Origin of the sequence: Streptomyces sp. NPDC005303 (assembly GCF_040607335.1) — a bacterium.
GTDB lineage: Bacteria > Actinomycetota > Actinomycetes > Streptomycetales > Streptomycetaceae > Streptomyces.
On the sequence record NZ_JBEXGM010000026.1, the window covers coordinates 57,672 to 112,580 of the forward strand.

Genomic DNA, 54,909 nt, shown 5'->3' on the forward strand with positions numbered 1-54,909 from the left:
CGAGCCACACCACCGGCAGCCCCACGCCGAAGCAGGCACTCACCATGGTGACGACCAGGCGTTTGCCGTACGGGCGCCAGACGGCGAACTCCTGGCCGCGCGGCCAGGCCAGCCGTATCAGGCCGAACGCGAACGCGAGGACGGCCAGCAGGCCCGCGAGTGTGCCGAGGGCGGCCACCATCTGGACTTCATCACGGGGTTCGTCGGCGGTCCTCTGCCGAACGTCTCCCTGGGCGAGCGCCATGACCTGGCCACGCCAGACGGTGCCGGTGACCCGGTCTCCGGGCCGCAGTTCGCTCAGCAGCGGGCCCGAGTCGCCGAAGCGCACGGTGCCGTCCCAGAACGGCGTGCCGGACAGGGTGGCACTGCGCTCGCCCTTTCCGCCGGCGTCCTTCACGCTCTCGACGGTGAACACGACCGGGCGCAGGCAGTCCTCCCACGCCCGCTCCGCCGTGCGCCCGAGGCAGGGCCTGGCGGATTCGTAATCCCGGTACCGCCCGATGTCCGAGGACAGCCAGGTGGTGAACGCGAGGAAGCAGGCCAGCGCCGGGAGGACCGACGCCCCGATCAGCAGGACGCCCACGAACGCTCTCCGGCGCGGCGAACGCCGCCGGTCCGTCTCCTGCCGCGACTTCCCGTCCGTCACCGTCATCGCGCGCCGCCCCCCGCCGGTCGAGTCCCCTTTCCCTCAGTATCCGACACCCCACTGACAACGGGATCGCCCCGGGCTCCCGGTGGTCACCTCAGCTGGGACAGGCCCTTCTGGACGTCCTCGTAGTTCATCACCGGGGTGTAGGAGATCCTTGCCCCCAGGTTCGAGAAGAACGGCTCGCTGATCACCGGCATCAGTGAGCTGTCCTGCATGTCGAAGACCAGATAGGCGGTGCGGTCGCCGTCCTCCGCGGTGAAGTAGGCGGCCTCGGGCCTGATCTGTTCCATCGTCGCCTCGATCAGCTTGGGCAGGGTGCCGTTGCCGATGGCGTCGTTCGCCTTTTCCGTGTTCATGCGCACCTTGAGCAGAACGCGCATCGCACTCACCTTCTTCTGTCGGCCGGACGCGCGTACAAATACAGCGTATGCCCCATACACACCCTTTGTTCTGTCCTACTCCACGGGGAGCAGGACCGCCGCCTCCTCGCGTGCGACGCCCCGAACCGCACGCCCGCGCACCCTGGAGGCAGCCACGAAGGGAGACGGTGATGATCCTGGTGACCGGAGCGACGGGCCATGTGGGAAGCGAGCTGGTACAGCGGCTCGCGCCGGCCGGGGAACCGGTGCGCGCGATGACCCGGCGGCCGGCAGAGGCCCGGCTCCCCGCGGGCGTGGAGGCGGTGTACGGCGACGCGGCGGACCCGGCGAGCCTGGCGTCGGCCTTCGCGGGCGTGGACGGGGTGTTCCTGATGTCGGCGCAGGCGGTGGGCGCGGCCCCGGAGCCCACTCACGACCTCGCGCTCGCCGCGGCGGCGGCCCGCGCCGGTGTGAGCCGGGTCGTGAAGCTGTCCACGCTGGACGGCGGGAGCGGCGACGACCCGATCGCCCACTGGCAGCGCACGGCGGAGGCGGCGGTGACCGACCCGGCCCGCGGTTTCGCCTGGACCCTGCTGCGCCCCGGCCGCTTCATGTCCAACGCCCTTCAGTGGGCGGGGCAGTTGCGGACCGACGACGAGGTGGCGACCCCCTTCGCGGACCGTCCGGCGGCGAGCATCGACCCGGCGGACCTGGCGGAGATCGCGGCACTCGCCCTCATCACCGGCGAACACGCGGGCGCCACCTACGAGTTGAGTGGCCCGCAGTCCCTCACCCCCGCTCAGGAGCTGGCGATCCTCGGCGAGGCCCTGGGCCGCGACCTGCGTGTCCGCCCGGTGCCGACGGCCGCGGCCCGCGCCGGCATGGCCCGGTACGGATTCCCTCCCGAGGTCGTCGACGCCATCATGCGCCGCACCCTGGACGGCGACCGGGGCTCGCAGGTGCTGCCGACGGCCGAGAAGGTGCTGGGGCGCCCGGCACGTTCGTTCGCCCAGTGGGCGAGGGCACATCGCGAGGAGTTCTGAGGTCCGGGCCGGGAGGACGGGCACCGCCGCCGACCAACCGGTGGCCAACTCCCCGCCGACCGCCGGGATTTGTCCCGCTACAGCCCTCCGTCACATGATCGACCGAACGGGTGAATGCCCGCATACGCCCACAAAGGGCTGGGCATGCAGCGCGCATGCGCTCTGCCTTGATCACGTCCGTGCTGCTCGCCGCCCTCGCCCCCCTCGCCGCCCCGCCCGCCCACGCCGCCGCCGTACCGCCAGGGCATGTGTACTTCTGGGCCGAGCCGGGACAGATGGGGCCCGGTGGTGCCTGGGACTACGCGCCACCGGGGTACAAGGAGGCGGAGCCGCGGGTGAAGCGGCACGCGTACTCCTTCGACTCGCACGCGCCGGTGACCGTGTACGCGATCAGCTTCCAGGGCGGCGGCGCCTGTGTGTACCGGGCGATCCGGCCGGACGACTACTCCGACAACTGGGACTGGGCCACGAAGTTCGACGGCGTCAGTGACACCGCCATGGGCTGCCAGGCCGGCTGACCCGCTGATGCGTGCCCGTACGGCGACGGCCCTGGTTGTCCTCACCCTCCTCACCGGATCCGCCTGCACCGCGGGGGCGGCCCACCCGCCGCCCCCGGCCGACGACGTCATCAAGGCGGCCACCCGCTCACTCACCGACGACTGTCTGACCCGGCGGGGCCTCACCCCCAAGTCGGGCCGACAGCGCGTCTCCGATGCCCTGTTCGGCACCGGCCGGGCGGAACTGTCGCTCCGGCTGCCCACCGGCTACGTCGTCCGCGCCCACACCGACGGCTGCCTCGCGGCGGCCCAGCGGCGGCTCTACGGCGACCAGGACCGCTGGTTCCGTACGTCGGTCGTCGTCAACAACCTCAGGCCCGAGGCCGCGAGGACCGGCCACCCGCTCTCCGAGGTCCGTGCCGCGCACCGCGCGGAGATCGCGGAGTGGCGGCGGCTGCGCGCCCGTGCCCTCACCACAGCGACCGCCCTACTGAAGGGCGGCGGCACCCACCCGAAGGGAAACCAGTGAAGCGCTTCATCGCCGTCCTGTCCGCCGGACTGCTCGCCACCGGAGTCGTCCTCGCCACCTCGGCCTCGGCCCAGGCGGCGGCCTGCGGCAGCGGGAACTTCTGCGCGTGGACGGACGCCAACTACCAGGGCCAGAAGATCGAGTGGACCGGTGACGACGGCTGGTGGGAGGGCAACATCGCCGACCAGGACTCCTCCTGGGCCAACCACGGCATCTCGGGCCCCGGCATCAAGGACTACGTCAAGGTGTACGAGGACGCCTGGCAGGGCGGTGACATGACGCTCTGCCTGGCACCCGGCCAGGAGGCCGGCTACAACGGCGCGGCCAACGACCGCGGCGACTCCCACATCTGGGCGACCGGCTGCTGAGACGCCGGCCGCCCGGGCGCGGCGGGACCACGGTCAGAAGACCGGCGTCCCGCCCTGCGTCAGCTTCCAGTTGGTGACCGCGAAGTCCTTCGGGTCCAGCGCGCCCTTCGACGTCACGTAGTCGATCATCAGCTGGCGGATCTCGTTGGTGGAGCTGTAGGCGATGTCGGCGGCCGCGATGTGCGGGTAGCCGGAGCCTCCGTTCGCCCGGTAGTTGTTGACGGCGACGACGAAAACCTGGTCGTCGGCGACCGGAGTGCCGTTGTAGGACAGGTTCTTGATCCGCGAGCCCTCCGGCTGCGCGATGTCGATGTCGTACGAGACACCCGCGGCGGTGTCGTACATGTAGTCCCAGAAGCTGTTGGCGTTGGTCAGCGTCGCGGTGTCCACGGCCGTGCCCGCCGGCACCTGGTGGTAGTACTTCGCCGCGTACTCCAGGTAGTCCTTGAGCTGGGCGCCGGTGAGCTTCTTGCCGTAGAGGGTGTTGTCGTAGATGTAGAGCCCGGCGATGTCCTTGATGGTGACGCTGCCCGCGGGGATGTCGGCGGTGCGCGAGAAGGGCGCGGCGACCGAGATGAGCGGCAGGGCCGCGTCGGAGGTGGAGAGCCCCGCCTTCACGGTGTCCATCTGGACCTGGTGGATGAAGTCCATGATGGGGACGTCCTTCCAGCAGGACTCGGCGGCGGAGAGATCCTCGGTGCAGGTGCCGACGGCCGTGTTGACGTACTTCACGACCAGCTCGTGGTCGGCCTCCAGGAGCTTCTTGATCTCCGGGTCCTCGTCGACCGTGTTGGGGTTCAGGGTCTGGGCGGTCTTCTTGGTCACCTTCCACTGCCCGCGTACGAGTTCCAGCTCGAAGTCGAAGACGCTGAGCCGGTAGCCCCAGCAGTACGGCTCGGACAGCAGGACGTCCTCGCCGGTCTCGTCGTTCTTCACGGTGTACGACGGCACCTCGACGTGGGTGTGCCCGACCAGGATCGCGTCGATGCCGGGGACCTGCTGGGCGACGAGGTTGGAGGCGTTCTCGACGTACGGGAGCTCGTCGCCGTACGAGGAACTGCCGTCCAGGCCCGAGTGGTCGGTCAGGAAGACGACGTCACAGCCGAGGGCGCGCAGCCGGGGCACGTACTTCTTCGCCTGCTCGACCAGGCCCGGGAAGACCATCTTGCCGCTGACGTTGTCCTTGTCCCACAGGGCGATGCCGGGGTTGGTGAGGCCGAGGATGCCGACCTTGATGTCAGGGGCGCCGGGGACGCAGATCCGCTTCACGGTGTACGGCTGGAAGGCGGGCTTCAGCGTCTTCGCGTCCAGGGCGTTGGCGCCCAGCAGCGGGAAGTGGCACTGGCTCTCGAATTTGCGGAGCACCTCGATGCCGTAGTTGAACTCGTGGTTGCCGAGGGCGGCGGCGTCGTAGCGCATGTGGTTCATGGCGACGGCCATCGGGTGCTTCGGCGCGCCCTTGTCGGTGATGGGTTGCACGCGCGCGAAGTAGTAGGCGAGGGAGGTGCCCTGGATGATGTCGCCGGCGTCGACGAGCAGCACGTGCTCCTCACCCTTGGCCGCGCGCTGCTGCTTGATCAGGGTGGCGACCCGGGCGACGCCGACGGAGTTGCCCTTGCTGTCGGAGTACGCCTTGTCGAGGTAGTAGTCCCAGTCGAAGACATGGCTGTGCAGGTCGGTGGTGCCGAGGACGGAGAACGACCAGGTGCGGTTCTTCTTCACCGGGTGCCGCTCGGCGGCCTCGGCGGCGGGCGCTCCCACCGACCCCGCGACGGCCACGGCCGCCCCGGTGACGGCCGACTTCTTCACGAACGCGCGACGGTTCAGGGGACTGACGGGCATGGAAGGGCTCCTGGAAGGGGAGAGGGAGGAGAGACGGAACTACCCGCGTAGATAGTCGCGTCCCGCCGGTCGCGCGCGGAACCAGGAGCAAGCCATGGGCCGGTCAAGGAAGTCCATGACCGGCCCAACAGCTGACGCGCAAAAGGGATTTACAGGAACGAGTTGATCTGGATCGTCTCGTCCCGGCCCGGGCCCACGCCGATCGCGGAGATCGGGGCGCCGGACATCTCCTCCAGCGCCTTCACGTAGTCCTGGGCGTTCTTCGGGAGGTCGGCGAAGGTCTTGGCCTTCGTGATGTCCTCGCTCCAGCCGGGGAGGTATTCGTACACCGGCTTCGCGTGGTGGAAGTCGGTCTGGGAGTACGGCAGTTCCTCGACACGCTCGCCGTCGATCTCGTACGCGACACAGACCGGGATCTGCTCCCAGCCGGTGAGGACGTCGAGCTTGGTGAGGAAGAAGTCGGTGAGGCCGTTGACACGGGTCGCGTACCGGGCGATCACCGCGTCGAACCAGCCGCAGCGACGGTCACGGCCGGTGGTGACACCCCGCTCACCGCCGATGCGGCGCAGCGCCTCGCCGTCCTCGTCGAGCAGCTCGGTCGGGAACGGGCCCGAACCGACCCGGGTCGTGTAGGCCTTGAGGATGCCGATGACCCGGCTGATCTTCGTCGGACCCACGCCCGCGCCCGTGCACGCACCGCCCGCGGTGGGGTTGCTGGACGTGACGAACGGATACGTGCCGTGGTCGATGTCCAGGAGCGTGCCCTGGCCGCCCTCGAACAGGACGACCTTGTCCTGCTCCAGCGCCTTGTTGAGGACCAGGACCGTGTCGGCCACGTACGGCTTCAGCCGGTCCGCGTAGCTCAGCAGCTCCTCGACGACCTGCTCCACGTCGATGGCGCGGCGGTTGAAGACCTTGGTGAGGAGCTGGTTCTTGCCGTCGAGGGCCGCCTCGACCTTCTGGGTCAGGATCGACTCGTCGTACAGGTCCTGGATCCGGATGCCCACACGGTTGATCTTGTCCGCGTAGGTCGGTCCGATGCCACGCCCCGTCGTGCCGATCTTGCGCTTTCCGAGGAAGCGTTCCGTCACCTTGTCCACGGTGACGTTGTACGGCGTGATGATGTGGGCGTTACCGCTGATCAGGAGCTTGGAGGTGTCGACGCCGCGGTCGTTCAGTCCGTTCAGCTCGGAGAACAGGACCGACGGATCGACGACGACACCGTTGCCGATGACCGGGGTGCACCCCGGAGACAGGATTCCGGAAGGGAGGAGGTGGAGGGCGTACTTCTGATCGCCCACGACTACCGTGTGGCCGGCGTTGTTGCCGCCCTGGTATCGCACCACATAGTCCACCGAGCCACCGAGCAGGTCGGTTGCCTTTCCCTTGCCTTCGTCACCCCACTGAGCACCGAGCAGCACAAGTGCGGGCACGCGCGTACACCCCTTCCGGGCGGGGCATGTCCAAGGTCGGGGGCGTACGCGTACGGTTCCTCCGTCGCGTGCACCACGGCCGTCTTCGGCCGCTGCCCGTCGGACCCGGGTGCCCCGGAATAGACGAAGCCCCTGGCGCAATAGCGCAAGGGGCTCTTGCACAAAGATGCTACCCGAGGAAGCGAGGCATGGCCGAGGTGGCGACTTCCACGACTTCCGATCACCTGCTGGTGGTGATCGACCCGGTCGCCCGGCAGACGGACGGCGAGTCCGTACGTATCGTGAAAGACGTGCTCAGCGCGGGTGCGTCGACGAAGGTGTGTCTGCCGGAGGGGCCCGAGGAGTTCGCCCGGGCACTGGCGCGGCGCGGCTCGCGACGCCCGGTGGTGGTCGGTGACGACCGTGCGCTGATGCGGGCGGTGGTGCAGCTGCACCGCCAGCGGGAGCTGGCCGAATGTGTGCTGTCGGTGGTGCCGGTCGGCCCGGTCCTGGGCGTCGCCCACTCCCTCGGGGTGCCCACGGGGGCGGTGGCCGCCGCACGGGCGGTCCTGGACGGGGCCGAGCGGCGGCTGGACATGCTGGTGGACGACAGCGACGGGGTGGTCCTCGGGGCTCTGCGGATTCCGGCGCTGGCCGCGCGCGAGGAGCCGGCGCTGGCCGCGCGGCCCTGGCTGCGGACCTGCCAGTACCTGGTACGCACCCTGGTGCCCGCCCGCCCCGCCCGGGAGACCGCGCCTGCCGTGGCCGGTCCCTCGCGGCTGCGGGTGGAGGTCGACGGGGTGACGCTGGTGGACCTGGACCAGCCCCTGGAGGCGGTCTCGGTGACCCCGGGCTCCGGCGGCGGCCTGGCCTCGGTGGAGGTGCGGCGGCTGTCGGTGGGGGCGGAGGCGTCCCCACTGCTGGCCACGGGCAGGACGGTGACCGTCACCGGGGCGGATTTCCGGTACCGGGCGGACGCGGGGGTCGGGGGGCCGGTGCGGAGGCGGACGTGGACGGTGCGGGAGGGGGCGTTGGGGTTGGTGTTGCCGGGGCGGTGAGGGGAGGAAACGGGGCGGAGAGGGCGGGGCTGCGGGGGCGGCGGGTGAAGGCGAAGCCGCAGGGGCGGGAGCAGGCGAAACCGCGCATCGGGCGCGGGAGCAGGCGAAGCCGCGCATCGGACTCGCCGCACCGCTGTCCGGTCTAGCGCGGCAGTGCCTCCGTCTCGTCCTTCAGGTTCACCCCGGTCAGGCCCAGCTCCCGGGCCCTGGTCAGCAGTCCCGCCAGCTTCTCCGCCGCCCCCGGGTACGACAGGCCCAGCGGTGGGCGGATGTTGGACAGGCAGTTGCGGTCGGCGTCGGTCGTCACCCCCGGCTTCGGTGCGTACGTCAGATACGCGCCCAGCGAGTCCGCCGCCGACATCCCGGGACGTTCGCCGATCAGCACCACCACCAGCGCCACGCCCATGGCCGAAGCCACCTCGTCGCCGAGGGCCACGCGGGCCTGTTCGGCGAGGACGACGGGAGCGATCCGCCAGTCGCCGAGCCGTGCCGTCGTCGCTCGCACCACCGCCGCCGCGTGCTCGTGCACCGCCCGGCTGGACAGCCCGTCGGCGACGACGAACACGACGTCCCATTCCCCGATGGGCAGATGGGCCCGGTCCGTGGGGTCGAGGCGGCGGCCCAGATCGGGGCGCTGGAGGTAGGTGAGCCGGTCGGGGGCGGCGCTGCGTACCCGTACCGTCGGTGTCCCGGTCAGTCCCGCCGCGATCACCTCCGGTTCGAACGGCGAGTGCACCGCGTCCCGGGCGGCCGCGTGGGCGGCCTGGAGTTCGAGGCGGTGCCGGGTGGGGAGGGCGGCGCCGGCGCGGCCGAGGCCGATGCGGGCCTGGGTGCGTTGCCGCAGCGCCGACCACAGCTCATCTGTCTGTACGGCCACTTCACTCATGCCGCCAGCTCCTTCCCGATGGCCGTCAGCGGGTGGGCCGCTCCGGTGGTCTCGCGGATCCCGCCCTTCTCGTCCAGCAGTCCGATCGAGTCGAGCCAGGTCTCGAACTCCGGTGCCGGGCGCAGCCCGAGGACCTCCCTCAGGTACAACGCGTCGTGGTACGAGGCGGACTGGTAGTTGAGCATGATGTCGTCGCCGCCCGGGGTGCAGATCACGAAGGACGCGCCGGCCACGCCGAGCATGGTCAGCATGGTGGCGATGTCGTCGTCGTCGGCGTCCGCGTGGTTGGTGTAGCAGATGTCCAGCCCCATGGGCAGGCCGAGGAGTTTGCCGCAGAAGTGGTCCTCCAGTGCGGCCCGCAGGATCTGCCGGCCGTCGTACAGGTATTCCGGGCCGATGAAGCCGACGACCGTGTTCACGAGCAGCGGGTCGTAGCGCCGCGCCACCGCGTACGCCCGGGCCTCCACCGTCTGCTGGTCGACCCCGTGGTGCGCGCCCGCCGACAGGGCGCTGCCCTGCCCGGTCTCGAAGTACATGACGTTGCGGCCGACCGTGCCCCGCTCCAGGGCGAGTGCGGCCTCGTACGCCTCGTCGAGCAGCCCCAGCGTCACCCCGAAGGACGCGTTCGCCGCCTGGGTGCCCGCGATCGACTGGAAGACCAGGTCCACCGGGGCGCCCCGGGACATCAGGTCCAGGCTCGTCGTGACATGGCACAGCACACAGGACTGGGTGGGGATCGCGTACCGCCGGATCACCCCGTCGAGCAGCTCCAGCAGGTCCCGTACGGCCCTGGGGCTGTCGGTCGCCGGGTTGATGCCGATCACCGCGTCGCCGGAGCCCAGCAGCAGTCCGTCGAGCAGGGCCGCCGCCACGCCCGCCGGGTCGTCGGTCGGGTGGTTGGGCTGGAGCCGGGTCGCCAGCCGCCCCGGCAGCCCGATCGTCGAGCGGAACGCGGTGACCACCCGCACCTTGCGGGCCACGGCGACCAGATCCGCGTTGCCCATCAGCTTGGAGACCGCGGCGGCCATCTCGGGCGTGAGCCCGGGCGACACGGCGGCCAGCGTCTCCGGGGAAGCCGCCTGCGACAGCAGCCACTCCCGGAACCCGCCGACCGTCATGGAGGCCACCGGCGCGAACGCCGCCGCGTCGTGCGTGTCGAGGATCAGCCGGGTCACGTCGTCGGTCTCGTACGGGATCAGCGGCTCGGTGAGGAAGTCCGCGAGCGGCACCTCCGCAAGCGCCCAGCGTGCGGCGACCCGCTCCTGTTCGGAGGCGGCGGCGAGTCCCGCCAGCCGGTCTCCGGAGCGCTCGGGGCTCGCGGCGGCGAGCAGTCGGGCGAGGGTGTCGAAGCGGTAGCGGTGACCGCCGAGAACGGACGTGTAGCTCATGCCGGGGACGCTACGAGCCCCGTGTTGCAGCCAGATTTCTAAAGGTCTGGTTGACAAACATTTAACGCCCCGAGACCCTTGCTCGACTCATTCGGGCTACAGAGTTCCGGTTCGGCACACAGTGGACGGGCAAGGAGAGGAGCCACCCGATGGCAGTGGACGAGGGAGTCGCCCCGGCGGCGAAGACGGATGAGGACGGCACGGTCCATCGACTGAAACCCAACGCCATCGGCCTGCTCGGCGTGGTCTTCATGGCCGTGGCGACCGCTGCCCCGATCACCGCGATGACGGGCAACGTGCCGTTCATGGTCTCCGCGGGCAACGGCATCGGCGCCCCCGCGAGCTATCTCGTCGCAATGGTCGTCCTGGCAATCTTTTCTGTCGGCTTCACTTCGATGGCCAAGCACATCACCTCGACCGGCGCCTTCTACGGCTTCATCTCCTACGGCCTCGGCCGCACCGTCGGACTCGCCTCGGGACTGCTCGCCACCTTCGCCTACGTCGTCTTCGAGCCGGCGCTCATCGGCATCTTCTCGTCGTTCGCGACGGGGACCTTGAGGGACCAGACCGGGGTGCACATCCCCTGGTGGGCGTTCGCGGCCCTGATGCTCGCGGTCAACGCGATGGGCACCTGGTTCGGCGTCTCGGTCGCCGAGAAGCTCCTCGTCGTCCTGCTGGCCACCGAAGTGACGGTCCTCGCCGCGATGGCCGTCTCGGTCGCCTTCCACGGCGGCGGCCCGGACGGCTTCAGCCTCGACCCCGTCAACCCGGTCAACGCCTTCAAGGGCACCTCCGCCGGCCTCGGCCTCTTCTTCGCCTTCTGGTCGTGGGTCGGCTTCGAGTCGACGGCGATGTACGGCGAGGAGTCCCGCAACCCGAAGAAGATCATCCCCAAGGCGACGATGATCTCCGTCCTGGGCGTCGGCGTCTTCTACGTCTTCGTCTCCTGGATGGCCATCTCGGGCACCGGTGAGTCCAAGGCCGTCGAGGTCGCCACCGCCAACCCCCTGCAGCTCTTCTTCGGCCCCACCGAGCAGTACGTCGGCCACTGGGCGGTCGACGTCATGCAGTGGCTGATGATCACCGGCTCGCTGGCCTGCGGCATGGCCTTCCACAACTGCGCCGCCCGCTACATGTACGCGCTGGGCCGCGAGGGCGTCCTGCCCTCGCTGAAGAACACCGTCGGCCGCACCCACCCCCGGCACGGCTCTCCGCACATCGCGGGCCTGGTGCAGACCGTCGTGACGGCCGTACTCCTGCTGGCGTTCTGGGCGGCCGGCAAGGACCCGTACGACGGCACCTACGTGCTGCTCGCGATCCTCGGCACCATGGCCATCCTGGTCGTGCAGGCCGTGTGCTCCTTCGCGGTGCTGGCGTACTTCCGCACCCACCACCCGGAGAGCCGCCACTGGTTCCGGACCCTCGCGGCCCCGCTGGTCGGCGGTCTCGCGATGCTCGCCGTGGTCGTCCTGCTGGTCTCCAACATGAGCGCGGCGGCCGGCAAGGAGTCCGGTTCGCTGGTGCTGAAGGCCACGCCGTGGCTGGTGGCGGCCGTCGCGGCGCTGGGCGTCGGGTACGCGCAGTACCTGAAGCGGCGCTCGCCCGAGCGGTATCTGCTGCTGGGGCGGACGGTGCTGGAGGAGACGAAGGAACGTTGAGGCAGGCTCCAGGGTCCGAAGCCGTCCCCGCTCGGCCGGTTGTCGCGGCTGTGTCCCCTGGCCGGTGAACGCTGCCGAAGCCGCCGACCTGAACCGCGGGTACCGGCAGGTGCGTCCCTTCCGGCGTGAAGCGGAGAGCGGACCTGGTGACCTGCGCGGGCTGTGCGCTGTCGGCGGCGGGGGCGACAGCGACCCCCCTGCTGTGGCTGTCCGCGTCCCGCACCCGGCGTCACCTGGGCGGTGGCTTCGAGAACGAGGGCATGGACCCCACGGTGCTGCTCACCGAGCTGCCGTTCGTGGTGCTGGGCGGCGCCTTCCTGCCGCTCCTGGTCCTCACCGTGCTGGTGCGGCTGGTGGGCCGGCGCCGGTCCCGGACGGATTGAGGGGCGGTCGGATCAGGCCACGGTGAAGTCGGCGGCCTTGGTGTCCAGGGTGGTGTCGCCGTCCTTGGCGGTGACCAGGACGGCGACGTGCCACAGCCCCTTCGGAGAGCCCTCCGCGTCGGCGCGGGTGACGGGGACCTTGTAGGTGCACCGCTCGCTGTCCCCGCCCGAGGGCGTGCAGTCGGCCGACTCGACGGTGGCCGCCATCTCCTTGGCCGTCAGCCCCTTCTTCGCGAAGGACGAGTTCGCCGGCCAGGCCACCACCTTCACGCTCTTGACCCCGGAGGACACCGTGACGTCGGTGCTGAAGGCCAGCGAGCCGTCGCGGCCGGCGGCGGGAGCGGTGTAGCGGGCCGTGCTGTGCGCCAGAGCGGGCGCCTGGTCCCCGGCGTAGGCGAGGGCGAAGGCACCGGCACCAGCGAGCACGACGACACCGGCAACACCAGACAGAACGATACGACGCGACATGGAAACTCTCCCCGACGGACTCAGTTGGATCCCACCGGCGCTCTCAGCGGCGCCGTGCTTCCATACTGGTCGCGCGGCGAGCGCCGGGTATGAGCACGCGTACTCAACTACTGCCTGAGTAACGCCCGTTGCGCCCGTGCACCTACCTGCCGCCCCCTGCGGTCACCGCCCCTGGGCGACGTGGACCGGCAGCCCCTCCAGCCCCCTGATCACGAAGTTCGGCTTGCGCTCCGGCTCCGCCGCCAGGGCCAGTGTCGGGGCCTTCTCCAGCAGGGCCGTCATGGAGGCGGCCAACTCGATACGGGCCAGGGGGGCGCCGATGCAGTAGTGGATGCCGGCACTGAAGGAGATGTGCGGGTTGTCGGCGCGGGTGAGGTCGAGGCGCTCGGGGTCGCGGAACACCTCGGGGTCGTGGTTCGCGGAGCCGAAGAGCAGCGCGATCTCGGCGCCCCTCGGGATGGTCGTCCCGTCGATCTCGATGTCGTCCAGGACCCAGCGTTCGAAGAGCTGCAGGGGGGTGTCGTAGCGCATGAGCTCCTCTACGGCCCGGGGGACCAGGGAGTGGTCCGCGCGCAGGGCGGCCAGCTGGCCGGGGTTGCGGAACAACGCCCACCAGCCGTTGACCGTGGCGTTCACGGTGGCCTCGTGGCCCGCGTTGAGCAGCAGGACACAGGTGGAGATCATCTCCTGCTCGGTGAGCCGGTCGCCCTCGTCGTGGGCGGCGATGAGGCCGGAGACGAGGTCCTCCCCCGGCTCCTTGCGGCGCTCCGCGATCAGGTCGCGGAGATAGTCGGAGAACTCGATCGACGCCCTTACCGCCCGCGCCGCCACCTCCTGCGGCGGGTTCAGCTCGTACATCCCGCAGATGTCCGCCGACCAGGGCCGAAGCGGCGCCCGGTCCGACTCCGGGATCCCCAGCATCTCCGCGATCACCGCCACGGGGAGCGGCTCGGCGACATCGGTCAGCAGATCACCGCCGCCCTCCGCGACCAGCCGGTCCACCAGCTCACCGGCCAGGCCGGTCACATACGGCCTCAGCTGCTCTACCGTGCGCGGCGTGAACGCCTTCGACACCAGCCGCCGGATCCGGGTGTGGTCCGGCGGCTCCAGGTCGAGCATGCCGTGGTCGTTGAGCGTGTGGAACGGCTCGTGCTCCGCCGGCGGTGCCGTGCGCCCGAAGTCCTCGTGCGTGAACCGGTGCTGGTAGGTCCGGCCGAGCCTGCGGTCCCTGAGCAGCGCGGAGACGTCCGCGTGGTGCGGGACGAGCCACTGGTTCGTGGACTCGTAGTACTGCGCACGGCCTGCGGCGCGGAGCTCGGCGTAGGCGGGGTACGGGTCGGCGAGAAACGCCGGGTCCCAGGGATCGAAGGCTGCCATGCGGGGACGCTAGCCCGAAAAGCGGGCTTGTGACCAGGGGGGTTCTCTCGGAGCCCGGAACGCGGGTTGACCCTCGACCTTGTGCAGGGCCCAGAGTTCGGGGCGTGGAGAACGACATGCGAAGCATCGGCGAGATGGCCCGCGACGGCGGACTGGGTGTGAGCGCCCTGCGGTTCTACGACCGTGCCGGTGTGCTCGTGCCGGCCTGGGTGGATCCGGTCAGCGGCTACCGCTGGTACGAACCCGCGCAGCTGGAGGAGGCCCGGCTGCTGGCCCGCCTGCGCCGCGCCGGGATGCCGCTGGCGGACATCCGGCTGGTGCTGGCCAGTTGGTCCGGCACGGACAGCGATCTGGTCCGGAAACTGCTCGACGCGCACCTGCGCCGCCTCGAACAGGGGCTGTCCGACGCCCGCAGCGAGTTCTCCGCACTCCGAGCACTGATCGACCGACAGGAGAACGTCATGACTTCGCTCCGTACCGCCACCGCCCGGCTGACCGTCGCCGCCCCCGAGCTGGCGGCCGCCCTGGACACGGTCCGTTTCGCGGCGGGCACCGACCCGGAGCTGCCGATGCTCGGCGGGGTCCTGTTCGACATCGAGGACGAGAACCTCCACCTCGTGGCCACCGACCGGTACCGCATGGCTGTCGCGCGGGCCGGTGCCACCGGGCACGACGGGGGCCGGGTGCAGGTCGTCGTGCCGGCCCCGCTCACCGACGCGATGCGGGCGCTGTCGGACGGCGAGGGCCCCGTACGGTTCTCCCTCGACGGTGACCGCGTGAGCCTGGAGGCCGGGGACAGGCAGACGGCCGGTCGCTGCCTCGACCACGACTTCCCCGACTACCGTCGTCTCCTCCCCCAGGCCGCCGACCACCGCGTCCTCGTCGAGGTCGCGGAATTCCGCGAGGCCCTGGAGACGGGTCCGGTCCGTGCCGACGAGACCGGAGCGCACGACCTCAGCCTGCTCCGGGTGGAGGACGGCACGGTGACCCCCTGCCCGGACGGCGACGCCGGCGATCCGCACCTCGTCGCGGTCAACCGTGAGTTCCTGCTGGACGCGCTGACCGCCGGAGCCAGGGACCGGCTGGTCCTGGAGTTCACGGCCCCCACGGCGCCGATCGTGATCCGCCGGCCCGACGAAGAGAGCGGCTTCTCGATGCTGATGCCGGTCCGCCTGGAGGACTGACGCCAGGGCGCCGGGGAGCCGCCGTCCCTGGGGCCGCACCTCCCCTACCCGGGCGTCACCAGCCGCGCCTCGTACGCGAACACCGCCGCCTGGGTGCGGTCCCTGAGGCCCAGCTTCACCAGGATGCGGCTGACGTGGGTCTTGATCGTCGAGTCGGCCACCACCAGCCGCTCGGCGATCTCCGAGTTCGACAGACCCTGGGCGATGAGGACCAGTACTTCCGTCTCACGGTCGGTCAGGTCGCCGTAGGCCGTGTGGGCCGAGGCCATCAGGCGGGGGGACTCGGAGAGTTTGGAGAACTCCGTGATCAGACGCCGGGTGACCGAGGGTGCCAGGAGAGCCTCACCGGAAGCCACCACCCGCACTCCGTCGGCGAGTTGACGGGCCGAGGCGTCCTTGAGGAGGAAACCCGAGGCTCCCGCGCGCAGGGCCTGGTACACGTACTCGTCGAGGTCGAAGGTCGTCAGGACCAGGACCTTCGCCGTGCCGTCGGCCGCGACGATCTCCCTGGTCGCCTCGATGCCGTTCAGCTCCGGCATCCGGATGTCCATCAGGACCACGTCGGGGGCGAGTTCGCGGACCCGGTGCACGGCCTCGCGGCCGTTGACGGCCTCGCCGACCACCTCGATGTCCGGCATCGCGTTCAACAGCACCGAGAAACCCTCGCGGACCATCATCTGGTCGTCCGCGACCAGGACCCGGATCGTCATACGTCACCCTCGTCCCTGGACGGCACCGGCAGGAACACCGCCACCTCGTACCCGCCCTCGTCCGTGGCGCCCGCCGTCATCTCGCCGGCCAGCATGGAGACCCGCTCCCGCATACCGGTGATGCCGTGGCCCGCTCCGGGCGAGGGCTTCACCAGCGACAGCTCGGGCCGCGGGCCGTTGACCACACGCAGGCCCAGGCCGCCGAGGACGTACCCGATCTCGACCCGTGCGCTCGCCCCGGGGGCGTGGCGCAGCGTGTTGCTCAGTGCCTCCTGGACGATCCGGTACGCCGACAGCTCGACGCCCTGCGGGAGTTGGCGCACCGCCCCGGTGACCGCCTTGTCGACGCTCAGGCCCGCTCCGCGCACATTGTCGATGAGGGCGTCGAGGTCGGCGAGGGTGGGCTGCGGGGCGTCCGGCGCCTCGTAGTCCTCGGCGCGGACCACGCCCAGGACGCGGCGCAGCTCGGTCAGGGCGGCCACCGCGTTCTCCCGGATGGTGGCGAACGCCTTCTCCAGCTCCGGGGGCGGGTTCTCCACCCGGTATGGGGCGGCCTCCGCCTGGATGGCGACGACCGACATGTGGTGGGCGACCACGTCGTGCAGCTCGCGGGCGATCGTCGTGCGCTCCTCCAGGAGCGTGCGGCGGGAGCGCTCGTGGGCGGTCACCGTCTGCTGGGCGGTCACCGTCTGCTGGGCGTCCCGGCGTATGTGCCAGACGGTCACGGCGAGCAGGGACAGCGCGGAGACGAACAGCATCTGCACGGTGTTGGACGGGTAGTAGTGAGGGCCGCCGAGGCCGCCTTCCCATATCAGGCCGTACGCCCCGGTCAGCAGCCACATCCACGCCGCTGTGCGCGGCCGGGTGCGTATGGCCACCACCGTGAGCACGACGAGGTGGCTGCCGAAGCTGCCGGCCATCCACGGCCACTCGTCGCTCGCGCCGTTCAGCAGCTGGAAGCTGAGCGCGGTCCCGCCGAACGACAGCCAGAAGGCGAGTACCGGCCGCACCATGGTCAGCAGGACCGGGACGAGGGCGAGCACACCGACGAACAAGTTGGTGGCCGCGCCGTGGCCCCAGTTGTCCGAGGCGATGAGCATCACGATCAGTCCGGCCGCGGTGATCAGCGCGTGCGGCGTCCAGACCGCGTACTCCCGCAGTCGGCCCGGCAGTTGGCGCCCGAGCCCCTTGTCGAGACGTCTGGGGAGCAGCGGGTGGTAGGCGAGGGCCTCGCTGATCAGGTCGTGCCGCAGGCCGCGCAGGGCGGTCACGGCGGCCCTGAACTCCGGGCTGCGGGGCTTGTACGCCTCGTACTCTCCGCCGCCGTCGTGCGGGCGGGTCAGGTGCATCGTCTCGGTCGTATCGGTCACATCCAAAACGGTAGGTGTGGGCGGGTGCCCCCGTCGTCACCAGTGAGACGGGTCCTTCGGCATCCCTCTCAGGTACTACGGGTCCGGGAGGGGAGTGGAATCCCGAGGGCCGTGCCGGTGGCGGTCAGTATCCGGCGGGCCGCACCAGCCCCGACTCGTAGGCGAACACCGCCGCCTGCGTACGGTCCCTGAGGCCCAGCTTCACCAGGATGCGGCCCACATGGGTCTTCACGGTCTGCTCGGCCACCACGAGCCGCTCGGCGATCTCCGCGTTCGAAAGACCCTGTGCGATCAGCGCGAGGACCTCCGTCTCCCGCTCGGTCAGCTCGCCGACCCGGCGCTTGAGCGGGCCGCGGGGCCGGTCCCCGAGGCGGGAGAACTCGGCGATCAGCCGCCGGGTGATACCGGGCGCGAGCAGCGCGTCCCCGGCCGCCACCACCCGCACGGCCTCGGCGAGCTGCTCGGCGGAGGCGTCCTTGAGCAGGAACCCGGACGCGCCGGCCCGCAGCGCCTCGTAGACGTACTCGTCGAGGTCGAAGGTGGTCAGCACCAGGACCCTGATCTCCGGGTGCTCGCCCGTGATGCGGCGGGTGGCCTCGATGCCGCCCAGCTCGGGCATGCGGATGTCCATCAGGACGACGTCCGGGACGAGTTCGGCGACCTTGGCGACGGCGTCCAGGCCGTCGACCGCCTGCCCGATCACGTCGATGCCGGGCTGGGCGGCCAGCAGCACGCTGAAGCCCTGCCGGACCATCTGCTGGTCGTCGGCGATGAGTACGCGGATGGGGCTGCTCGTCATGCGGTGCCGTCCTTGGATTCGCTGACCTGGTCCAGGTCGCCCGGGGGCGCCGTCGGAAGATACGCGGCCACCTCGTAACCGCCGTCGGGCCGGGGGCCGGCACGCAGTGTCCCGCCGAGCATCGCGGCCCGCTCCCGCATGCCGAGCAGTCCGTGTCCCGCACCGGGAGAGGGGGCCACTGTGCGGGTGGGACGCGAGTTGACGATCCGCACGTCCAGCCCGTGCAGATAGTGGACCAGCCTGACGGAGGCGGTCGCGCCGGGCGCGTGGCGCAGGACGTTGCTCAGCGCCTCCTGCACGATCCGGTACGCCGACAGCTCCACGCCGGACGGCAGGGGCCGCCGGGTGCCCTGTACGTCGACCTGGACGCTCAGTCCGGCCGCCCGGGTGTTCTCCACCAGTGCGTCGAGCCGGTCGAGGGTGGGCTGCGGGGTGTGCGGGGCGGTTCCGGTGCCGGGCCGGTCGACGAGGTCCGGGGCGTCCGGATCCTCCGCCCGCAGCACGCCCAGGACCCGGCGCAACTCGGTCAGCGCCTCCAGCGCGTTCTGCCGGATGCCGGCGAGGTTCTCCCGGAGCTCTTCGGAGGGGCTCTCGACGAGGTGCGGGGCGACCTGTGCCTGGATCGAGATGACGGACATGTGGTGGGCGACGACGTCGTGCAGTTCGCGGGCGATACGGCTGCGCTCCTCCAGCAGGGCGCGGCGGTTGCGCTCCTCCTCGGTGATTGTGGTCTGCCGGCCGAGCTCGGCGCGGGCCTCGCGGCGGCCGCGCAGGGCGGTGCCGAGGACCACGACGACCGCGGAGAGAGCGACCGCGACCACTCCGGTGGACTGGTAGTGCGACGCGCCCCACACGCCCTGGAGGACGTAGGTGACCAGCGCGGTGATCGCCAGTACCTCGGCGGACACCCGGGTGGGCACCCGCAGGCCGACCAGCAGCAGCACGAAGAGGTGCGCGATGATCCCGGACGCGGTCCAGGGCCAGGTGAAGCCGGACCCGTCGACCCGGGTCACCTGGCCGTGCAGCGCCACGGCCCCGGCCACCGTGGCCCCGATCGACAGCCACCAGGCCGGGAGGGGCCGCCGCAGCGCGAGCGCGGCGGCCCCGCCCTGGGCGGCGGCGATCGGGAAGGCCAGGCCGAAGCCCAGGGCTCCGCCGTCCATGAGTTCCGCCGTGCCGGTCAGCGCGATGACCAGGGCCGCGAGGCACACCACACCGTGCGCCAGCCAGCGCAGCCAGACGGACGGGGGCAGCGGATCGGCCCGGAGGGTGCACAGGTCGGTGCGCAGCACCCGCAGCCAGCGCAGCACACGGTCCACGACCAGCTGCTGGGCCTGGCCCCCCGTCTCCCTCACGTCGACCACCCTAGGCACGACGCGCCTCCTTCGCCGCCGTCCGCTCGGTTCGGGGGTGGACACGGATCACCCGTGACGGACGGCCCCCTACGCGGCGCGGCCCCTGCTCGAAGGTCCTGAAGGCCGACCGGCACACCGCCAGGACGAGCACGAACACCGGGAGCCAGGCCAGCCGGGCCGCCACCCAGCCGAGTCCGTCGGGCACGGTGTGCAGGCCAGGCAGCCGGCCCACGGCGAGACCGGTGGCCGTGGTGGCCATCAGTGCCGTCTGGTGCCACAGGAAGATCGTCATCGCGGAGAGGTTGACCAGAGCCACCGCCGCCCAGGCCGCGGGGCGTCGCATCCCGTCGCGCAACCGGTCGCGCAGCAGCAGGGCCAGACCGCACTGGGCCATGCCGAAGGTGACGGCGGCCAGCGTGGGCGGATTCAGGTTGGAGACCGACGAGCCCGGCACCCCGACCATCGACGCCGGATACCCGGCCCACCCGACGAGCACCGCGGTCGCCACCGCACCGCCCCCGAGCAGCACCCACCCGGCACGCCGCCCCTCCAGCTCGCCCCGCGTCCACGCGGCACCCAGGGTGTACGGGACCAGCCAGCCGGCCGCCAGGTTCACCCAGCCGAGCCAGTCCGGGCCACCCAGCCCGAAGCGCACGAGGTCCACATGCAGGACGACGGCCAGTGGCCACAGCGGGTGGAGCCGCAGCAGCAGCGGGGTCGCGGCCGTCAGGGCACCGAAGACCAGGAGGAACCACATCGGCGACAGGGCGAGCCGGACCAGGGTGCGGACGGTCTCGAACGGGGCGCCCGTCAGCAGCAGTGCCGTCGCGGCCACCGTCCACAGGGCGAGGACCACGGCCACCGGCTTGAACAGCCGGGACAGACGGCTCGTCAGCCACTGTCGGTACGTCGTCCCGCGGGCGCGTGCCGAGGTGTAACCGCGGGTCGCCACATGGCCCCCGACCAGGAAGAACACGGCCAGTGTCTGGAAGGCCCAGGAGATCGGGGCCAGCCATGGCATGTGCTGCAGCGGGCTCGCGGTGTGCAGGGTGGCCCCGTCCGCGACCAGGGCCGTCACCAGCCAGTGGCCGAGGACGACGCCGAGGATCGCGAAGGCGCGCAGGGCGTCGACGGCACGGTCCCGCTCGGGAGGTGTCGCCGCGTCGATCCGCTCGGCGGCCCGGCGTATGCCGTCAGCGCCCCTGCGTATGCCGGTGCGTATGCCGCCCCGGGTGTGGTGGGTCTCAGACACGGGTCACCTCCGCGGTGTCTCCGAGGACGATCCGGGCGAGGTTGGTCAGGGAGTCCGAGCCCGGGCTGAAGTAGTCGCTGTGACCGCCCTTTCCGGCGGCGAAGACGTGGGCGCCGAACGCCGGCGAGACCGGGTCGGTGCCGAAGCCGACGGTGACTCCGAAGAGGCCGGTCCTGACGTGGGGGACCTCGGCGACCCAGTCGTCCTTGCCCCTGGCAGCCCAGATCCGGGCGGGGGTGTGCAGGGCGGGGGCGGTGTCCGCTCCGGTGCCGGGGCTGCCGACGAGGGCCAGGTCGTCGATGTCCAGGTGAGCCGCGGCCCGGGCGCAGACCACCGTGCCGTAGGAGTGGCAGACGAGGGAGACGGTGGTGGCCGGGCCGACGACGCCGTGCAGTTGCCGTATGAACGCGCGCAGGTGGGGGGCCGCCTCATCGGCCCGGCCCGCGGTCAGGACCGTGGTGCTGAGGGTGGCCGGGGTGCGGTAGCCGAGCCAGGCGACCACCTCGGTCCGGGTGCCGGACGGGGCGGTGACGGTGAGCTGCCGCCGCAGGGCCGCCGCCGTCGCCCGGAAGCGGTCGTAGGTGTCCAGGGAGGTGTCGGAGCCGGGGACCAGGACGGCCACATGGTCGGCGCGGGCGAGGTCGCCGAAGACCTCGGTCGCCTTTCCGGGGCCCCGGCCGTCGAAGGTGAGCAGGTGGCGGGTGGGGACGGCCAACTCCCGGTCCGCCGCGGCGCGGTGGGTGTCGCCGTGGGCGGCGGCCACGCGGGCGGCCTCGGCGGCGTTGGCACTGTTGGCGGCGTAGATCTCGCCGAGGGTGGTGGCGGTGGGCTTCGGGAGCGCGGCGGGTGGCGGGGACGGGATCTCGGGGCGGGCGGCCGCGGAGAGCGGGACCACCACCGCCGAGGTGACGAGCAGGGCGAGGAGGGCCCGGCGCCATCGCTGGAAGCGCCGGTGCGTGGGCTCGCCACGGTCGTCCACCCTGTGCTGCCGCGCGTCACCGCGGCCCTCGCGCCGACCCCTCCAGCTGCTCCCCACAGTCCTCGTCCCTCCCCGTTCGGACGAGCCCGGCCATCGGGCTTGTCCGGATGGGAAGTTACGGAGCTGCGGCTGTCGTCCGCGTCACGCCAGGGAGCTCACTGGCGTCGTAGCTCTCAGGTATTACGGGTATCACCGGGAGGGCCCGAGACAGCCGCCAAACCGCGCGACCGCCTCCGACCTCACCACGCCGGCCGCGCGACCGCCTCCGACATCACCACGCCAGCTGCGCGATCTCCTCCGCCACCACCGCGCAGGCGTCCGCGGCCGGGTCGATCAGGGGGAAGTGGCCGACGTCCTCGAGCAGCGTCAGGCCCACGACCTCGCCCGCCTTGGCCGCCGCGTCCGCGTACCCCTCGGCGACCGCCTGCGGGACGACCGTGTCGGTGCGGCCCTGGACCAGGGTGGTCGCGATGCCGGTGGGCAGCAGCAGGGCCGGGTCGGCGTACGGCACGCGCGCGGCGAACTGCTCTTCTCCGCCCAGGAGTTGACGGCAGGCTCCGCCGCACACGTCCAGCTTGTCGGCGACCGTGAAGTCGGCGATCGGGGCGAGGGCGACGACCCCGCGCAGGGGCACCGGCCGGTCGATGCGCCACGCGGCGTCGGTCGGCAGGAGGTGCCGGGCCGCGGCCCACAGCGCCAGGTGGCCGCCCGCGGAGTGACCGGTGACCACCATGCGGCGCGGGTCTCCCTGCGGGAGGAACTTCCGGACGAGCCCGGGCAGCGCGTCCATCGCGCCGGCCACGTCGTCGAAGGTCTCGGGCCAGCGACCGGCCACGGGCCCGACGCCGACCGAACCGACAACACCCGTACCGGCATCACCCGCGCCGACGCCACCCACACCACCCCCGGCCGCGGCACCCTGCGCAGGAACGGGAACGGACGCCCCACCGCGCCGATACTCCACGTTGGCCACCGCGAACCCGCGCCGGGCCAGGAAGTCCGCGAACGGCGTCACATGCCGCCGGTCGTACGGCGCCCGCCACGCCCCGCCGTGCAGGACGACGACCAGCGGCGCGAGACCGCCCCCGGGAGACACCGCCACGCGTGGGGCGTAGAAGTCGATCACCTGGTCGGGGTCGTCGCCGTAGGCCGCGGTGGCGTCGGGGGCGACCGCCGGGTGCGAGAAGGCCGACTCCTCCTCGGCCGCGGAACGGGCTTCTGCCGCAGCACGGGCTTCTGCCGCGACACGGGCTTCTGCGGCGGCACGGGCTACGGCGTCGTCCGGCATGCTCCAACCTCTCAGCGACGAAACGGATCTGACGGACCGTGAAAGCATCCTGGAAGAGAATTCGGCCGTTGGCCGGGACGGTATCAGGCCCATGACGTGCGCGGACAAGAGGATGTCACGCTCGGTGAGGGTTAAACGGTTCTGCTGTTCCGTTACGCTGACGACGGGCCCGTCCCGCGGATCCCGAGCAGACCGAGGAGTCCGACATGTCCGCCGAACCCGGCACCGTGCGTCCCGGAGGGCGTACCGCGCGTGTCCGTACGGCCGTGCTGCGGGCGGCCGGAGACGTGCTCGCCGAGCAGGGCTTCGACCGCCTCGACCTCGCGGAGGTGGCCCGGCGCGCGGACGTCGGCAAGACGACCGTGTACCGGCGGTGGGGCACGGTCACCGCGCTGGTCGCCGACCTGCTCGCCGACATGGCCGAGCAGTCGTTGCCCCGCACCCGCACCGGCTCGGTCCGCGACGACCTGCGGGCCAACGCCTCGCTGGTCCAGCGCACGCTCGCCGACCCCCGGCAGGGCGCGCTGTTCCGCGCCGTCATCGCCGCCGCGACCTGCGACGCGCGGACGGCCGAGGCGCTGCGGCACTTCTACGACGTACGGGTCGCCGAGTGGGCCCCCTGTGTGACCGAGGGCGTCGCCCGCGGGGAGCTGCCGCCCGGGACGGACCCGGCGACGGTCGTACGGGCGGTCTCGGCCCCCCTCTACTACGGCCTGCTCACCACCGGGACCGCCCCCGCCCCCGCCGCCGCCGAACGCGCGGCGGACGCAGCGCTCGCGGCGGCGAAGGCGGGGGTCTACGTCACGCAGGACTGACGGCGATAGACGGGTCGGACGGACGGGGCAGACGGACGGGTCAGCCGAGCGTCTGCGCCAGCACCCGCGCCGCCCGCTCCACGTCCGCGAACCCGACGTACAACGGCGTGAATCCGAACCGCAGCACGTCCGGGTGCCGGAAGTCGCCCACCACACCCCGCTCGACGAGCCGCTTCATCACCTCGCCCGCGTCCTCGCAGCGCAGCGCGACCTGGCTGCCCCGCTCCCCGTGGGCCAAGGGAGTCACGCACTCGACGCGCCCCTCACCGACGTACGACGCGACGCACTCCAGGAAGAAGTCCGTCAGGGCGAGGGACTTGGCGCGCACCGCCTCGACCGACACCCCGTCCCAGACCTCCAGCGCCGCCTCCAGGGCGAGCATGGAGAGGATGTCCGGGGTGCCGACGCGACCGCGCAGCGCGCCCGGCGCCGGTTCGTAGGACGGCCGCATCCCGAAGGGCTCCACATGGGAGTTCCAGCCGGGCAGCGGGGAGTCGAAGCGGTCCTGGTGCTCGCGGCGCACATAGAGGTACGCCGGTGAACCGGGGCCGCCGTTGAGGTACTTGTAGGTGCAGCCGACCGCGAGGTCGACACCGTGCGTGTCGAGACCGACCGGCAGGGCGCCCGCGCTGTGGCACAGGTCCCAGACGGCGATCGCACCCGCAGCGTGCGCGGCGGCCGTGAGTCCGGGCAGGTCGTGGAGTCGGCCCGTGCGGTAGTCGACGTGGTTGAGCAGAACGGCCGCCGTACGGTCGCTCAGCACGCCCGGCACCTCCGCCGGGGTCACCGCGCGCAGGGTGCAGCCCGTCATCCGGGCCGCGGACTCGGCGATGTACCCGTCCGTGGGGAAGGTGGTCGCGTCGACGACCACCTCGTCACGACCGGAAGCCGGACCGCCCGAGAGCCGTACCGCGCCCACAAGTGCCTTGAAGACGTTGACACTTGTCGAGTCGCCGACCACGATCTGCCCGGCCGCCGCCCCCACCAGCGGAGCGAGGAGGTCGCCGATCCGCTCGGGCGCGGTCCACCAGCCGCTCTCGTCCCAGGACCGGATCCGCAAGGACCCCCACTGACGGCGTACGACATCCTCGACGCGCCCCGGGACGGCGGCCGGGAGGGCGCCCAGCGAGTTCCCGTCCAGATACACGACGTCGTCGAGGACGAACCGGGAGCGCACGCCCGCCAGTTCGTCGGAGCCGTCCAGCTTCTCTGCTCGCAGGGCAAGTTCAGACATGGGACCGCGCCGTCCACAGCTCCGGGAACACGTTCTTCTGCGCGCGCTTCTCCAGCCAGGCCACCCCGGCGGAGCCGCCCGTGCCGGCCTTGGAGCCCATCGCGCGGCGGGTGGCGACGAGATGGTCGTTGCGCCAGCGCCACACCAGCTCGGCGACGTCGGTCAACGCCTCGCCGAGACGGGCGAGTTCGGCGTCCTCCGGACCGGAGTACAGGGCCGTCCAGGCGGCCTCGACCTCGTCCGACGGCTCGTAGCGGCGCGAGACGTCCCGCTCCAGCACGGCGGCGGGGATCGCGTGCCCGCGCCGCGCGAGCAGCCGCAGCACCTCGTCGTACAGGCTCGGCTCGTGCAGCGCCTTCTCCAGCTCGGCGTGGACGCGGGGCGCGCCCCGGTGCGGGACGAGCATGGACGCGGACTTGTCGCCGAGCAGGAACTCCATCCGGCGGTACATCGCCGACTGGAAGCCGGAGCCCTCGCCGAGCGCCGAGCGGTAGGAGTTGAACTGCGCGGGCGTGAGCTGGCCGAGCGGCTTCCAGGAGGCGTTCAGCGCCTCCAGTTCGCGTACGGAACGCTTCAGCGCGGCGACGGCCGTGGGCACGTCGTCGGAGCTCAGCGCGGCGGCCGCGGTCTCCCACTCGTGCACGATGACGGTGAACCACAGCTCCATGACCTGGGTCGTGACCAGGAAGACCATCTCTCCGGGATCGTCGGAGAGGGTGTGCTGGAGGTGGGTGAGCACGTCCGCCTTGACGTAGTCCTCGTACGGCGTCGTGCCTTGGAAGTCGAGATGCGGGGTCTCCGGCTCCTGCGTTTCCTGAGCCTCTTGGGACGACATCGCTGTCTCCTGTTGTGTACTCCGGGTAGCGGTCCGCCCTGCCGTTACCGACACGGGGCCCCGGTCCCCGCCGGGCATCCTCTTCCATGCTCACCGGAAATGGCAAGGCCCGCCTGGTCACACAGGCGGGCCCGGAAAGCGGGGACGGATCGGCCCGGGCTCAGCCCAGCGTCTCGGCCGCCGTGAGCGAGGAGTCCTTCAGGAACTGCGAGCAGCGCTCGTACTCCGCCTGCTCGCCGATGGCACCGGCGGCACGGGCGAGGGCGTGCAGGGCGCGCAGGAAGCCGCGGTTCGGCTCGTGCTCCCACGGGACCGGCCCGTGGCCCTTCCAGCCGTTGCGGCGCAGCGAGTCCAGGCCGCGGTGGTAGCCCGTACGGGCATAGGCGTACGACTCCACGACACTGCCCCGCTCGAACGCCTCGTCGGCGAGCTGGGCCCAGGCCAGCGAGGAGGTCGGGTACTTCGCGGCGACATCCGCCGGCGCGGTGCCGTTCGCCAGGAGCTCACGGGGCTCCGGGTCGTCGGGGAGGTGGGTCGGGGGCGGACCCCCGAGGAGGTTCTCGTGAATGGACATGGGTCCAGTCTCCCTCGCCGACGCCAGGATTTCGGCTGCGGGTCCGTGGAAACAGGCGGGCACTGCTCAACCGGCTTCACCGCACCCACTCAGGGGCGCGGGGAACTGCGCGACCAGCCACAACGCAGCCGCAGCCGATCTACGACAACCGCCCCCGCGCCCTCTCCCCCTCCAGCGGCGGCGACAGCACGGCCCCGTGCGTACGGCACTCCGGCCGACGGCATCCCGGCGGCAGCGACCGCACCGCGGCGAAAGCCACCACGGAACCCATCACCAACACCCCCGCACACACCACCATCGCCCGCCCGAACGCACTGTCGAACGCCGTGGGCGACAGATAAGCCTCCTCGCCCATCCCCGCGACCAGCGGCAACGCGGCCACCGCGATCAGGCCCGCCGCCCGCGCCGCCGCGTTGTTGATCCCGCTCGCCAGACCCGCCCGCACGACGTCCACCGACCCCAGCACGGTCGCCGTCAGCGGGGCGACGAGCGCGACCATGCCGGTGCCGAGGACGAGCAGCGCGGGCAGGACGTCGGCCAGGTACGAGGCGTCCGGCCCGACCCGCAGCATCAGCAGCATCCCCGCCGCGCACAGCAGCGGGCCGACCGTGAGCGGGATACGCGGCCCGATGCGGTCGGCCATGGCGCCCGAGCGGGCCGAGAACAGCAGCATGAGGGCGGTCGTCGGCAGCAGCGCCGTACCCGCCTGGAGGGCGGACCAGCCGACCACCACCTGGAGCTGGAGCGCGGCCAGGAAGAAGAACCCGCCGAAGGCCGCGTACACGCACAGGGTCACCAGATTGACGGCCGTGAACTGCCGGGACGCGAAGATCCCGAGCGGCATCATCGGATCGGGCCGTCGCTTCTCCACGGCGACGAAGGCCACCCCGGCCCCCACACCCGCGACCGCCGTGACGGCGACCAGCAGGGAGCCGGAGCGGGCCTCGATCAGCGCGTACGTCACCAGCGCGAGCGCCAGCGCGCCGAGGACCGCGCCGAGCACGTCGAAGCGCCCGTGATCCTTGCGTCCGTCCGCGGACTCGGGCACATGCCGTACGGCGATCGGCGCGCACACCAGCGCCAGCGGGACGTTGAGCAGGAACACCCACCGCCAGCCCGGCCCGTCCACCAGCCAGCCGCCCACGAAGGGCCCGACCGCCGCCCCGATGCCCCCGAACCCGGACCACAGGCCGACGGCCCGGCCCCGGTCGTCGGGATGGAAGGAGGCCTGGATCAGGGCCAGGGACCCGGGCGTGAGCAGGGCGCCGCCCACTCCCTGGAGGGCCCGGGCGGCGACGAGGACACCGGCGTTCGGGGCGAGCCCGCACAGCAGCGAGGCCGCCGCGAACCACACGACGCCCACCACGAAGACCTTGCGGCGGCCGTACCGGTCCCCGAGGGAGCCGCCGAGCAGGATCAGCCCGGCCAGCGTCACCATGTACGCGTTGGCCGTCCACTGAAGGGCGGCGAGGTCGGCGTCCAGGTCGCGGCCGATGCGCGGCAGGGCGACGTTGACGACGGTCGAGTCCAGCAGCGCCATGCTGGAGCCGAGGACGGTGGTGAGCAGGATCCACTTGCCTTGCGGCGAGGCCAGCCGGACGTCGGGCATGACCCCAGGTATACAGCGAGCCCGGTGCCGTAGCACCGGGCTCACCACAATCAGCCGTGAGGAGGCTTACTTGATCTTCGTGCCCGCCGAGCGCAGGTTCTGCGTGGCCTCGACGACGCGGGCGGCCATCGAGGCCTCCGCGAGCTTGCCCCAGGTGCGCGGGTCGTAGGTCTTCTTGGAGCCGACCTCGCCGTCGACCTTCAGGACGCCGTCGTAGTTGCGGAACATGTGGTCGGCGACCGGACGCGTGAAGGCGTACTGCGTGTCGGTGTCGATGTTCATCTTGACCACGCCGTTCTCCAGCGCGGTGCGGATCTCCTCCTCCGTGGAGCCGGAGCCGCCGTGGAAGACGAAGTCGAAGGGCTGGGACCCGGCCGGCTTGCCGAACTTGGCGGCGACGCCGTCGTTCAGCTCCTTCAGCAGGTCGGGGCGGAGAACGACGTTGCCCGGCTTGTACACACCGTGGACGTTGCCGAAGGAGGCGGCCAGCAGGTAGCGGCCCTTCTCGCCCAGGCCCAGCGCCTCGGCCGTGCGGATGGCGTCGTCGACCGTCGTGTAGAGGGAGTCGTTGATCTCGTGCGATACACCGTCCTCCTCGCCGCCGGTCGGGGTGATCTCGACCTCGAGGATGATCTTGGCGGCGCGGGCGCGCTCCAGGAGCTCCTGGGCGATGGAGAGGTTGTCGGCGAGGGTCTCCGCCGAGCCGTCCCACATGTGCGACTGGAACAGCGGGTTGCCGCCGGCCTTGACCCGCTCCTCGGACACGGCGAGCAGCGGGCGTACGTACCCGTCGAGCTTGTCCTTGGGGCAGTGGTCGGTGTGCAGGGCGACGGTGACCGGGTACTTCTCGGCGACGATGTGCGCGAACTCGGCGAGGGCCACGGAACCCGTGACCATCTCCTTGCTGTACTGACCGCCCAGGAACTCGGCACCACCGGTCGAGATCTGGATGATGCCGTCGCTCTCGGCCTCCGCGAAGCCGCGCAGCGCAGCGTGCAGGGTCTGGGTCGAGGTCACGTTGATGGCCGGGTAGGCGAACCTGCCTGCCTTCGCCCGGTCGAGCATCTCGTTGTAGACCTCGGGGGTTGCGATCGGCATGTGTCCGCTCCTTGTATCTGCGGGTTGGCGTACTGCGTGCTTACGGCCCTGACCTAGACCTTGTGTGGGGGTTCGACGTCATCGTCGGCCCCATCTTTCCAGACTCGGCCGGATGGTCCATCCCGTGGTCAGTCCAGGCCCAGCTCGTCCTTCGAGTAGGCGAAGCGGTACGGCACACCCGCGCCCTGTTCGATCTTCTCGGCGGCGCCCGTCGCCCGGTCGACGATCGTGGCGACGGCGACGACCTCGGCGCCCGCCTCGCGCACCGCCGCTACCGCTTCGAGCGGGGAGCCTCCGGTGGTGGAGGTGTCCTCGACGACCACGACCCGGCGGCCCGCGATGTCGGGGCCCTCCACGCGCCGCTGCATGCCGTGCGCCTTGGCCGCCTTGCGGACGACGAAGGCGTCCAGGCGCTTCCCGCGCGCGGCGGCCGCGTGCAGCATGGCGCCGGCGACCGGGTCGGCGCCCATGGTCAGGCCGCCGACCGCGTCGAACTCCAGGTCCGCGGTCAGGTCCAGGAGCACCTGCCCGACCAGCGGGGCGGCCTCGCCGTCGAGGGTGACGCGGCGCAGGTCGACGTAGTAGTCGGCCTCCAGGCCCGATGAAAGGGTCACCTTGCCGTGCACCACGGCCTTGTCCTTGATCTGCTGCAGCAGCTCGCCGCGTACGTCCGTCATGCCTGTCAGCTTAGAGGCGGCGCCAGCTCCAGGTCGTCGAGGCCTCCAACGGCTCCAGGGGCGTGACCAGGCGCGGCAGCGTGTTCAGTCCGTTGGGCGGCCCGGTCTGCGGCTCCACGCAGACGGCGGCCTCCTGCTCGTCGTAGACCACCACCCATTCCTCGCGGCTGGCGACCTTCAGCTCCAGCCGACCGGGCCAGGTGAGGGTGACGTCGACGCCGTCGGGCATGCCGAAGCAGTCGTCCCAGGGGCCGGGCTTCGGGTCGACGCGGTTGCCGGTGGGCAGGTGGTCCTCGCCGCGCTCCTCCTGCCAGGCCGCGGTGAAGTCGAGCCGGACCGGCTCCCCGCCGTCGAGGGTGCGGTTGAACCAGGGGTGCCAGCCGATCTGGGCCGGGAAGGAGGAGTCGTACGTCTCGACGGACATGGTGAGCGTCAAGGCGTCCGGGGTGAGCGCCGCGATCTGGGTGATGCGGCCCGGGTAGGGCCAGGGCTCGACGAGGTCGTACGTGAGGACCGCCTCGTCGGTGCTCGTGCGGGCGATGCTCCAGGCGCCGTCGCGGGCCGTGCCGTGGATGGCGTGGGGCGGGGAGTTGAGCGGCAGCTGGTGGACGTCGGCCCCGTCGCGGAAGCGTCCGTCCCGGATGCGGCCGCACCAGGGGACCATCGGGAAGCAGCCGAAGCGCTCGCCCTGGCGCAGCAGTTGCGCGCCCCCGACCCGAAGTCCCCCGACCCGTCCGCCGTTTCCCGGCTGCAAGGTCACTTCCGCGTCACCCGCGGTCAGCGTGATGTCTTCTTGGCTCACGGCACGACCCTACTCAACAGCTCCTCAACGGCGTTTCCTCAGTGCCCTTCCCACCACGATCGCCGATGCCAGGACCACTGCCGCCGCCGGTGCCGCCCAGCGCAGGGCCGCGCCCGAGGCCACCGTCTGGGGAGCGGGGACGGGGGCGTAGCGGCCCCTCGGGGGCGCGTGGTCGACCTCCTCCGCGCTGCGGCCGATCATCGTGCGGCGGGCGTGGGCCGCCTCGGCCGGGGGGCCGGCGGGTTCGGTGAAGTCGTCAACCAGGGGCGCCGGGGGCTCGTCGGAGGTCTCCACGGCCTCGGGAGCCTCCACGGTCTCGGAGGTCTCCCGCTTCTCCGGCTCCTCCGTCGGCTGGTCCGGTTCCGCGTCCGCTTCCGTCTCGCCCAGCGCCTCCGCGAAACGGTTCAGCAGGCGTACGACCGCGGAGCTCACCGCGTCCTGGGGAAGTTCCGTGACGCGGCCGTCCGCCGTGGCCGTGGCGTCGAAGGTGAGGGTCGTGCCGCCGTCCGTGTCGCGCAGGCGGAGGGTGAGGGCGAGCTTGACCGAGCCGGCGCCGCGGGTCTCGCCCGCCTCGCCCTCGACGGAGTAGGAACCGTCGTCCCGGGCGGAGACGTGTACCGCGCCCCGGTAGGTGATGGAGTGGCTGCCGACCCGCACCTTCAGGCGCCCTGCGACGGGGTCCGCGCCGGCGTCCTGCTGGAGCCCGGGAACCGCCCGGGCCACCCTGAGGGGGTCCCCCAGGGCCTGCCTCAGCCGCTCGACCGGAACCGGAACGAACACCTCATGCTCCATGGTTGCCGAGCCTACCCACGGGCGCCGGTCGTGCACCCCCGTTGGTCGAAAGTGACAGCGCTCTTCCGTCCCGGGGCGGGTGTCAGTAGCGCGGATGCACCAATGTCGAGGCCGCCGGGACCGCGACCCGGGTCGCCTCCGCCGCCCGTTGCGCCGCCCGCAGGGACTTCCGCGTCAGGGTCGTCGGCTTCGGGCCCCGGGGGTCCAGGCCGAGCATCGGGCGCGCTTCCCGCGACGCCAGCACGAAACCCCAGTCGCGGGGGGTGCGGGACGTTTGGGCCGTGCGGTCGGAATCCGCGGCGGAGCGGCACCCGCCGACGCGGTAGGGCGTGGTGCGCAGGCCTGCCGCGCGCAGGGTCGCCTCCACGGTCCAGAAGTCCTGGGGGCGGGAGGCGACCGGGCCCGCGTGCACGACCAGGCGGCCCTCGGGAGCCAGCACGCGGCGGACGAGGCCGTAGAACTCCTCCGAGTACAGCTTGGTGCTGGCGGTGACACCGGGGTCGGGCAGATCGGCGATCACCACGTCGTACGACGGCACGGGCGCCGATGTCCGCAGCCGGCGGAACGCGTCCTGTGTGCTCACGTGGACGCGCGCGTCGCCGTAGACATGGCCGTTGAGCCGGGAGAGTGCCGGGTCGCTGCGGGCCAGGTCCACCACCGCGCCGTCGAGTGCGACGATGTCGACCCGCCGCACGTCCGGGTGGCGCAGCACCTCGCGGGCGGCGAGGCCGTCACCGCCGCCGAGGACGAGCACGCGCGCGTGGGGGCCGTTCATCGCGGGGTGGACGAGGGCCTCGTGGTACCGGTCCTGGTCGGCGCCGCTGACCCGCAGGCGGCCGTCGAGGTAGAGGTCGAGGGGGCGGCCGCCGGTGCCGCCGGTGAGGGCGATCTCCCTGACGCCGGTCTGGAGGGCGACGCGCACGTCCTTGCCGTAGACCGCCTCCCGCGCGGCCTGCTCGAAGTCGTCGACGAGGACGGTGGCGGTGGCGAGGACGCCGAGCACGGCGAGGTTGGCGACCAGCAGCAGCCAGCGGGCCCGGCGGGTCAGGTCGCGGCGGAACAGGCCGAGGACCAGGGCGCCGCCCGCGACCGCGTTGACCGCGCCGGTGAGCATCGCGCCGGTCAACTGGCCCAGCAGGGGCAGCAGGAGGAAGGGGAAGGCCAGGCCGCCGACCAGCGCGCCGACGTAATCCGCCGCGAACAGGTCGGCCACCGCGCCGCCCGCGTCCTGGCGGCGGATGCGCTGGATCAGTTCCATCAGCAGGGGTACTTCGGCGCCGATGAGCAGACCGATGGCGAGGGAGAAGGCGACCAGGAGCCAGCGCGGACCGCTCGCCCACAGCCCGCCCCAGTCCCCGGTCCACGCGAACACGGCGTAGAGCACCATCGCACTGCACCCGCCGACCAGCGCGAGGAGGGCCTCGATCGCGCCGAAGGCCGCCGCCGCGTGCCGGCGCAGTCGCTTGGCGGCCAGCGAGCCGATGCCCATGGCGAAGACCATGACGGACAGCACCACGGAGGCCTGGGTGACCGAGTCGCCGATCAAGTAGGAGGCCAGGGCGACCAGTTCGAGCTCGTACACCAGTCCGCAGGCCGCGCAGACGAAGACGCAGGCGAGCACGAGGAAGCGCCCGGTGCCCTGCCGGACCGGCAGCCGCGCGGGCCCGGCCCAGGGCGGCGGAGCGCCGGGCGGAGCGGGGGCGTGCGGCTCGATCACGGTGCGACGTTACGTCACGTCTACGGCACGCTTCGTCACCCACACGTGTGGAACCGGGAGCGAACCGGGAAACGCGGGGTTTGCCTGGCTCAGCCGGACGTCCCCACCGGGACCCGGATCCCGACGCGCGTCCAGGTGGCCACCAACTGCCCGTCCTGCGGATACGCGTGCCAGGTCCGCCAGTGCACCTGCCCGTCGTACCGCTGGGCCAGCAGTGCCGTGAACGCGTGCGGGCTGCCCGGAAAGACACCGGCAAGACCGTTCGGATGGTCGGACACCAGCGCGAGCAACTCCTGCGCCCGCCCCGCGAACTGACATGGCGTCAACGCCTCCACGCGCGCGGCGAACTCGTACTCCCAGTCCCCCACTCGCTTGGCCACGCCCAGCGGCAGCGGCGTACTGCTGCCGGCGATGCACGCCACCGTCTCCGAACATGTGCGCCGCCCCTCCTCCAGGAGCACTTGGTGGGACGCGCCGAGGAGCCTCAACTGAATCTTCGCCCCGGCGATTTCGAGGTCGAGCGTGGCGAGGGCGGGCAGCGGCTCGCGTCCCAGGGCCCAGGCGAGATCGGCCGCGCGCGTGTCGGTGTACGAGGTGTTCAGGGTCGTGAGCATGGATCGGCTCCGCTAGCACGCAAAGAAAGGGTGGTGTGGGGTTCCGGCGCACCCGGGCGACTGTGGGGGGGATCGGCCCGGTCAGCCCAGTTGGGAGGTCAGGACGTGTCCGTGGGACGTCCGAGGGGCTGCGTTGGTGGTTTAGAGGGAATCATGAACAGTGGTGCCGCCACAGCGTTTTTACCCAACTTCGTGCGGTTTCCATCCCTGGGTGGGCTCCCCAGCTCAACTGTTCAACCACGGCGCGCGCCACGGCGGCCGGAGTGTGCGCCGGAGCACTGGAGTGAAACAGCGACAAGCGGGGGCGTGCGGCCCGACCCAGGTCCGGCCCCACGCCCCCGCATTCCCCCGCTCCCCCGGTTTCGGATGCGGTTCCCCCTGGCGGAGCTCAGCTGCCCCGTGTCAGCTGCCTCCCCCGCATCCGCCCCCGCCGCCGCAGGACGACCCGCCACCACAGGACGACCCACCGCCGCAGGAGTGCCCACCACCGCACGAGTGACCACCGGAGTGACCACCGGAGTTGCCGCCGGACGTACCGCACGACGAACCGGCGCCCCCCGCCCCGCCGGCCCACCAGCTGTCCCGGTGCGCCCGGGACCGGCCGCCGTGGACCGACTTGACCGACTTGATGTGCTTCTTCTTGTTCGCGCCCGACACGACGGCCCCCACGAACAGGGCCGCGAACACCGCCAGGATGATGCCGATGACCATGGCTCACCCTCCTTCCGTTACCCCCCGAAGCGACCCCCCGTGGGCGCCTCGCCGGTTGCGTGAGCTGGAGATGCCCTTCCGCGGCACGCGCCAAAGCAGAGTTGAGGAACTTCAGAGGCTTCTCTCCGGCCAACGACCCCTGACCTGCACATAAGGGCAGTTCAGGGGCCGCCCGTGGGTCACTGGGCCGTCTGGGGGCCGTGATCTTCCAGCGCGGTGAACCGCCGCCTGCCCCCAGTAGTGCCCGACTTGCGGATTGGTGCGGCCGCACGAACGCTGGAACGGAGGGAGGGACGCGGGGGGTGTGAACGCCCAGCCTGGGCGCTGGACAGGAGAGGGATCACATGTCTGTTCGAAGCATGACTTCGGCTCGGCTCACGGACGGCCGTCCGCAAGTGTTCGCGGGAAGCGGCCATGGGCTGTTCACCCGTTGGAAGGTGAGCGAGCTCGCGAGTGCCGCCTGGACCAACTGGCAGCCGTTCAACTTCGACCACGGCCACGTGGTGTCGCTTGCCGCGGCCCCGCTCCCGGACCAACGGCCGCAGATCTTCGCCGTGACCGAAACCGGCGAGCTGTGGACCACCTGGAAGGTGACCACCGACGCGAGCGCCGCCTGGGCCGACTGGACGAAGTTCAACAACCTGCCGGGTTCGGCCCGCAGCGTGGGCGTGGCCACCCTGACGGACGGCCGTCTGCAGATCGTGGTCGGCACCGACTCCGGTTCGGTGTCCTCGTGGAAGGTAAGCGAAAACCCCAACGCCGCCTGGACCGAGTGGTCCTCCTTCGACGGCCCGCCGGCCTGATCCCGAGGCGTACGGCGCTCGGCTGGGGAAACCCCCAGCCGAGCGTTTGCGTGTTCTCGCCCGCCGTTGAAGTTGCCGCGCCAGACCATGCCCCTCGCTCCGCCGTGAAGATCAGCCGGGCGGACACCTTCGGCCCTTCCGGCACGTCCCCCTTCTTGCCGCCCTTGGGGAGGGCGAACACCGGTGCCCCTCCACGTGCTTGATCTGCCGGACCACGTGAAGCGTGCGGCCGTCGGTGTCGATGGCGTCCTCAGCCAGCTCGAACACCTCGCCCTGACGCAGGCCGCATCCGGCCCCGACAGGCGGCCGTGATCTTCTCCGCGTCCGGAGCATGCGGAAGCCCTCATCCGTCGGGGGCCTGCGCACCTCGTTCGCTAATGCCGATGGCGGGAGGCGCTCTTTCGCGGCGGCAGGGTCAGCGTGATCTGTCGGACAAGTTGCTGGAAGCACGCCAGGGATGCGATGGCAGGCAGGGCCGCTCCGGCGATATCGGCGAAGGTGCGCTCGGCCTGAGCCACGCACAGCATCATCGCAACAGCAGAAAAAATGAGAACGACGAACCACGAGTGGAAAGCTCGGCGCTGATGCAGGGCGGTGCGCAGAATGGAGAGGGAGGCCACAATCCAGGGGCCGTATACCAGAACAGGCAACCAGGTGATCTGCGCGCCCTTTGTGCCGGACCCGATGTGCTGCAGAGGGGCGTAGGCCGACATGGCCCCGACGACACTGACCGTCATCGTGATGACGGCAACGAAGGCGACGATCACAAAGCTGCCGGTCTGCAACCATTTGAGTCGAAGTTTGCGGACCCGAGTCTTGCGATGTCCCGAAGAAGAACGCCGGATCGGCGGCAACTGCGCCGTGGGCTGCCCCAGTTCCTCCAACGGGTCGGTGAACTGGACGCCGGCCGGCGGCTTGCTGCCCGGCGGCGGCACGACGGTCGGCCGCTCCGCCGGTACGGCGTCCTGCAGGAGATAGGCGAGTTCCTCGGCCGGGTCCCACCCGGTATCAGGGGGTTCCAGGGGGACGCCCGAGTGCAGGGCGTCGACGGGACCGCCGTGCCAGCCGGTGCCCGACCCGAACGGATATGCCTCGGGGTGCCATGCACGCTGTGTGAACGAGAGATCCGCGTAATCGTGAGTCATGGGAATTCACCCAGGTCACACACGGTCCGCGTGGCAGTCAGAATTTCTCTGACCACTCCACCGCTGATTGAGTTCCGCCTGGGCCGCGTCCAACAGTTCGAGAAACTCGACGAGCAGCGACTCGGTGACCCGGGTTTCGACCCCCGCCTCTTCCCCGCACAGGGCGCCACCCAGTGTGGAGAACGCCCTACCAGGCGTATAGGTGTAATTGCCCACTGTCACATCACCGGCAGCGGACAGGTTCTCCGTCCTCGCTCCGCGGCGAGGCAGGTCAAGGGGCCTTGGTTTCGTCATGTGCTGCTAACGCCCCGCCCACTCCACCAGTTGCGCGGCAAATGAGTGACCGAAGCGGCGGGAAAACGTTGATGATGTTTTCTATTTGTGTAATCCGCGCCCCGGACGGCACGTTATGGTTCGAGCGGGTTGTCTTTTAAATCTCAGTAAGCAGAAAAGTAATTCATCGGCAGGCCGGGCGCCCGGAGTTGAGGAACCCGAGGGCTTGGGCGCAGGATGACCGGCATGACCTCCAGCGCGCGCCCCCTGCTGAACCGCCGTCTCGCCGAGTTCGGGACGACGATCTTCGCCGAGATGTCGGCCCTGGCCCTGCGGACCGGCTCGATCAACCTGGGGCAGGGCTTCCCCGACACGGACGGCCCCGAGGAGGTCAGGGAGGCGGCCGTGCGAGCGCTGCGCGACGGACGCGGCAACCAGTACCCACCGGGCCCGGGCGTCCCGGAGCTGCGCACGGCGATCGCCGCCCACCAGGAGCGCCGCTACGGCCTGGCCCACGACCCCGACACCGAGGTCCTGGTCACGGCGGGCGCCACGGAGGCCATCGCCGCCGCTCTGCTCGCGCTGGTGGAGCCGGGGGACGAGGTCGTCGCGTTGGAGCCGTACTACGACTCCTACGCGGCCTGTATCGCGATGGCGGGCGGGACCAGGGTCCCGGTCACCCTGCGGCCCCACTTCGACGGGGGTGCCGGCTTCCGCCTGGACCTCGACGAACTGCGCGCCGCGGTCACCGACCGGACCCGCCTCCTCCTCATCAACACCCCGCACAACCCCACCGGCACCGTCCTCACCCGCGAGGAGCTGACAGCGATCGCCGAACTGGCCGTGGAGCGGGACCTGCTGGTGGTCACGGACGAGGTGTACGAGCACCTGGTCTTCGACGAGGCCGAACACCTCCCCCTCGCGACCTTCCCCGGCATGCGGGAGCGCACGGTCACGATCGGCTCGGCCGGCAAGACCTTCTCCTTCACCGGCTGGAAGGTCGGCTGGGTGACCGCGGCCCCGGCCCTTACCGCCGCCGTCCGCTCGGCGAAGCAGTTCCTGACCTACGTCGCGTCCGGCCCCTTCCAGTACGCGGTAGCCGAAGCGCTCCGGCTGCCGGACTCGTACTTCGACGGCATCCGCGCCGACCTCCGACGCAAGCGCGACCTGCTCGGCGACGGCCTGCGCGCGGCCGGGTTCGAGGTCTACCGGACCCAGGGCACGTACTTCATCACCACCGACATCACCCCGCTCGGCGAGAAGGACGCCCACGCTTTCTGCCGCGCCCTGCCCGAACGCTGCGGCGTCGTCGCCATCCCCAACTCCGTCTTCTACGACGACCCCGACGCCGGCCGCAGCCAGGTCCGCTTCGCATTCTGCAAGAAGGACGACGTCCTCCACGAGGCGGTCGGCCGGCTGCGAAGCCTGGCCGGGTGAACTCACGGCCAAGTGGTTCTTCGCCTCGACCGAGGCGATCAGCCCCCTGCTGTGCCGGGGGTGGACCATGACGGCCACAAACACGCTGAGGGGAAGAAGCACGTCCAGGCCGTGCCAGCGCCCGCGCGCCGACGTCATCTGGGCCCTGATCTGTGACCGACGGTGTCACGAGGTCACGGCCTCCGGTCACCGCGGCCGCCCGAGTGCTGGGCACGCATAATCACGGTCGGCCCATCTCCCGCGCGGCTATCCTCCACGGGATGCCACTTCGCCAGTACGCCTACTTCGCGCTGTCCAGCCGGCACACCCCGGCAGACGACATGACCTTCCGGCTGGGCATCACCCCTGACGAGGTGACTGTTCGCGGCAGCCGGTTCACCGAGCCGACGGTGGTTCCGGTCGACCACTCGTGGATGGTGGTCTGCCGGGAGCCGGGTCTGCGCGTCGACGAGCAGATCTCCCGCGTTCTCGACAGGCTCCAGCCCCACACGGACCGCATCTGCGACCTCACCCGGCACCTGGCCCGCACCGGCGGCACGGCAGTACTCCACATCGTGCGCTACTTCAACGACACCGGCCAAGCACATCCCGGCGCAGCGGATGCCCCCAACCTCTTCGGCTGGCACCTGGACCGCAAGGTCCTGGACTTCCTCGGCGCCACCGGCGCCGAGCTCGACATCGACGAGTACGACATGGCCGGAGCCGAAGACCCCAGGTGAGGGTCGACTGCGGAATCTCGAGGTAGGAGGCGGTCTCCGCGGGCGTCAGAAGCCCGTCGTTGAAGCTGTCGACCATGCCCCACCTCCTCTCGGCGCCGACATCGGCTCAGCCAGCCGCACGGAGTTGGTCCTCGGCCCGGCAGTCCCGGCAACGGCGGGGTCCCACCGAACGGAATCCTCTGTCGCAGCCGTCGCAGTTCCGCATGGGCACGACCATCGGCGCCCGGGGGGTTCCGCGCTTCTGGTCGGTACCGGCAGAAGAGTCTCCTTGAGCCGATAGGCGAGGATGCCGACCGGGCGGGTGAGGAAGTGGTCCGGGAGCCGTGCGGTGAGGTGGTCCGTGATGTGCGTGGGCAAGAGGCCCGCCGCGAGCCACCGGGTGACGGCCGGGGCGAGGCGTGCGGCTTCTTGCTCGGAGAGGACGAGGCGGGGGTCGATCCGGCGCAGGGTGGTGAGCACAGTGACGGCTCGGGGGTCGGCGTCGGCGAGCGGGACGGGAGCCTTCACCACGGTTGCTACGGGCGCGGCCACCATTTCCTCGGCGGGCGAGGATGCGGGTGTGACGGCAGCGGCGGCGCCCTGCTTTCGGGGTCTGCGCGGCTTCGACGGCTCGGGAGGCCCGTCCGGGTCCGTGTCCGGATCGCCGCCGGGGACGTCGTAGAAGTACGTGCGGGTACGGACGTGCCCGGTGGCCGTCCGCTCGCGGCGGCGCTCCAGGTAACCGGCCGCTTCCAGCTCCCTGAGCGCCCGGGAGATCAGGATCTCGCCCTCGCTGAAGTGCTGGCACAGGGCTGGGATGGTCACGGACGAACCGTCGGGCAGTGAGGAGATGTACGCCGCGACGCCGACCGTGACCGCGCTGCCGCGTCGCTGGGCGAGGGCGTTGGAGATCACCGTGAAGTCGGCCGTCAGCCGGGTGCGGACGTGGATCACGCCGGAGGTCGGAGCTCCGGCGTCGGCGCGCGAGGGCGCGTTAGACTGCGGGTCAGCCATCGGGAAGCTGTTTCCTTCTCGATCGGTCAGGCCCTCGTTCGGGATTGCCGTCCCGGCGGGGGCCGAAGTCTGTGTGCTGTTGTCGCGGCGAACGTAACCGCCCGCATCCCACGCCCGCAAGCCGGTCACTCGGACGAGTGACGCGAGCCGTGCGGCCGGGGAGGGTGGGTGGGCGGGTAGTTCTTTCCCCCGGTTCTTTGGGGAGGTCAGTGGCTTGCCGGGCCCTCGGGGACAAGGGTCCGGTGAGCCCGGAACGTGGACGGTGACCAGAGCCCGGCGGGCTCAGTGACAGTGGCCTCCGAGCTTCAACCCGCCTATGAAAGCCGCCCGAGGCGGTGGCCTCGAAGCACAGTGCCGAACCGTGCGGGACCTTACTGTCACGGACGGGGACGACGGTCTCGCTCAGTCCGTCGGCCACCTCCACGCAGTCGCCGCCTGCGGACCCGGGCGCGGCGGCCCTGCTGGTGTCGTGGAGCGCGGCCGCGGGCATCCATGCCCTCGCTTTGCGTCTGCACGGACGTGCCGTGGCCGCCAGCCACCCTGGTGCTCCTGTGGGGCCTGCTGCCGCACTCGGTCGCGCGGGCGATGGCGTACACGGAACCGGTGCTGACGGCCTTCGCCGCGTGGTCGCTGTAGGCCGTGCTGGCCGGGCGGTGGGTGTGGGCCGGCATCCTGGCGGCCCTCGCGGGCTTCTCCAGCCCGAACGGGTTCGCGGTGTCGGCGGCGGTGCTCGCCACCGCGGCGTACGAGCCCGGCGTCGGTGCGGAAAAGTTACCCACAGGCTGTGGACAGCCGCCGCACTCGCCCCGCCGGGCCGGCTCGGGTATGTGCTGTGGGTCGGCCACCGCGAGGGCGACCTGCTCGGCGGCTACTTCACGGTGCGGCGCCGCTGGGGCTCCCGCTTCGACCTCCGCCGGGGCTCTCGCTGGAGTTCGTACGGCATCTGGTGCTGCACGGCGACCGTCTCGTCTCCCGATGGCGCTGCTGCTGGTCGCCGCCGCCGTACTCCCGTACGCGCTGCTGCTCGCCGACCGCGCCCCGCTCCCGCTGCTGCGGGGTCCCGCTGCCGCTGCCGCTCGCGCGGGCGCTGGTGCGGACGACCAGAGCCCGGCCCTGGCACGCGGCCGTGGTGGCCGGTGCCCTGGCCGGGCTCTCGTTCGCCTACGGCGCGTATCCGGTCGTGATCGCCGATACGCCCCCGTAGCCGATGTGCGCCGGTGGTGGGAGGACGTCTACTCGTCGTCCTCGGGCTTCTCGGCGTCGTTGACGTCCTCCTCGAGACCGAGCTGCTCGACGAGCCACTTGTCGAACTCGATGGCGGCGCGCACCCAGCTGACGGTCGAGGAGACGAAGTGCTCCAGGCTGACGCCGGTGCCGATGAGCATCTGCGCCTCGCCGATCAGACGGACGGTGCCGTCGTCATGGGTGTGGCTGTAGACCTTGGGCCACAGGGTGCGCCGGTTCCAGTCGTCGATGGACTCCAGCAGCGTGGGCTTCTCGTCGATCTGGTGGGGGCGGTCGTAGAACGTCCGTACCGAGAAGACCTGCTGGTCGCCTTCGCCGCGGAACATGAAATACGTACGGAACTGCTCCCACGGCGCCGCGAGGTCACCCTCGTCGTCGACGACATACTTCAGCTCCATCTGGTCGAGGAGCTGCTTCACAAGATCCTGATCCGGGACGACGGGGCCCGCCGGTCCTTGCTGCGGCTCGGGCTGGCCCCCGAAGTTCGGAATCGAGGACGGGTCGATGGTCACCGTGAATTTCCCTTCGTACGGATCCTGCCATCCTCCCCCATCCGGGGAGGGGGGTGGCAAGCCCAGACCGACCCTGTCCTCCCAGGGCTGACATGATCCGGTCAGCCCGGTAGAACTGGGTTCGACCATTGGGGGAACGCATGACGCAGACGGACATCGAAACGGTGGCGGAACAGGGCGGGCCGGGCGGGACCAGATGGGGGGTCTTCCTGGCGATCCTGGCCGTGCCGACGCTGGTGGTGGCGGCCCTGATCGCGCTGCTGGTCGCCTGGTTGTTCACCGACGACTCGGTCGCCTCGGACGTGAAGAAGACCTCGTGCGCCGAGGCCCTGGCCTTCGGCGGGGCGAAGCTGCCAGAGGGGGCGCACGACGCCTGGTGCGGGCTCGACGCCGGGCCTGAACCCCGCTACACGGCCCGCTTCCGGATGCCGCGCGACGAGATCGACGCCTGGGTGGCGGCCAGCTTCCCGCAGGGGCCGGAACTGCGCACCACCCAGTGCGGCGACGCCCAGGTCGACGCGTGCCTGAGCGCGGGCCCGGTCGCCGGGGAGCGGGCATCCGTGCAGATCGACATCACCCACGACAGCCGCAAGTGGTCCGAGGTGCGGTTCGTGGCGTTCACCCTGTGAGAGGCGGCGGGAGCCGGCACGGCCCCCGCCACACCCCTCAGAGCGTCTTGCCGGTCGCCGGTCCCACGATCAGGCCGTCGCCGAAGGCGTCCACCCGGACCGTGTCGCCGTCCTTGACCTCGCCGGACAGGATCTCCTTGGCGAGCCGGTCGCCGATCGCGGTCTGGACGAGGCGGCGCAGCGGGCGGGCGCCGTAGGCCGGGTCCATGCCCTCGACGGCGAGCCAGTCCAGGGCCGCGTCGGTGATCTCCAGGGTGAGCCGGCGCTCGGCGAGGCGCTGCGCGAGCCGGTCGATCTGGAGGCGGGCGATCCGGCCGAGCTCGTCCTTGGTGAGGGCGGAGAAGACGACCAGGTCGTCGAGCCGGTTGAGGAACTCCGGCTTGAAAGAGGCCCGCACGACCTCCAGGACCTGTTCCTTCTTCTCCTCCTCGCTGGTGATCGGGTCGACCAGGAACTGGCTGCCCAGGTTGGACGTCAGCACCAGGATCGTGTTGCGGAAGTCGACCGTGCGGCCCTGACCGTCCGTCAGGCGGCCGTCGTCCAGCACCTGGAGCAGGATGTCGAAGACCTCCGGGTGCGCCTTCTCCACCTCGTCGAGGAGCACCACGCTGTACGGCCGCCTGCGCACCGCCTCGGTCAGCTGGCCGCCCTCCTCGTAGCCGATGTAGCCGGGAGGCGCGCCGACGAGCCGGGCGACGGTGTGCTTCTCGCCGTACTCGCTCATGTCGATGCGGACCATCGCCCGCTCGTCGTCGAAGAGGAAGTCGGCGAGCGCCTTGGCGAGTTCGGTCTTGCCCACGCCGGTGGGGCCGAGGAAGAGGAAGGAGCCGGTGGGCCGGTCGGGGTCGGCGATGCCGGCCCGGGTGCGCCGCACGGCGTCGGAGACGGCCCGCACGGCCTCCCCCTGGCCGATGAGCCGCTTGCCCAACTCCTCCTCCATCCGCAGGAGTTTCTGCGTCTCGCCCTCCAGGAGGCGCCCTGCCGGGATGCCGGTCCAGGCGGCGACGGTGTCGGCGATGTCGTCGGCGCCGACCTCCTCCTTGACCATGGTGTCCTTGGAGACCTCCTCCTCGGCCTCGGAGGCGGCCTCCAGGTCCCGTTCCAGGGTGGGGATCTCGCCGTAGAGCAGCTTGCTGGCGGTGTCGAAGTCACCGTCGCGCTGGGCGCGTTCGGCCTGGCCGCGCAACTCGTCCAGCTTCTCCTTCAGTTCACCGACCCGGTTGAGGGACTGCTTCTCCTTCTCCCAGCGGGCGGTCAGGCCCCGCAGCTCCTCCTCCTTGTCGGCGAGGTCGCGGCGCAGCCGCTCCAGGCGCTCACGGGAGGCCGGGTCGGTCTCCTTGACCAGCGCGAGCTCCTCCATCTTCAACCGGTCGACCCCGCGCTGGAGTTCGTCGATCTCGACGGGCGAGGAGTCGATCTCCATCCGGAGCCGGGAGGCCGCCTCGTCGACGAGGTCGATGGCCTTGTCGGGCAGGAAGCGGGAGGTGATGTACCGGTCGGAGAGAGTGGCCGCCGCGACGAGCGCGCTGTCGGCGATCTGGACCTTGTGGTGGGCCTCGTAGCGCCCCTTGAGACCGCGCAGGATGGCGATGGTGTCCTCGACGGTGGGCTCGGCGACCAGCACCTGCTGGAAGCGGCGCTCCAGGGCGGGGTCCTTCTCGATCCGCTCCCGGTACTCGTCGAGGGTGGTGGCACCCACCATCCGCAGCTCACCGCGCGCCAGCATCGGCTTCAGCATGTTGCCGGCGTCCATGGAGGAGTCACCGCCGGCGCCCGCGCCCACGACCGTGTGCAGCTCGTCGATGAAGGTGATGATCTGCCCGTCGGAGTCCTTGATCTCCGCGAGGACGGTCTTCAGCCGCTCCTCGAACTCACCCCGGTACTTCGCCCCGGCGACCATGGCCCCGAGGTCGAGCGCGACCAGCCGCTTGTCCTTGAGCGACTCGGGCACGTCCCCCTTGACGATCCGCTGGGCGAGCCCCTCGACGACGGCGGTCTTGCCGACGCCGGGCTCGCCGATGAGGACCGGGTTGTTCTTCGTACGGCGGCTGAGCACCTGCACGACCCGGCGGATCTCCTGGTCGCGGCCGATGACGGGGTCGAGCTTGCCGTCCCGTGCGGCGGCGGTGAAGTCGGTCCCGAACTTCTCCAGGGCCTTGTACTGCCCCTCGGGGTCGGCGGTGGTCACCCTGCGCCCTCCTCTGGCCTTCTGGAAGGCGTCTACAAGTTTGTCCGGGGTGGCGCCCTGCCGGGTCAGCACCTCGGCGGCCGGTCCGCCCTTGGCGGCGATGCCGATGAGCAGGTGCTCGGTGGAGAGGTACTCGTCGCCGAGGTCCTTGGCGCGGGCCTGCGCGTCGGCGATGACCGTGAGCAGGTCGCGGTTGGGCTGCGGGGGCGCCACGGTGGACCCGGCCACGCTGGGCAGCGAGCCGAGCACCTTCTCGGCCCCGGCCCGCACGGCCGCCTGGTCGGCGTCGACGGCGGCGAGCAGATCGACGATGTTCTCGTTGTCCTGCCCCTGGAGCAGAGCGAGGAGCAGGTGGGCGGGGGTGAGGTCCGGGTGTCCCTCGGTCACGGCCCGGTTGCTGGCCGCGTTGATCGCGTCCCGGCTCCGGTTGGTCAGCTCGGCATCCACGTGTCCGTACTCCTCCTGGTGTCGCTCCTGTACCGACTCCTGCACTGACTCAGTCAGCGTACATAAAGTTGAGTCTATTCCACTCAAGGCGATCCACGGGAGGGATGGGGGGACTAGCTTTCCCGGCATGACCTCCTACGCCCAGGATCCGGGTTCCCCGGACCCGCCGTTCCTCAGCTTCTGGCGCGAACGGCATCTGTGCACACTGACGACACCGCGCCCCGACGGAAGCCCGCACGTGGTGCCCGTCGGGGTGACCTACGACCCGGAGGCCCGTCTCGCCCGGGTGATCACGAGCCGGACCAGCGCGAAGGTACGGCACGTACTGGAGGCCGGCGAGGACGGGGCGGCGGTGGCGGTGTGCCAGGTGGCGGGGCGGCGGTGGGCCACGCTGGAGGGGCGGGCGCACGTCCGCACGGAGCCGGACCGGGTGGCGGAGGCGGTGCGGCGGTACGCCGAGCGCTACGAGCGCACCCCGGCGCCGAACCCGCTGCGCGTGGTCATCGAGATCTCGCTCACCGGAGCGATGGGGCATTTTTGAGCCAGGGCCCGATCACCCGATAGCCCGAAATGTCGCCCAAAACTGCAGCGGCGTCACCGTGTTCAGGTCACGGTGACGCCGCTGCGGGGGGAAGTACCTGAGCGATCTGTTACGACGGGGGAATCGCGTCAGGCACTGCGGGGGGTGGCTGAGATGGCCCGCGGGGTGGGGGTTTCCGGTTCCACCAGCCGATGGTCTCGTCGGTCCAGGTTCACAAAGATCATTCCGTACCGGATGGCACACCGAACGGGCTGCGGCGCCCCCCGGGGCCGCCGCAGGCACCGGTACGCCCGTACGTCCTCGTCCTCGTCCCGCGTGACGACCACCGGTTCACCGAACACGGTCACCATCAACGAGTCACCGGAGTGGGGGATCGCGGTGACGAGGTCGATGAAGTGCCAGCCGGAGCGGTAGGCGGTGGCCATTTCTCTACGGAAGGAGCGGTCGTCGGGTGGAGTAGTCATGTCAGTCCCAGACCGTGTCCGCCGGGAATGCCTGCGCCTCGTCACCGAGTACCACGGTTTGCGCGGTCTCGGTGGCACCCACTCCATGAACGTCGCTCTTCGCACCGGAGAGGCCGGCGAACGCGCCGAGCGCCACAACGGTGGAGAAGGCGGCGACAAGCACCGAGCGAAGCATTCTGTTACGCATAGTCGGCTTCGTCCTCACTTGAAGGTCCCCTTTTCCCCCGTCGAGTAAGACGATGGCTCATTCGGGCACGTCATGGCCACACGAACGGTGCATCATGTTCCTGCATGTTCAGGACCCTGGGGGGTGGAAATTTGGTATCGAATGGGACTAAGGCGACACATCCCCATGCGGTGACCGAGTTGTGTGAGGAAGGTGGCCGTCTTTACGCCAACGCTCTGCGGACAGGACGCGTCTCCCGCGCGGACGTGGAGTCGGTTCCCTGTCTGCTGGAGTTCGCCCTTCTGCACCCCGACCCGGACGACGCGAACTGGATGCTTCCGGTTCCGCCGTCGGTCGCGCTCGCCCAGCGCCTCAACCCGCTGGAGCACGAGATCACCGAGCGCAGACGCATGTCGATCGAGTTGGCCGACGCCTTCGAGCCGTTCATGGCCCTGAGCGCCCAGCAGGTGGCGCCGGCGCACTCGATCACGGTCCTGGAGGGGCTCGACCGGATCAACACGGCACTCGACCTCGCGACGTCCCAGTGTCAGTCCGAGGTGCTCACGGTCCAGCCGAGTCGGGGCCAGCGTCCCGAGAACCGGCTGATCGAAGGGCTGGAGCGCGACCGGACCCTCATCGAACGGGGCGTCCGGATCCGGACCCTCTACCAGCACGTCGCCCGGTACAGCCCCGAGCGGCTTGCCTACATGGAGCAGTTCGCCGACGGCAAGGTTGAGTACCGGACCATCGACGAGCTGGTGGAACGGCTCATCATCTGCGACGAGACCGTGGCCTTCATCCCGGTCCGGGACGACCGGCAGGTCGCCCTGGAGCTGCGGCACCCGGGCCTCGTCGGCTATCTGGTCAAGGTCTTCGAGTTCATGTGGAGCCGGGCGGTCCCGCTGAGCGCCGGCGCTCCCTACGAGACCGCGCCGGACGGCATCACGGACATCCAGCACTCCATCGCCAAACTCCTCGTCGAGGGGCACGTGGACGAGGCGATCGCCCGGCGCCTGGGCATGAACGTACGCACCTGCCGGGCCCACATCGCCAAGCTGGCGACCGTCCTCGGCAGCGGCAGCCGCGCCCAACTCGGCTTCCTCATCGCACAGTCGGGCATCCTCGACCAGGGCAAGCCGGCGTCGGAGGGGGACGGCCGTCCGTGACCGGGGCTCACACGCACGGAACGGGGGAACGGTGCGAGGCGGGCCCGACCCCGTGCACCCGTGCGCCGCGGGGAGGCCGGGTGAGTGCCGAGGGACGCATCGCCGACGAACGAAGCCGTGCGGAGCGGCCGGCGGCGGTGTTCGAGCCGCTCCCGGGGACCGGCGCCCCGTCCCGGCCACTCGCCGGGACGCCCACCATCCGCGTCCTCCACGGCCTCGGCAGCGAGAGCCGCGCCCGACCCGGCTCTCTCGTCGCGGCATCAGGAACCCCCGAGCAGGAGGGAGTGACCGAGTGATCCCGGTGCCCCATCCCGAGCACGGCGTGGAGAACCTGTGCGCGGCAGGGACGGAGCTGTACGCGCGTGCCCTGCGCGAGGGGTACGTGCTCGGCGTCGACGCCGAGGAAGCGCCCTGTCTGCTCGACTTCGGTCTCCTGCACCCCGCCGTCACGGACCCGGAGCGGCTGGAGCCCGTCGCCCCGGCCGTCGCCCTGCACCGCATGCTGCGGATAGCGGAGGAACGTGTCGCGGACGAACGGCGGCGCGAGGCCAGGCTCACCGAGACGTTCGAGCCCCTGATGCGGATCGACGGCCGCCGTACGGGCGCCGACGACTCCTCGATGATCAGTGTCCTCAGTGGCATCGACCTGATCAGCCGGGTCATCGGCCAGGCAATGGCCGCGGGTTCCGAACTGCTGGCCATCCAGCCGAACACCAGCGACAGACACGCTCAGACACCCCCGCCCGTGCATGTCGAGGCCTTCGACCGCGACCAGGCGCTGCTCGACCGCGGCGGCCGCATCCGCACCCTCTACCAGCACACCCTCCGGCACGCGCCGAGCGTCGTGGCCCGCTACGAGCGTCTGGAAGGCGATGTCGAGGCCCGCAGCCTGGACGAGGTGACGGAGCGTCTGATCATCGTCGACCGGACCGTGGCCTTCATCCCCGCCAACAAGGACCGCACCCTCGCCCTGGAGATCCGCCACCCCGCCCTGATCGCCTTCTTCGTCACCGCCTTCGACCGGCTGTGGCGGCTGGCCACCCCCATGTACCCCGAGGCGGTGCAGCAGCCCTCGCGCAACGGCATCACGCCCCGCCAACGGGCCATCGCCGCCCTCCTCGTCGAGGGACACACCGACGCCGTCATCGCCGACCGGCTCGGCATGAACATCCGCACCGCCCGCGTCCACATCGCCAAACTCGCCGCCACCCTCGGCAGCGAGAGCCGCGCCCAACTCGGCTACCTCATCGGACGGGCCGGCATCCTGGGGCAGGAGGACACGGGCGAGTGACGACGGCGGCGGCACACCCGGAGCACGGCCCGGAGGACCCGTGCCCGGAAGGCATCGAGCTCTACGCACGGGCCCTCCGCGAGGGCGGGATCGACAGCCGGGACGCCTCGCACCTGCCCTGTCTCCTCGACACCGGGCTGCTGCGGCCCGACGCCCGGGACGCGGCCCGGCTGGAGCCCGTACCGCCCGCGCTCGCCCTGCACCGCATGCTCCGCGCCACCACGGACCGCGCGGCGCACGAGCGGCGGCGGGAGGAGCTGCTCGCCGAGGCGTTCGGGTCGCTCCTGCGGATCGGTGGGCGCGGTGCGGCGGTCGCGGACAACCCGGCGATCAGAGTCGTCAGCGGCACCGGCCCCATCAACGAGGCCATCAGCGAGGCCCTGACCGGGGTCGGGCACGAACTGCTGTGTGTGCAGCCCAACGTCCACTACAACGACAGCCGGGGCGCCGCCGCCCAGGTCGTGGCGATGGACCGGGACCAGGCGCTGCTGGACCGCGGCGCCCGTATCCGCACCCTGTACCAGCACACCCAGCGCCACATGCCGCTGGTCCTCGCCCGGTACGAACAGCTGCGCGGCGACGCCGAGGCCCGCTCCCTGGACGAGGTGACCGACCGGCTCATCGTCGCCGACCGGGACGTGGCGTTCATCCCGGCCGACGAGGACGGCACGGTCGCGCTGGAGGTCCGGCACCCGGCCCTGGTCGAGTTCCTGGCCACCACCTTCTACCGGCTGTGGTGGCAGGCCACGCCCATGTACCCGCAGATCGTCCACCGGCCGAGCCTCAACGGCATCACGCCCCGCCAACGGGCCATCGCCGCCCTCCTCGTCGAGGGACACACCGACGCCGTCATCGCCGACCGGCTCGGCATGAACATCCGCACCGCCCGCGTCCACATCGCCAAACTCGCCGCCACCCTCGGCAGCGAGAGCCGCGCCCAACTCGGCTACCTCATCGGACGGGCCGGGATTCTTGACCGGGGAGCGTGATCGAGGACACCGCCGCCGGGCCGTCCAGGCCGACCTGCGCTATCCGGACGCCCAGTTGCGTACGACTGGCCGCCCCGAGCGTCTCCGACAGCCTCGCGATATGGGCCCGGCAGGTGCGCACGCTGATCCCCAGCCGTTCCGCGATCACCGCGTCCTGGTGGCCCTCGGCCAGCAGTGCGGCGATCGACTGCTCTCGGTGGGAGATGCCCTCGATGCCGGTGTCGGGCAGGGGCGCGGTGAGGGGGATCGCCAGGCGCCACAGCCGCTCGAAGACCGTCACCAGGTACTCCACCAGCGCCGGGTGCCGCAGCTCCAGGGCGAGGGTGCGGTCGGCGTTGGCGGGGATGAAGGCCACCGTGCGGTCGAAGAGGATCAGCCGGTCGATGACCTCGTCCAGCGTCCGCGCCTGGACCGAACCGCCCATCAACTCCAGGTAGTTCAGGAGCCCTTGGCCGTGCCGGGCGACATGGGTGTACAGGTCCCGCATCCGTACGCCCCGGCCGCGCAGCGCCAGCGCCCGGTGCAGGCCCTCCGTCAGCTCGTGCTCGGGGCGGATGCCGCCGGGCTGGACGGTGAGGACCTCCGTCTTGCACGCCTCGGTCGCCTCGTCCATCGCGGCCTGGATCCGGGAGAGGCCGTCGAGGACCCGGATCGCGGTCCCCTCACCGGCGCCCGGCACGACACTGGGCCCGAGGCCCGCGTACCGCTCGACCGCCGCGACCGCCGCCCCCACCCGCCGCTGGCTCGCGCTGACCTCGTCGTGGACCCCGCGCAGCAGCCGGGTCATGACCTCCTGCGGGGCCGTGGGCACCAGCCAGTCCATGTCGTCGGGGTCCGGGTGCAGCAGGGCCAGTTCGAGCAGACAGGGCACCGGTTCGGCGTCGGCGCGCGGCACGCGGCCGCGCCGTACGGCCCGGGAGTACACCCGGTCCCCGGCCTCGCACAGCCGGTCAGCACCGTGTGGATGGTCGTCCGTCCCGAGCCCGGTCATTGCCCATCCCACCCCCGGTTCCAGCGTCTACCGCCCTCTTGTCCTGTTCCCCATCGGAGCCTCGAAGCCCCCTCGGCTCCGCCACTATGCGCGGCCCGGACCGGCTCCGCAACACGGCTCCTCGGGCCGACGGCGGCCGGAACGGCCGGTATACCCCGTTACCTACGGGCCTCGGCCCATCCCCTGCGACAAGTCGGCGGTCTTGCGGCCACCCTCACGGGTGCATCGGCCGACCTCGAACGGAACAAGCCGCTCCGCACGTCAACTCCCAGAAACCCCACAGTGATCACCACGTTACGCGCCGCACTTAACGTCAGGTCATGGCGGACATATTTGACGCGTACGCGCTGGCCGACGCGTGGGACGAGATGTTCGAGCGGCCGGGCGAGGTCAGGACCGCCTACGAGCCGGTGCTGGCCGCGCTCCAGCCGATCGAGCCGAGCGAACTCAGGTTCCGGGCCGACCAGATGGCCCGGGCCTTCACCGACCGGGGTGTGACCTACGCCTTCGCGGGCGAGGAGCGGCCCTGGCCGCTGGACCTCGTGCCCCGGATCCTCGACGCCCTCGAATGGGACCTCGTGCAACGCGGGGTGAGTCAGCGGGTCAGAGCCCTGGAGGCCTACCTCGCCGACGCCTACGGACCCGCCCGTGCCTTCGAGGACGGGGTCGTGCCCTGGCGGCTGCTGCTGAACTCCCCACACTTCCACCGGGCCGCGCACGGGCTCGAGCCCGTCAACAAGGTGAGAATCCATGTCTCCGGCATCGACCTGGTCCGGGACGAGCAGGGCGACTTCCGGGTCCTGGAGGACAACGTCCGGGTTCCCAGCGGCGTGTCGTACGTCATCGAGAACCGGCGCGCCATGACCCGTGTCTTCCCGTCCCTCTTCGACGGGCAGCATGTGCTGCCCGTCGACGGTTACGCGCAGAAGCTGCTCGCCGCCCTGCGCGCGGCCGCGCCCGACGGCGTCCAGGACCCCCGGGTCGTGGTCCTCACCCCTGGCCCCAGCAACGCCGCCTACTTCGAACACGCCCTGCTCGCCCGGCTGATGGGCGTGCAGCTGGTCGAGGGGCACGACCTGGTGTGCCGGGGCAACCGGGTGTGGATGCGCACGACCCGCGGAGAGGTGCCCGTCCATGTCGTATACCGGCGCCTGGACGACGACTTCCTCGACCCGCTCCACTTCCGTCCCGACTCGGTGATCGGCTGCCCGGGCATCCTCGGCGCGGCCATGGCGGGCCATGTCACCCTCGCCAACGCGGTCGGCAACGGCATCGCGGACGACAAGCTGCTCTACACCTACGTCCCGGACCTGATCCGCTACTACCTCTCCGAAGAACCGGTTCTCCCCAACGTGGAGTCCTTCCGGCCCGACGAACCGGGCCAGTTGGAGGCCGTCCTCGACCAGATCGACCAGCTCGTCGTGAAACCCGTCGACGGGGCCGGCGGCCAGGGCATCGTCATCGGGCCGAAGGCCGACCGCGAGACACTCGACCGCACCCGTGAGGCGGTCAGAGCCGACCCGCGGGGCTTCATCGCCCAGCGCCCCGTCGCCCTGTCCACCTCCCCCACCCTCGCGGGCGAACGCATGGCACCGCGCCACATCGACCTGCGCCCGTTCGCCGTCAACGACGGCAACGACATCTGGGTCCTGCCCGGCGGCCTGACCCGGGTCGCCCTCCAGGAGGGCAACCTGATCGTCAACTCCAGCCAGGGCGGCGGCTCCAAGGACACCTGGGTGCTCGCGGACGGCCCCGCACAGCCCCCCGCGCCCGCGGACAGCACCGCCCACCTGGACATCGCCCCACGTCAGCACGGTCCCGACGGCTCCCTCACCGTCGTACAGGAAGGGGCGCAGCAGCAGTGAACGACGTGATCCTCTCCCGGATAGCCGAGGCACTGACCTGGACCGGCCGGTACGTCGAACGGGCGGACAACACCGGGCGGATCCTCGACGCCTACCTCCACCGGATGCTGGAGGACCCCTGGCGCGACGAGGACGTGGCCTGCCGGTCGCTGTACGCGATCCTCGGCGTCGACGCGGGCGGCACCCGGGTCGACATGCAGCAGGTCCTCGACCAGCTCGCCTTCGACGCCCGCTCCACCTGCTCCATCGAGGGCGCGCTCGGCGCGGCCCGGCTCAACGCCAGGAGCGCCCGTGAGGCCGTCTCCTCGGAGATGTGGGAGTGCCTGAACTCCACCTGGCACGCGCTGGCCGACCAGCGGCTCGCGGCCCGCCGTACGGGCCCCTACGGCTATCTGGAACTCGTACGGCGGCGCGCGGCTCTGTTCTTCGGGCTGGCCGACTCCACCATGAGCCGTGACGACAGCTGGCGTTTCGTGGTGCTGGGCCGGTCCCTGGAGCGGGTGGACATGACCGTGCGGCTGCTGTCCGTGCGGGTCCTGGACGCGGCCCACGCGCCCGACTGGCCGACCCTGCTGAGCGCCTCGGGCGCCGACGAGGCGTACGCGCGCCTGTACGGCGGTTTCGGCGACACCCCGCGCGTGGCCGAGTTCCTGCTCCTGGACCGCGACTTCCCGCGCTCGGCGCTGCACGCCCTGACGACGGCGGAGGAGTGCCTGACCGCGCTCGGCCGACCGCGCCAGGACCCCGCGCGCGGCCCGATCGGCCGGATGCGCACCCGGCTCGAATACCTCGACCTGCACGCCCTGGAGGAGCAACTCCCGCTGCTGCTGAGGGATCTGCAGACCGCCTGCATGGCCTCCGCGGAGGCGGTGGCGGAGCGGTTCTTCCCGTACCAGGGGCCCGTCGAATGGGCCCAGGAAGGAGCGTGAGATGACTCGCCGGCTCCGCATCAAGCACGTCACCGAGGTCTCGTACGCCCAGCCCGCGTCCTCGTCCCACAACGAGGTCCGCATGACCCCGTTGACCCTGCCCGGCCAGACCACCCTGGACGCCCGGGTCACCGTCAGCCCGACCACACCCACCTGGTCGTACTGGGACTACTGGGGCACCCAGGTCACCGGCTTCGACCTGACGGACCCGCACGGCCATCTCACCATCACGGCCTCCAGCCTGGTCGAGACATCACCGCCGGGCCCGCTGCCGACCGCGCCCGGCTGGGACGAGGTGGCCGAACGCGTCGCGCACTCCCGTCTGTCGGAGTTCGCGAGCCCGACGGGCCGTACGACGGTCCCGCCCCGGCTGGCCAGGAAGGCCCGGAAGGCGGCAGCCGGCCTCGGCCCCCACGAGACGGCGGTCGCGGTGTCGACGCTGGTCGCCGACCGGGTGTCGTACCTGCCGGGCGCGACCAGCGTGAACACCTCCCCGGTGGAGGCCTGGGAGCAGGGCGCGGGCGTCTGCCAGGACATCACCCACCTCACCATCGCCATGCTCCGGGGCGTCGGCCTGCCGGCCCGCTATGTCTCCGGCTACCTCCATCCGGAGCGCGATGCCGAGCTGCACCGGCCGGTCGCCGGGGAGAGCCATGCCTGGATCGAGTACTGGGCGGGCGAATGGTGCGGCTACGACCCCACCAACCGGGTCCGCGCCGACGAGACCCATGTGGTGGTGGCCCGGGGCCGCGACTACGACGACGTGACCCCGCACAAGGGGATCTACCGGGGCGTCACGGGCGGGTCGCCGCAGGTGACGGTGGAGTTCACGCGGGTGGCGTGAACAGCCGGGCAGGGGCCGGAGGGGGTTCCCTCCGGCCCCTGCCCGTCAGCGGCTACTGCAGGCCCACCGCCGCGCAGTCGCTCTTGTACTCCGAGGTGCAGATGTCCTTGACGGAGTAGATGCCGTCCTTGACGACCGTGCTCTTGATGTTGTCCCTCGTCAGGGCGACGACCTGGACGAGCTGGGCCGGGATGTCCTTGTTCGTGGGGCTGTCGACGCTGTCCGTGGCGAGGGCGTCGAACTGGATGTCCTTGCCCTGGATCTTCGTCACGGCCATCTCGGCGGCGGCCTCGGCCTCGTCCGGGTACGGCTTGTAGACGCTCATGTACTGCTCGCCCGAGACGATCCGCTGCACCGCGGCGAGCTCCGCGTCCTGGCCCGTGATCGGCGGGATCTTGGTCATGCCCGCGTCCTCCATCGCCTGGATGGCGGCGCCGGCCATGGCGTCGTTGGCGGAGTACACGGCCTTGATGTTGCCCTTGCCGAGCGCGCTGATCGCCTCGGCCATGTTCTTCTGCGCGATCTCCGGCTTCCAGCCGTCGACGTCATAGGTCTTGGAGATCGTCACCTTGCCGTTGAGCTCGGACATCGCGCCCGCCTTGAACTGACCGGCGTTCGGGTCGGACGGCGAGCCGTTGATCATCACGATCTTGTCGGAGGTGTCGATGCCCGAGCCGAGCGCCTCGAGGAGGGAGCGGCCCTGCACCTCGCCGACGAGTTCGTTGTCGAAGGAGACGTACGCGTCGATCGGGCCCTCGGCGAGCCGGTCGTAGGCGATGACCGGGATGCCGGCGTCCTTGGCCTTCTGCACCATGCCCGCGATGGCGTGCGAGTCCACCGCGTCCAGCAGGATGACGTCGACCTTCTGGTCGATCATCTGCTGCATCTGCGTGGCCTGCTTCTTGGCGTTCGCCTCGCCGTTGGCGTAGACGGTCTTGCC

General features: G+C 71.1%; 56 protein-coding genes and 1 pseudogene (2 of these 57 running past the window's edge). 22 read left to right on the forward strand and 35 right to left on the reverse strand.

Translation table 11 applies throughout. The annotated features are described in order from the left end of the window. Positions 1–652, reverse strand: partial view of a hypothetical protein gene (locus ABZT93_RS29600; protein ID WP_356110476.1) — the 5' portion only. 131 nt of this gene lie to the left of the window's left edge; 652 of the gene's 783 nt are visible here — the first part of the coding sequence; its start codon is at positions 650–652; its stop codon lies off the left edge, out of view. 86 nt (positions 653–738) lie between these two features. Further along, positions 739–1,029, reverse strand: a complete 291-nt coding sequence (locus ABZT93_RS29605; protein ID WP_356110478.1) for a hypothetical protein — start codon at positions 1,027–1,029, stop codon at positions 739–741. 170 nt (positions 1,030–1,199) lie between these two features. Between ABZT93_RS29605 and ABZT93_RS29610 the strand changes: the two genes are divergently transcribed. From ABZT93_RS29610 to ABZT93_RS29625, 4 genes are all read left to right on the forward strand, one after another. Then, positions 1,200–2,051, forward strand: coding sequence for an NAD(P)H-binding protein (locus ABZT93_RS29610; RefSeq protein ID WP_356110480.1), 852 nt, complete (start codon positions 1,200–1,202; stop codon positions 2,049–2,051). Positions 2,052–2,206: 155 nt separating this feature from the next. Beyond that, the gene (locus ABZT93_RS29615) at positions 2,207–2,569 is read left to right on the forward strand and encodes a hypothetical protein (protein WP_356110482.1); all 363 of its coding nucleotides are present in this window, start codon (positions 2,207–2,209) and stop codon (positions 2,567–2,569) included. Positions 2,570–2,576: 7 nt separating this feature from the next. Beyond that, positions 2,577–3,077, forward strand: coding sequence for a hypothetical protein (locus tag ABZT93_RS29620; protein WP_356110484.1), 501 nt, complete (start codon positions 2,577–2,579; stop codon positions 3,075–3,077). After that, complete coding sequence (locus ABZT93_RS29625) at positions 3,074–3,445, forward strand: peptidase inhibitor family I36 protein (RefSeq protein ID WP_356110486.1); 372 nt, start codon at positions 3,074–3,076, stop codon at positions 3,443–3,445. Before ABZT93_RS29620 ends, ABZT93_RS29625 begins: the two co-directional genes overlap by 4 nt. Before the next feature lie 33 nt (positions 3,446–3,478). Here the strand turns inward: ABZT93_RS29625 and ABZT93_RS29630 are convergent, their stop codons facing one another. Continuing rightward, a complete protein-coding gene (locus ABZT93_RS29630; protein WP_356110488.1) occupies positions 3,479–5,287 on the reverse strand; it encodes a 5'-nucleotidase C-terminal domain-containing protein in 1,809 nt (602 codons plus the stop codon). A gap of 149 nt (positions 5,288–5,436) precedes the next feature. Then, positions 5,437–6,720, reverse strand: a complete 1,284-nt coding sequence (locus ABZT93_RS29635; RefSeq protein ID WP_355749253.1) for an adenylosuccinate synthase — start codon at positions 6,718–6,720, stop codon at positions 5,437–5,439. A gap of 188 nt (positions 6,721–6,908) precedes the next feature. Here ABZT93_RS29635 and ABZT93_RS29640 point away from each other — a divergent pair, with 188 nt between their 5' ends. Further along, positions 6,909–7,757, forward strand: a complete 849-nt coding sequence (locus tag ABZT93_RS29640) for a diacylglycerol kinase (protein ID WP_356110489.1) — start codon at positions 6,909–6,911, stop codon at positions 7,755–7,757. A 142-nt stretch (positions 7,758–7,899) separates the two neighbouring features. Here the strand turns inward: ABZT93_RS29640 and eutC are convergent, their stop codons facing one another. Continuing rightward, positions 7,900–8,643 (reverse strand): ethanolamine ammonia-lyase subunit EutC, encoded by a 744-nt coding sequence (eutC, locus tag ABZT93_RS29645; protein WP_356110491.1) that lies wholly within the window; start codon positions 8,641–8,643, stop codon positions 7,900–7,902. After that, positions 8,640–10,031, reverse strand: coding sequence for an ethanolamine ammonia-lyase subunit EutB (locus ABZT93_RS29650; protein WP_356110493.1), 1,392 nt, complete (start codon positions 10,029–10,031; stop codon positions 8,640–8,642). Before ABZT93_RS29650 ends, eutC begins: the two co-directional genes overlap by 4 nt. Before the next feature lie 149 nt (positions 10,032–10,180). Here ABZT93_RS29650 and ABZT93_RS29655 point away from each other — a divergent pair, with 149 nt between their 5' ends. Together ABZT93_RS29655 and ABZT93_RS29660 are read left to right on the forward strand one after the other, a co-directional pair. Continuing rightward, positions 10,181–11,689, forward strand: coding sequence for an APC family permease (locus ABZT93_RS29655; protein WP_356110496.1), 1,509 nt, complete (start codon positions 10,181–10,183; stop codon positions 11,687–11,689). A 125-nt stretch (positions 11,690–11,814) separates the two neighbouring features. Continuing rightward, positions 11,815–12,072, forward strand: coding sequence for a hypothetical protein (locus ABZT93_RS29660; protein ID WP_356110498.1), 258 nt, complete (start codon positions 11,815–11,817; stop codon positions 12,070–12,072). 12 nt (positions 12,073–12,084) lie between these two features. Here ABZT93_RS29660 and ABZT93_RS29665 read toward each other — a convergent pair whose 3' ends face one another. Then, positions 12,085–12,540: a DUF5707 domain-containing protein gene (locus ABZT93_RS29665; RefSeq protein WP_356110500.1), complete on the reverse strand. Its 456-nt coding sequence runs from the start codon at positions 12,538–12,540 to the stop codon at positions 12,085–12,087. A gap of 162 nt (positions 12,541–12,702) precedes the next feature. Further along, on the reverse strand, positions 12,703–13,917 hold the full coding sequence (locus tag ABZT93_RS29670; protein ID WP_356110502.1) for a cytochrome P450: 1,215 nt from the start codon (positions 13,915–13,917) through the stop codon (positions 12,703–12,705). A 116-nt stretch (positions 13,918–14,033) separates the two neighbouring features. On the opposite strand from ABZT93_RS29670, the gene ABZT93_RS29675 reads away from it, so the two are divergent. Beyond that, positions 14,034–15,101, forward strand: a complete 1,068-nt coding sequence (locus ABZT93_RS29675) for a MerR family transcriptional regulator (RefSeq protein ID WP_356110504.1) — start codon at positions 14,034–14,036, stop codon at positions 15,099–15,101. Positions 15,102–15,145: 44 nt separating this feature from the next. Here ABZT93_RS29675 and ABZT93_RS29680 read toward each other — a convergent pair whose 3' ends face one another. The 7 genes from ABZT93_RS29680 to ABZT93_RS29710 all read right to left on the reverse strand — a co-directional run bounded on the left by ABZT93_RS29680 (position 15,146) and on the right by ABZT93_RS29710 (position 22,854). Further along, positions 15,146–15,811, reverse strand: a complete 666-nt coding sequence (locus ABZT93_RS29680) for a response regulator transcription factor (protein ID WP_356110506.1) — start codon at positions 15,809–15,811, stop codon at positions 15,146–15,148. After that, the gene (locus ABZT93_RS29685; protein WP_356110578.1) at positions 15,808–17,160 is read right to left on the reverse strand and encodes a histidine kinase; all 1,353 of its coding nucleotides are present in this window, start codon (positions 17,158–17,160) and stop codon (positions 15,808–15,810) included. Before ABZT93_RS29685 ends, ABZT93_RS29680 begins: the two co-directional genes overlap by 4 nt. Positions 17,161–17,305: 145 nt before the next feature. Further along, entirely contained in the window at positions 17,306–17,980 is a 675-nt protein-coding gene (locus ABZT93_RS29690; RefSeq protein WP_356110507.1) for a response regulator transcription factor, read from the reverse strand. Further along, positions 17,977–19,335 (reverse strand): histidine kinase, encoded by a 1,359-nt coding sequence (locus tag ABZT93_RS29695; protein WP_356110509.1) that lies wholly within the window; start codon positions 19,333–19,335, stop codon positions 17,977–17,979. Before ABZT93_RS29695 ends, ABZT93_RS29690 begins: the two co-directional genes overlap by 4 nt. A 10-nt stretch (positions 19,336–19,345) precedes the next feature. After that, the gene (locus ABZT93_RS29700; RefSeq protein WP_356110511.1) at positions 19,346–20,587 is read right to left on the reverse strand and encodes an acyltransferase; all 1,242 of its coding nucleotides are present in this window, start codon (positions 20,585–20,587) and stop codon (positions 19,346–19,348) included. Continuing rightward, a complete protein-coding gene (locus ABZT93_RS29705) occupies positions 20,580–21,566 on the reverse strand; it encodes an alpha/beta hydrolase (protein ID WP_356110512.1) in 987 nt (328 codons plus the stop codon). The genes ABZT93_RS29700 and ABZT93_RS29705 overlap by 8 nt, the downstream gene beginning before the upstream one ends. Before the next feature lie 271 nt (positions 21,567–21,837). Next, the gene (locus ABZT93_RS29710; RefSeq protein WP_356110513.1) at positions 21,838–22,854 is read right to left on the reverse strand and encodes an alpha/beta hydrolase; all 1,017 of its coding nucleotides are present in this window, start codon (positions 22,852–22,854) and stop codon (positions 21,838–21,840) included. Positions 22,855–23,060: 206 nt separating this feature from the next. Here ABZT93_RS29710 and ABZT93_RS29715 point away from each other — a divergent pair, with 206 nt between their 5' ends. After that, positions 23,061–23,669, forward strand: coding sequence for a TetR/AcrR family transcriptional regulator (locus tag ABZT93_RS29715; RefSeq protein ID WP_356110515.1), 609 nt, complete (start codon positions 23,061–23,063; stop codon positions 23,667–23,669). Positions 23,670–23,709: 40 nt separating this feature from the next. On the opposite strand, the gene kynU is transcribed toward ABZT93_RS29715, so the two are convergent. The 11 genes from kynU to ABZT93_RS29770 form a co-directional block, all read right to left on the reverse strand. Next, complete coding sequence (gene kynU / locus ABZT93_RS29720; RefSeq protein WP_356110517.1) at positions 23,710–24,903, reverse strand: kynureninase; 1,194 nt, start codon at positions 24,901–24,903, stop codon at positions 23,710–23,712. Continuing rightward, on the reverse strand, positions 24,896–25,738 hold the full coding sequence (locus tag ABZT93_RS29725; RefSeq protein WP_356110519.1) for a tryptophan 2,3-dioxygenase family protein: 843 nt from the start codon (positions 25,736–25,738) through the stop codon (positions 24,896–24,898). The genes kynU and ABZT93_RS29725 overlap by 8 nt, the downstream gene beginning before the upstream one ends. A gap of 160 nt (positions 25,739–25,898) precedes the next feature. Then, complete coding sequence (locus ABZT93_RS29730; RefSeq protein WP_266516087.1) at positions 25,899–26,312, reverse strand: DUF3151 domain-containing protein; 414 nt, start codon at positions 26,310–26,312, stop codon at positions 25,899–25,901. 139 nt (positions 26,313–26,451) lie between these two features. Beyond that, positions 26,452–27,921, reverse strand: a complete 1,470-nt coding sequence (locus ABZT93_RS29735) for an MFS transporter (protein WP_356110521.1) — start codon at positions 27,919–27,921, stop codon at positions 26,452–26,454. Positions 27,922–27,987: 66 nt separating this feature from the next. Further along, positions 27,988–29,019, reverse strand: coding sequence for a class II fructose-bisphosphate aldolase (fbaA, locus tag ABZT93_RS29740; protein WP_356110523.1), 1,032 nt, complete (start codon positions 29,017–29,019; stop codon positions 27,988–27,990). Positions 29,020–29,147: 128 nt separating this feature from the next. Next, a complete protein-coding gene (pyrE, locus tag ABZT93_RS29745; protein ID WP_007383560.1) occupies positions 29,148–29,696 on the reverse strand; it encodes an orotate phosphoribosyltransferase in 549 nt (182 codons plus the stop codon). Positions 29,697–29,706: 10 nt separating this feature from the next. Further along, entirely contained in the window at positions 29,707–30,498 is a 792-nt protein-coding gene (locus tag ABZT93_RS29750) for an aldose 1-epimerase (RefSeq protein ID WP_356110525.1), read from the reverse strand. Between the two features lie 24 nt (positions 30,499–30,522). Beyond that, the gene (locus tag ABZT93_RS29755) at positions 30,523–31,290 is read right to left on the reverse strand and encodes an SRPBCC domain-containing protein (RefSeq protein ID WP_356110527.1); all 768 of its coding nucleotides are present in this window, start codon (positions 31,288–31,290) and stop codon (positions 30,523–30,525) included. An 82-nt stretch (positions 31,291–31,372) separates the two neighbouring features. Then, positions 31,373–33,007 carry a polyamine aminopropyltransferase gene (locus ABZT93_RS29760; RefSeq protein ID WP_356110529.1) on the reverse strand — a complete coding sequence of 545 codons (1,635 nt, stop codon included), beginning with the start codon at positions 33,005–33,007 and terminating at the stop codon, positions 31,373–31,375. An 89-nt stretch (positions 33,008–33,096) separates the two neighbouring features. After that, positions 33,097–33,621 carry a DUF2617 family protein gene (locus ABZT93_RS29765; RefSeq protein ID WP_356110531.1) on the reverse strand — a complete coding sequence of 175 codons (525 nt, stop codon included), beginning with the start codon at positions 33,619–33,621 and terminating at the stop codon, positions 33,097–33,099. Positions 33,622–34,023: 402 nt separating this feature from the next. Beyond that, a complete protein-coding gene (locus ABZT93_RS29770) occupies positions 34,024–34,332 on the reverse strand; it encodes a hypothetical protein (RefSeq protein WP_356110532.1) in 309 nt (102 codons plus the stop codon). A gap of 359 nt (positions 34,333–34,691) precedes the next feature. Between ABZT93_RS29770 and ABZT93_RS29775 the strand changes: the two genes are divergently transcribed. After that, positions 34,692–35,135 carry a hypothetical protein gene (locus tag ABZT93_RS29775; protein WP_356110534.1) on the forward strand — a complete coding sequence of 148 codons (444 nt, stop codon included), beginning with the start codon at positions 34,692–34,694 and terminating at the stop codon, positions 35,133–35,135. Between the two features lie 374 nt (positions 35,136–35,509). Here ABZT93_RS29775 and ABZT93_RS29780 read toward each other — a convergent pair whose 3' ends face one another. Continuing rightward, on the reverse strand, positions 35,510–36,280 hold the full coding sequence (locus ABZT93_RS29780; RefSeq protein WP_356110536.1) for a DUF2637 domain-containing protein: 771 nt from the start codon (positions 36,278–36,280) through the stop codon (positions 35,510–35,512). Between the two features lie 510 nt (positions 36,281–36,790). Here ABZT93_RS29780 and ABZT93_RS29785 point away from each other — a divergent pair. Both ABZT93_RS29785 and ABZT93_RS29790 read left to right on the forward strand, forming a co-directional pair. Then, positions 36,791–37,990 (forward strand): pyridoxal phosphate-dependent aminotransferase, encoded by a 1,200-nt coding sequence (locus ABZT93_RS29785; RefSeq protein WP_356110538.1) that lies wholly within the window; start codon positions 36,791–36,793, stop codon positions 37,988–37,990. 260 nt (positions 37,991–38,250) lie between these two features. Then, positions 38,251–38,709, forward strand: coding sequence for a DUF4279 domain-containing protein (locus ABZT93_RS29790; protein ID WP_356110540.1), 459 nt, complete (start codon positions 38,251–38,253; stop codon positions 38,707–38,709). Positions 38,710–38,815: 106 nt separating this feature from the next. Here the strand turns inward: ABZT93_RS29790 and ABZT93_RS29795 are convergent. Continuing rightward, positions 38,816–39,702 (reverse strand): annotated as a pseudogene (locus ABZT93_RS29795) (hypothetical protein). After that, the gene (locus ABZT93_RS29800; RefSeq protein ID WP_356110542.1) at positions 39,695–40,192 is read right to left on the reverse strand and encodes a DUF397 domain-containing protein; all 498 of its coding nucleotides are present in this window, start codon (positions 40,190–40,192) and stop codon (positions 39,695–39,697) included. Before ABZT93_RS29800 ends, ABZT93_RS29795 begins: the two are co-directional and overlap by 8 nt. Positions 40,193–40,648: 456 nt before the next feature. Here ABZT93_RS29800 and ABZT93_RS29805 point away from each other — a divergent pair, with 456 nt between their 5' ends. Next, entirely contained in the window at positions 40,649–40,906 is a 258-nt protein-coding gene (locus tag ABZT93_RS29805; RefSeq protein ID WP_356110543.1) for a hypothetical protein, read from the forward strand. Between the two features lie 28 nt (positions 40,907–40,934). On the opposite strand, the gene ABZT93_RS29810 is transcribed toward ABZT93_RS29805, so the two are convergent. Then, complete coding sequence (locus ABZT93_RS29810) at positions 40,935–41,459, reverse strand: YbjN domain-containing protein (RefSeq protein ID WP_057614696.1); 525 nt, start codon at positions 41,457–41,459, stop codon at positions 40,935–40,937. A gap of 140 nt (positions 41,460–41,599) precedes the next feature. On the opposite strand from ABZT93_RS29810, the gene ABZT93_RS29815 reads away from it, so the two are divergent. Further along, positions 41,600–42,088: a hypothetical protein gene (locus tag ABZT93_RS29815; RefSeq protein ID WP_356110545.1), complete on the forward strand. Its 489-nt coding sequence runs from the start codon at positions 41,600–41,602 to the stop codon at positions 42,086–42,088. Between the two features lie 37 nt (positions 42,089–42,125). Here ABZT93_RS29815 and clpB read toward each other — a convergent pair whose 3' ends face one another. Next, positions 42,126–44,723, reverse strand: a complete 2,598-nt coding sequence (gene clpB, locus ABZT93_RS29820) for an ATP-dependent chaperone ClpB (protein WP_356110547.1) — start codon at positions 44,721–44,723, stop codon at positions 42,126–42,128. Between the two features lie 127 nt (positions 44,724–44,850). On the opposite strand from clpB, the gene ABZT93_RS29825 reads away from it, so the two are divergent. Next, complete coding sequence (locus ABZT93_RS29825) at positions 44,851–45,264, forward strand: TIGR03618 family F420-dependent PPOX class oxidoreductase (protein ID WP_356110549.1); 414 nt, start codon at positions 44,851–44,853, stop codon at positions 45,262–45,264. Positions 45,265–45,392: 128 nt separating this feature from the next. On the opposite strand, the gene ABZT93_RS29830 is transcribed toward ABZT93_RS29825, so the two are convergent. Both ABZT93_RS29830 and ABZT93_RS29835 read right to left on the reverse strand, forming a co-directional pair. Beyond that, complete coding sequence (locus ABZT93_RS29830) at positions 45,393–45,728, reverse strand: hypothetical protein (protein WP_356110551.1); 336 nt, start codon at positions 45,726–45,728, stop codon at positions 45,393–45,395. 1 nt (position 45,729) lies between these two features. Next, positions 45,730–45,915 (reverse strand): hypothetical protein, encoded by a 186-nt coding sequence (locus ABZT93_RS29835; RefSeq protein WP_356110582.1) that lies wholly within the window; start codon positions 45,913–45,915, stop codon positions 45,730–45,732. 131 nt (positions 45,916–46,046) lie between these two features. Here ABZT93_RS29835 and ABZT93_RS29840 point away from each other — a divergent pair, with 131 nt between their 5' ends. The 4 genes from ABZT93_RS29840 (at position 46,047) to ABZT93_RS29855 (ending at position 49,340) form a co-directional block, all read left to right on the forward strand. Continuing rightward, positions 46,047–47,060: a helix-turn-helix transcriptional regulator gene (locus ABZT93_RS29840; protein ID WP_356110553.1), complete on the forward strand. Its 1,014-nt coding sequence runs from the start codon at positions 46,047–46,049 to the stop codon at positions 47,058–47,060. An 80-nt stretch (positions 47,061–47,140) separates the two neighbouring features. After that, positions 47,141–47,356: a hypothetical protein gene (locus ABZT93_RS29845; RefSeq protein WP_356110555.1), complete on the forward strand. Its 216-nt coding sequence runs from the start codon at positions 47,141–47,143 to the stop codon at positions 47,354–47,356. Further along, positions 47,353–48,351 carry a helix-turn-helix transcriptional regulator gene (locus ABZT93_RS29850; RefSeq protein WP_356110556.1) on the forward strand — a complete coding sequence of 333 codons (999 nt, stop codon included), beginning with the start codon at positions 47,353–47,355 and terminating at the stop codon, positions 48,349–48,351. Before ABZT93_RS29845 ends, ABZT93_RS29850 begins: the two co-directional genes overlap by 4 nt. Further along, positions 48,348–49,340 (forward strand): LuxR C-terminal-related transcriptional regulator, encoded by a 993-nt coding sequence (locus ABZT93_RS29855; protein ID WP_356110558.1) that lies wholly within the window; start codon positions 48,348–48,350, stop codon positions 49,338–49,340. The genes ABZT93_RS29850 and ABZT93_RS29855 overlap by 4 nt, the downstream gene beginning before the upstream one ends. Here the strand turns inward: ABZT93_RS29855 and ABZT93_RS29860 are convergent. Continuing rightward, the gene (locus ABZT93_RS29860) at positions 49,303–50,331 is read right to left on the reverse strand and encodes a LuxR C-terminal-related transcriptional regulator (protein ID WP_356110560.1); all 1,029 of its coding nucleotides are present in this window, start codon (positions 50,329–50,331) and stop codon (positions 49,303–49,305) included. The two genes, ABZT93_RS29855 and ABZT93_RS29860, sit on opposite strands and share 38 nt — an antisense overlap. Positions 50,332–50,651: 320 nt before the next feature. On the opposite strand from ABZT93_RS29860, the gene ABZT93_RS29865 reads away from it, so the two are divergent. Genes ABZT93_RS29865 through ABZT93_RS29875 form a run of 3 tightly spaced genes read left to right on the forward strand, consistent with a single transcriptional unit; the run spans position 50,652 to position 53,969 of the window. Beyond that, the gene (locus ABZT93_RS29865; RefSeq protein ID WP_356110562.1) at positions 50,652–52,196 is read left to right on the forward strand and encodes a circularly permuted type 2 ATP-grasp protein; all 1,545 of its coding nucleotides are present in this window, start codon (positions 50,652–50,654) and stop codon (positions 52,194–52,196) included. Next, positions 52,193–53,125, forward strand: a complete 933-nt coding sequence (locus ABZT93_RS29870; RefSeq protein ID WP_356110564.1) for an alpha-E domain-containing protein — start codon at positions 52,193–52,195, stop codon at positions 53,123–53,125. The genes ABZT93_RS29865 and ABZT93_RS29870 overlap by 4 nt, the downstream gene beginning before the upstream one ends. A gap of 1 nt (position 53,126) precedes the next feature. Further along, on the forward strand, positions 53,127–53,969 hold the full coding sequence (locus tag ABZT93_RS29875; RefSeq protein ID WP_356110565.1) for a transglutaminase family protein: 843 nt from the start codon (positions 53,127–53,129) through the stop codon (positions 53,967–53,969). Positions 53,970–54,021: 52 nt separating this feature from the next. Here ABZT93_RS29875 and ABZT93_RS29880 read toward each other — a convergent pair whose 3' ends face one another. Beyond that, positions 54,022–54,909, reverse strand: the 3' portion of a protein-coding gene (locus ABZT93_RS29880) for a substrate-binding domain-containing protein (protein WP_356110567.1). 216 nt of this gene lie beyond the right edge of the window; 888 of the gene's 1,104 nt are visible here — the last part of the coding sequence; its start codon lies beyond the right edge, outside the window; the stop codon is at positions 54,022–54,024.

Excerpts from the sequence above, each read along its gene's own strand:
- pyrE (WP_007383560.1), bottom strand. The coding sequence starts at position 29,696 with ATGACGGACGTACGCGGCGAGCTGCTGCAGCAGATCAAGGACAAGGCC.
- ABZT93_RS29800 (WP_356110542.1), bottom strand. The coding sequence starts at position 40,192 with ATGCCCGCGGCCGCGCTCCACGACACCAGCAGGGCCGCCGCGCCCGGG.
- ABZT93_RS29815 (WP_356110545.1), top strand. The coding sequence starts at position 41,600 with ATGACGCAGACGGACATCGAAACGGTGGCGGAACAGGGCGGGCCGGGC.
- ABZT93_RS29780 (WP_356110536.1), bottom strand. The coding sequence starts at position 36,280 with ATGACTCACGATTACGCGGATCTCTCGTTCACACAGCGTGCATGGCAC.
- ABZT93_RS29715 (WP_356110515.1), top strand. The coding sequence starts at position 23,061 with ATGTCCGCCGAACCCGGCACCGTGCGTCCCGGAGGGCGTACCGCGCGT.
- ABZT93_RS29785 (WP_356110538.1), top strand. The coding sequence starts at position 36,791 with ATGACCGGCATGACCTCCAGCGCGCGCCCCCTGCTGAACCGCCGTCTC.
- ABZT93_RS29620 (WP_356110484.1), top strand. The coding sequence starts at position 2,577 with ATGCGTGCCCGTACGGCGACGGCCCTGGTTGTCCTCACCCTCCTCACC.
- ABZT93_RS29670 (WP_356110502.1), bottom strand. The coding sequence starts at position 13,917 with ATGGCAGCCTTCGATCCCTGGGACCCGGCGTTTCTCGCCGACCCGTAC.
- ABZT93_RS29765 (WP_356110531.1), bottom strand. The coding sequence starts at position 33,621 with ATGCTCACGACCCTGAACACCTCGTACACCGACACGCGCGCGGCCGAT.
- fbaA (WP_356110523.1), bottom strand. The coding sequence starts at position 29,019 with ATGCCGATCGCAACCCCCGAGGTCTACAACGAGATGCTCGACCGGGCG.
- ABZT93_RS29770 (WP_356110532.1), bottom strand. The coding sequence starts at position 34,332 with ATGGTCATCGGCATCATCCTGGCGGTGTTCGCGGCCCTGTTCGTGGGG.
- ABZT93_RS29710 (WP_356110513.1), bottom strand. The coding sequence starts at position 22,854 with ATGCCGGACGACGCCGTAGCCCGTGCCGCCGCAGAAGCCCGTGTCGCG.
- ABZT93_RS29655 (WP_356110496.1), top strand. The coding sequence starts at position 10,181 with ATGGCAGTGGACGAGGGAGTCGCCCCGGCGGCGAAGACGGATGAGGAC.
- ABZT93_RS29835 (WP_356110582.1), bottom strand. The coding sequence starts at position 45,915 with ATGCGTAACAGAATGCTTCGCTCGGTGCTTGTCGCCGCCTTCTCCACC.
- ABZT93_RS29790 (WP_356110540.1), top strand. The coding sequence starts at position 38,251 with ATGCCACTTCGCCAGTACGCCTACTTCGCGCTGTCCAGCCGGCACACC.
- ABZT93_RS29665 (WP_356110500.1), bottom strand. The coding sequence starts at position 12,540 with ATGTCGCGTCGTATCGTTCTGTCTGGTGTTGCCGGTGTCGTCGTGCTC.
- eutC (WP_356110491.1), bottom strand. The coding sequence starts at position 8,643 with ATGAGTGAAGTGGCCGTACAGACAGATGAGCTGTGGTCGGCGCTGCGG.
- ABZT93_RS29775 (WP_356110534.1), top strand. The coding sequence starts at position 34,692 with ATGACTTCGGCTCGGCTCACGGACGGCCGTCCGCAAGTGTTCGCGGGA.
- ABZT93_RS29860 (WP_356110560.1), bottom strand. The coding sequence starts at position 50,331 with ATGACCGGGCTCGGGACGGACGACCATCCACACGGTGCTGACCGGCTG.
- ABZT93_RS29605 (WP_356110478.1), bottom strand. The coding sequence starts at position 1,029 with ATGCGCGTTCTGCTCAAGGTGCGCATGAACACGGAAAAGGCGAACGAC.
- ABZT93_RS29690 (WP_356110507.1), bottom strand. The coding sequence starts at position 17,980 with ATGACGAGCAGCCCCATCCGCGTACTCATCGCCGACGACCAGCAGATG.
- kynU (WP_356110517.1), bottom strand. The coding sequence starts at position 24,903 with ATGTCTGAACTTGCCCTGCGAGCAGAGAAGCTGGACGGCTCCGACGAA.
- ABZT93_RS29830 (WP_356110551.1), bottom strand. The coding sequence starts at position 45,728 with ATGACTACTCCACCCGACGACCGCTCCTTCCGTAGAGAAATGGCCACC.
- ABZT93_RS29755 (WP_356110527.1), bottom strand. The coding sequence starts at position 31,290 with ATGGAGCATGAGGTGTTCGTTCCGGTTCCGGTCGAGCGGCTGAGGCAG.
- ABZT93_RS29735 (WP_356110521.1), bottom strand. The coding sequence starts at position 27,921 with ATGCCCGACGTCCGGCTGGCCTCGCCGCAAGGCAAGTGGATCCTGCTC.
- ABZT93_RS29630 (WP_356110488.1), bottom strand. The coding sequence starts at position 5,287 with ATGCCCGTCAGTCCCCTGAACCGTCGCGCGTTCGTGAAGAAGTCGGCC.
- ABZT93_RS29865 (WP_356110562.1), top strand. The coding sequence starts at position 50,652 with ATGGCGGACATATTTGACGCGTACGCGCTGGCCGACGCGTGGGACGAG.
- ABZT93_RS29685 (WP_356110578.1), bottom strand. The coding sequence starts at position 17,160 with ATGCACCTGACCCGCCCGCACGACGGCGGCGGAGAGTACGAGGCGTAC.
- ABZT93_RS29875 (WP_356110565.1), top strand. The coding sequence starts at position 53,127 with ATGACTCGCCGGCTCCGCATCAAGCACGTCACCGAGGTCTCGTACGCC.
- ABZT93_RS29615 (WP_356110482.1), top strand. The coding sequence starts at position 2,207 with ATGCGCTCTGCCTTGATCACGTCCGTGCTGCTCGCCGCCCTCGCCCCC.
- ABZT93_RS29640 (WP_356110489.1), top strand. The coding sequence starts at position 6,909 with ATGGCCGAGGTGGCGACTTCCACGACTTCCGATCACCTGCTGGTGGTG.
- ABZT93_RS29610 (WP_356110480.1), top strand. The coding sequence starts at position 1,200 with ATGATCCTGGTGACCGGAGCGACGGGCCATGTGGGAAGCGAGCTGGTA.
- ABZT93_RS29730 (WP_266516087.1), bottom strand. The coding sequence starts at position 26,312 with ATGTCCATTCACGAGAACCTCCTCGGGGGTCCGCCCCCGACCCACCTC.
- ABZT93_RS29650 (WP_356110493.1), bottom strand. The coding sequence starts at position 10,031 with ATGAGCTACACGTCCGTTCTCGGCGGTCACCGCTACCGCTTCGACACC.
- ABZT93_RS29675 (WP_356110504.1), top strand. The coding sequence starts at position 14,034 with ATGCGAAGCATCGGCGAGATGGCCCGCGACGGCGGACTGGGTGTGAGC.
- ABZT93_RS29680 (WP_356110506.1), bottom strand. The coding sequence starts at position 15,811 with ATGACGATCCGGGTCCTGGTCGCGGACGACCAGATGATGGTCCGCGAG.
- ABZT93_RS29825 (WP_356110549.1), top strand. The coding sequence starts at position 44,851 with ATGACCTCCTACGCCCAGGATCCGGGTTCCCCGGACCCGCCGTTCCTC.
- ABZT93_RS29725 (WP_356110519.1), bottom strand. The coding sequence starts at position 25,738 with ATGTCGTCCCAAGAGGCTCAGGAAACGCAGGAGCCGGAGACCCCGCAT.